The 54,311-nt window shown below is 64.3% G+C and carries 59 protein-coding genes, 1 tRNA gene and 1 pseudogene (2 of these 61 only partly in view); 38 read left to right on the top strand and 23 right to left on the bottom strand.

The genetic code is table 11. From position 1 onward, the window contains the following. From rpsN to CAPI_RS07520, 4 genes are all read right to left on the bottom strand, one after another. Positions 1-247: the 5' portion of a 30S ribosomal protein S14 gene (rpsN, locus tag CAPI_RS07535; protein WP_018018041.1), read on the bottom strand. Its footprint begins 59 nt before the window's first position; only the first 247 of its 306 coding nucleotides appear in the window; it begins with the start codon at positions 245-247; its stop codon lies off the left edge, out of view. Positions 248-250: 3 nt separating this feature from the next. After that, the gene (rpmG, locus tag CAPI_RS07530; RefSeq protein WP_018018040.1) at positions 251-415 is read right to left on the bottom strand and encodes a 50S ribosomal protein L33; all 165 of its coding nucleotides are present in this window, start codon (positions 413-415) and stop codon (positions 251-253) included. Continuing rightward, positions 415-651, bottom strand: coding sequence for a 50S ribosomal protein L28 (gene rpmB, locus CAPI_RS07525; RefSeq protein WP_018018039.1), 237 nt, complete (start codon positions 649-651; stop codon positions 415-417). Before rpmB ends, rpmG begins: the two co-directional genes overlap by 1 nt. A 207-nt stretch (positions 652-858) precedes the next feature. Continuing rightward, positions 859-1,137: a hypothetical protein gene (locus CAPI_RS07520; RefSeq protein ID WP_211205611.1), complete on the bottom strand. Its 279-nt coding sequence runs from the start codon at positions 1,135-1,137 to the stop codon at positions 859-861. Between the two features lie 215 nt (positions 1,138-1,352). Here CAPI_RS07520 and CAPI_RS07515 point away from each other — a divergent pair, with 215 nt between their 5' ends. The 5 genes from CAPI_RS07515 (at position 1,353) to CAPI_RS07495 (ending at position 4,603) form a co-directional block, all read left to right on the top strand. Beyond that, positions 1,353-1,625: a type B 50S ribosomal protein L31 gene (locus tag CAPI_RS07515; RefSeq protein WP_018018038.1), complete on the top strand. Its 273-nt coding sequence runs from the start codon at positions 1,353-1,355 to the stop codon at positions 1,623-1,625. A gap of 24 nt (positions 1,626-1,649) precedes the next feature. Continuing rightward, a complete protein-coding gene (gene rpmF, locus CAPI_RS07510; protein WP_018018037.1) occupies positions 1,650-1,823 on the top strand; it encodes a 50S ribosomal protein L32 in 174 nt (57 codons plus the stop codon). Between the two features lie 97 nt (positions 1,824-1,920). Continuing rightward, on the top strand, positions 1,921-2,634 hold the full coding sequence (locus CAPI_RS07505; RefSeq protein WP_026157192.1) for a response regulator transcription factor: 714 nt from the start codon (positions 1,921-1,923) through the stop codon (positions 2,632-2,634). A 176-nt stretch (positions 2,635-2,810) separates the two neighbouring features. After that, positions 2,811-3,956 carry a S1C family serine protease gene (locus CAPI_RS07500; protein WP_018018035.1) on the top strand — a complete coding sequence of 382 codons (1,146 nt, stop codon included), beginning with the start codon at positions 2,811-2,813 and terminating at the stop codon, positions 3,954-3,956. Positions 3,957-4,006: 50 nt separating this feature from the next. Beyond that, the gene (locus tag CAPI_RS07495; RefSeq protein ID WP_018018034.1) at positions 4,007-4,603 is read left to right on the top strand and encodes a MogA/MoaB family molybdenum cofactor biosynthesis protein; all 597 of its coding nucleotides are present in this window, start codon (positions 4,007-4,009) and stop codon (positions 4,601-4,603) included. Positions 4,604-4,789: 186 nt separating this feature from the next. Here CAPI_RS07495 and mscL read toward each other — a convergent pair whose 3' ends face one another. From mscL to CAPI_RS07480, 3 genes are read right to left on the bottom strand one after another with little or no spacing between them, the layout of a single operon-like run. Next, a complete protein-coding gene (gene mscL, locus CAPI_RS07490; protein WP_018018033.1) occupies positions 4,790-5,218 on the bottom strand; it encodes a large conductance mechanosensitive channel protein MscL in 429 nt (142 codons plus the stop codon). A 51-nt stretch (positions 5,219-5,269) separates the two neighbouring features. Next, the gene (locus CAPI_RS07485; protein ID WP_018018032.1) at positions 5,270-5,899 is read right to left on the bottom strand and encodes an SAF domain-containing protein; all 630 of its coding nucleotides are present in this window, start codon (positions 5,897-5,899) and stop codon (positions 5,270-5,272) included. A gap of 18 nt (positions 5,900-5,917) precedes the next feature. Continuing rightward, positions 5,918-6,469, bottom strand: a complete 552-nt coding sequence (locus tag CAPI_RS07480) for a 5-formyltetrahydrofolate cyclo-ligase (RefSeq protein ID WP_018018031.1) — start codon at positions 6,467-6,469, stop codon at positions 5,918-5,920. A gap of 64 nt (positions 6,470-6,533) precedes the next feature. On the opposite strand from CAPI_RS07480, the gene CAPI_RS07475 reads away from it, so the two are divergent. From CAPI_RS07475 to CAPI_RS07450, 6 genes are all read left to right on the top strand, one after another. Continuing rightward, positions 6,534-7,472: a UTP--glucose-1-phosphate uridylyltransferase gene (locus tag CAPI_RS07475; RefSeq protein WP_018018030.1), complete on the top strand. Its 939-nt coding sequence runs from the start codon at positions 6,534-6,536 to the stop codon at positions 7,470-7,472. Continuing rightward, positions 7,459-8,715, top strand: coding sequence for a molybdotransferase-like divisome protein Glp (gene glp / locus CAPI_RS07470; protein ID WP_018018029.1), 1,257 nt, complete (start codon positions 7,459-7,461; stop codon positions 8,713-8,715). The genes CAPI_RS07475 and glp overlap by 14 nt, the downstream gene beginning before the upstream one ends. Before the next feature lie 7 nt (positions 8,716-8,722). Next, a complete protein-coding gene (locus tag CAPI_RS07465; protein WP_018018028.1) occupies positions 8,723-9,370 on the top strand; it encodes a GNAT family N-acetyltransferase in 648 nt (215 codons plus the stop codon). A gap of 64 nt (positions 9,371-9,434) precedes the next feature. Next, positions 9,435-10,457 carry a divisome protein SepX/GlpR gene (gene sepX, locus CAPI_RS07460; protein WP_018018027.1) on the top strand — a complete coding sequence of 341 codons (1,023 nt, stop codon included), beginning with the start codon at positions 9,435-9,437 and terminating at the stop codon, positions 10,455-10,457. A 42-nt stretch (positions 10,458-10,499) separates the two neighbouring features. Then, positions 10,500-10,572, top strand: a tRNA-Ala gene (locus CAPI_RS07455). Between the two features lie 54 nt (positions 10,573-10,626). Then, positions 10,627-11,544: a threonine/serine dehydratase gene (locus CAPI_RS07450; protein WP_026157190.1), complete on the top strand. Its 918-nt coding sequence runs from the start codon at positions 10,627-10,629 to the stop codon at positions 11,542-11,544. On the opposite strand, the gene CAPI_RS07445 is transcribed toward CAPI_RS07450, so the two are convergent. Both CAPI_RS07445 and CAPI_RS07440 read right to left on the bottom strand, forming a co-directional pair. Then, on the bottom strand, positions 11,545-12,390 hold the full coding sequence (locus CAPI_RS07445) for an aldo/keto reductase (RefSeq protein ID WP_051059745.1): 846 nt from the start codon (positions 12,388-12,390) through the stop codon (positions 11,545-11,547). Between the two features lie 163 nt (positions 12,391-12,553). After that, positions 12,554-13,156: a DNA-3-methyladenine glycosylase I gene (locus tag CAPI_RS07440; protein WP_018018025.1), complete on the bottom strand. Its 603-nt coding sequence runs from the start codon at positions 13,154-13,156 to the stop codon at positions 12,554-12,556. 53 nt (positions 13,157-13,209) lie between these two features. Here CAPI_RS07440 and CAPI_RS07435 point away from each other — a divergent pair, with 53 nt between their 5' ends. Then, positions 13,210-13,617 (top strand): DoxX family protein, encoded by a 408-nt coding sequence (locus CAPI_RS07435; protein ID WP_018018024.1) that lies wholly within the window; start codon positions 13,210-13,212, stop codon positions 13,615-13,617. After that, the gene (locus CAPI_RS07430; protein WP_018018023.1) at positions 13,610-14,260 is read left to right on the top strand and encodes a zf-HC2 domain-containing protein; all 651 of its coding nucleotides are present in this window, start codon (positions 13,610-13,612) and stop codon (positions 14,258-14,260) included. Before CAPI_RS07435 ends, CAPI_RS07430 begins: the two co-directional genes overlap by 8 nt. Here the strand turns inward: CAPI_RS07430 and pmt are convergent. After that, a complete protein-coding gene (gene pmt / locus CAPI_RS07425) occupies positions 14,247-15,821 on the bottom strand; it encodes a protein O-mannosyltransferase (protein WP_342662607.1) in 1,575 nt (524 codons plus the stop codon). The two genes, CAPI_RS07430 and pmt, sit on opposite strands and share 14 nt — an antisense overlap. A gap of 35 nt (positions 15,822-15,856) precedes the next feature. Between pmt and rsmI the strand changes: the two genes are divergently transcribed. From rsmI to CAPI_RS07405, 4 genes are read left to right on the top strand one after another with little or no spacing between them, the layout of a single operon-like run. Continuing rightward, entirely contained in the window at positions 15,857-16,732 is an 876-nt protein-coding gene (rsmI, locus tag CAPI_RS07420) for a 16S rRNA (cytidine(1402)-2'-O)-methyltransferase (RefSeq protein ID WP_040356910.1), read from the top strand. Between the two features lie 53 nt (positions 16,733-16,785). Next, positions 16,786-18,552: a BCCT family transporter gene (locus CAPI_RS07415; protein WP_018018020.1), complete on the top strand. Its 1,767-nt coding sequence runs from the start codon at positions 16,786-16,788 to the stop codon at positions 18,550-18,552. Between the two features lie 31 nt (positions 18,553-18,583). Beyond that, positions 18,584-20,443: a methionine--tRNA ligase gene (gene metG, locus CAPI_RS07410; protein WP_018018019.1), complete on the top strand. Its 1,860-nt coding sequence runs from the start codon at positions 18,584-18,586 to the stop codon at positions 20,441-20,443. Continuing rightward, positions 20,425-21,636 (top strand): MFS transporter, encoded by a 1,212-nt coding sequence (locus CAPI_RS07405; RefSeq protein WP_040356843.1) that lies wholly within the window; start codon positions 20,425-20,427, stop codon positions 21,634-21,636. Before metG ends, CAPI_RS07405 begins: the two co-directional genes overlap by 19 nt. Here CAPI_RS07405 and CAPI_RS07400 read toward each other — a convergent pair. Continuing rightward, positions 21,633-22,028 carry a DUF3806 domain-containing protein gene (locus CAPI_RS07400; protein WP_018018017.1) on the bottom strand — a complete coding sequence of 132 codons (396 nt, stop codon included), beginning with the start codon at positions 22,026-22,028 and terminating at the stop codon, positions 21,633-21,635. The genes CAPI_RS07405 and CAPI_RS07400 overlap by 4 nt on opposite strands. A 12-nt stretch (positions 22,029-22,040) precedes the next feature. Between CAPI_RS07400 and CAPI_RS07395 the strand changes: the two genes are divergently transcribed. The 8 genes from CAPI_RS07395 to CAPI_RS07360 all read left to right on the top strand — a co-directional run bounded on the left by CAPI_RS07395 (position 22,041) and on the right by CAPI_RS07360 (position 31,181). Next, positions 22,041-22,877 (top strand): TatD family hydrolase, encoded by an 837-nt coding sequence (locus tag CAPI_RS07395; protein WP_018018016.1) that lies wholly within the window; start codon positions 22,041-22,043, stop codon positions 22,875-22,877. Between the two features lie 97 nt (positions 22,878-22,974). Then, the gene (locus tag CAPI_RS07390) at positions 22,975-24,129 is read left to right on the top strand and encodes a resuscitation-promoting factor (RefSeq protein ID WP_018018015.1); all 1,155 of its coding nucleotides are present in this window, start codon (positions 22,975-22,977) and stop codon (positions 24,127-24,129) included. Positions 24,130-24,158: 29 nt separating this feature from the next. Further along, the gene (gene rsmA, locus CAPI_RS07385; RefSeq protein WP_018018014.1) at positions 24,159-25,004 is read left to right on the top strand and encodes a 16S rRNA (adenine(1518)-N(6)/adenine(1519)-N(6))-dimethyltransferase RsmA; all 846 of its coding nucleotides are present in this window, start codon (positions 24,159-24,161) and stop codon (positions 25,002-25,004) included. Beyond that, on the top strand, positions 25,001-25,969 hold the full coding sequence (gene ispE, locus CAPI_RS07380) for a 4-(cytidine 5'-diphospho)-2-C-methyl-D-erythritol kinase (RefSeq protein WP_018018013.1): 969 nt from the start codon (positions 25,001-25,003) through the stop codon (positions 25,967-25,969). Before rsmA ends, ispE begins: the two co-directional genes overlap by 4 nt. Positions 25,970-26,058: 89 nt before the next feature. Further along, positions 26,059-27,171 carry an exonuclease domain-containing protein gene (locus CAPI_RS07375; RefSeq protein WP_018018012.1) on the top strand — a complete coding sequence of 371 codons (1,113 nt, stop codon included), beginning with the start codon at positions 26,059-26,061 and terminating at the stop codon, positions 27,169-27,171. A gap of 35 nt (positions 27,172-27,206) precedes the next feature. Then, the gene (locus tag CAPI_RS07370; protein ID WP_018018011.1) at positions 27,207-29,012 is read left to right on the top strand and encodes an ABC-F family ATP-binding cassette domain-containing protein; all 1,806 of its coding nucleotides are present in this window, start codon (positions 27,207-27,209) and stop codon (positions 29,010-29,012) included. Positions 29,013-29,093: 81 nt separating this feature from the next. After that, entirely contained in the window at positions 29,094-30,365 is a 1,272-nt protein-coding gene (locus CAPI_RS07365) for an NRAMP family divalent metal transporter (RefSeq protein WP_018018010.1), read from the top strand. A 24-nt stretch (positions 30,366-30,389) separates the two neighbouring features. After that, the gene (locus CAPI_RS07360; protein WP_018018009.1) at positions 30,390-31,181 is read left to right on the top strand and encodes a putative hydro-lyase; all 792 of its coding nucleotides are present in this window, start codon (positions 30,390-30,392) and stop codon (positions 31,179-31,181) included. On the opposite strand, the gene CAPI_RS07355 is transcribed toward CAPI_RS07360, so the two are convergent. The 3 genes from CAPI_RS07355 to CAPI_RS07345 all read right to left on the bottom strand — a co-directional run bounded on the left by CAPI_RS07355 (position 31,178) and on the right by CAPI_RS07345 (position 35,262). Beyond that, positions 31,178-32,911, bottom strand: coding sequence for an acetyl/propionyl/methylcrotonyl-CoA carboxylase subunit alpha (locus CAPI_RS07355; protein WP_018018008.1), 1,734 nt, complete (start codon positions 32,909-32,911; stop codon positions 31,178-31,180). The two genes, CAPI_RS07360 and CAPI_RS07355, sit on opposite strands and share 4 nt — an antisense overlap. A 12-nt stretch (positions 32,912-32,923) precedes the next feature. Beyond that, positions 32,924-34,402 (bottom strand): 5-oxoprolinase subunit B/C family protein, encoded by a 1,479-nt coding sequence (locus tag CAPI_RS07350; protein ID WP_245531657.1) that lies wholly within the window; start codon positions 34,400-34,402, stop codon positions 32,924-32,926. A 71-nt stretch (positions 34,403-34,473) separates the two neighbouring features. Further along, positions 34,474-35,262 (bottom strand): LamB/YcsF family protein, encoded by a 789-nt coding sequence (locus CAPI_RS07345; protein ID WP_051059735.1) that lies wholly within the window; start codon positions 35,260-35,262, stop codon positions 34,474-34,476. 66 nt (positions 35,263-35,328) lie between these two features. On the opposite strand from CAPI_RS07345, the gene CAPI_RS07340 reads away from it, so the two are divergent. Both CAPI_RS07340 and ppk2 read left to right on the top strand, forming a co-directional pair. Beyond that, entirely contained in the window at positions 35,329-35,652 is a 324-nt protein-coding gene (locus CAPI_RS07340; protein ID WP_018018005.1) for a putative quinol monooxygenase, read from the top strand. A gap of 63 nt (positions 35,653-35,715) precedes the next feature. Then, a complete protein-coding gene (ppk2, locus tag CAPI_RS07335; RefSeq protein ID WP_018018004.1) occupies positions 35,716-36,549 on the top strand; it encodes a polyphosphate kinase 2 in 834 nt (277 codons plus the stop codon). A gap of 3 nt (positions 36,550-36,552) precedes the next feature. Here ppk2 and CAPI_RS07330 read toward each other — a convergent pair whose 3' ends face one another. The 3 genes from CAPI_RS07330 to CAPI_RS07320 all read right to left on the bottom strand — a co-directional run bounded on the left by CAPI_RS07330 (position 36,553) and on the right by CAPI_RS07320 (position 38,698). Next, complete coding sequence (locus CAPI_RS07330) at positions 36,553-37,125, bottom strand: DNA-3-methyladenine glycosylase (protein ID WP_018018003.1); 573 nt, start codon at positions 37,123-37,125, stop codon at positions 36,553-36,555. Continuing rightward, positions 37,122-37,787: a biliverdin-producing heme oxygenase gene (locus CAPI_RS07325; RefSeq protein WP_018018002.1), complete on the bottom strand. Its 666-nt coding sequence runs from the start codon at positions 37,785-37,787 to the stop codon at positions 37,122-37,124. Before CAPI_RS07325 ends, CAPI_RS07330 begins: the two co-directional genes overlap by 4 nt. 110 nt (positions 37,788-37,897) lie before the next feature. Then, positions 37,898-38,698, bottom strand: a complete 801-nt coding sequence (locus CAPI_RS07320) for a Cof-type HAD-IIB family hydrolase (protein ID WP_018018001.1) — start codon at positions 38,696-38,698, stop codon at positions 37,898-37,900. Between the two features lie 35 nt (positions 38,699-38,733). Between CAPI_RS07320 and CAPI_RS07315 the strand changes: the two genes are divergently transcribed. Together CAPI_RS07315 and CAPI_RS07310 are read left to right on the top strand one after the other, a co-directional pair. Further along, positions 38,734-39,720, top strand: a complete 987-nt coding sequence (locus CAPI_RS07315; protein ID WP_040356841.1) for a 3-hydroxyisobutyryl-CoA hydrolase — start codon at positions 38,734-38,736, stop codon at positions 39,718-39,720. 229 nt (positions 39,721-39,949) lie between these two features. Then, positions 39,950-41,350: a glyceraldehyde-3-phosphate dehydrogenase gene (locus CAPI_RS07310; protein WP_245531656.1), complete on the top strand. Its 1,401-nt coding sequence runs from the start codon at positions 39,950-39,952 to the stop codon at positions 41,348-41,350. Here CAPI_RS07310 and CAPI_RS07305 read toward each other — a convergent pair. Together CAPI_RS07305 and CAPI_RS07300 are read right to left on the bottom strand one after the other, a co-directional pair. Then, positions 41,347-42,474: a glycosyltransferase family 4 protein gene (locus CAPI_RS07305; RefSeq protein ID WP_018017998.1), complete on the bottom strand. Its 1,128-nt coding sequence runs from the start codon at positions 42,472-42,474 to the stop codon at positions 41,347-41,349. The genes CAPI_RS07310 and CAPI_RS07305 overlap by 4 nt on opposite strands. Then, positions 42,475-43,671 (bottom strand): NAD-dependent epimerase/dehydratase family protein, encoded by a 1,197-nt coding sequence (locus CAPI_RS07300; protein WP_018017997.1) that lies wholly within the window; start codon positions 43,669-43,671, stop codon positions 42,475-42,477. Positions 43,672-43,820: 149 nt separating this feature from the next. Here CAPI_RS07300 and CAPI_RS07295 point away from each other — a divergent pair, with 149 nt between their 5' ends. Beyond that, complete coding sequence (locus tag CAPI_RS07295) at positions 43,821-45,485, top strand: FAD-binding dehydrogenase (RefSeq protein WP_018017996.1); 1,665 nt, start codon at positions 43,821-43,823, stop codon at positions 45,483-45,485. Between the two features lie 95 nt (positions 45,486-45,580). Next, the gene (locus tag CAPI_RS07290; protein WP_018017995.1) at positions 45,581-47,023 is read left to right on the top strand and encodes an HNH endonuclease signature motif containing protein; all 1,443 of its coding nucleotides are present in this window, start codon (positions 45,581-45,583) and stop codon (positions 47,021-47,023) included. Between the two features lie 36 nt (positions 47,024-47,059). Here the strand turns inward: CAPI_RS07290 and CAPI_RS07285 are convergent, their stop codons facing one another. After that, positions 47,060-47,455, bottom strand: a complete 396-nt coding sequence (locus tag CAPI_RS07285) for a hypothetical protein (protein ID WP_018017994.1) — start codon at positions 47,453-47,455, stop codon at positions 47,060-47,062. 33 nt (positions 47,456-47,488) lie between these two features. Here CAPI_RS07285 and CAPI_RS07280 point away from each other — a divergent pair, with 33 nt between their 5' ends. The 6 genes from CAPI_RS07280 (at position 47,489) to CAPI_RS07260 (ending at position 52,017) form a co-directional block, all read left to right on the top strand. Then, positions 47,489-47,842, top strand: coding sequence for a DUF2200 family protein (locus CAPI_RS07280; RefSeq protein WP_018017993.1), 354 nt, complete (start codon positions 47,489-47,491; stop codon positions 47,840-47,842). 58 nt (positions 47,843-47,900) lie between these two features. Then, positions 47,901-48,785 (top strand): SDR family oxidoreductase, encoded by an 885-nt coding sequence (locus tag CAPI_RS07275; protein ID WP_018017992.1) that lies wholly within the window; start codon positions 47,901-47,903, stop codon positions 48,783-48,785. Between the two features lie 25 nt (positions 48,786-48,810). Continuing rightward, entirely contained in the window at positions 48,811-49,680 is an 870-nt protein-coding gene (locus CAPI_RS07270) for a patatin-like phospholipase family protein (protein WP_018017991.1), read from the top strand. A gap of 71 nt (positions 49,681-49,751) precedes the next feature. Continuing rightward, the gene (locus tag CAPI_RS07265; protein WP_018017990.1) at positions 49,752-50,942 is read left to right on the top strand and encodes an acetyl-CoA C-acyltransferase; all 1,191 of its coding nucleotides are present in this window, start codon (positions 49,752-49,754) and stop codon (positions 50,940-50,942) included. Continuing rightward, a complete protein-coding gene (locus CAPI_RS09645) occupies positions 50,897-51,127 on the top strand; it encodes an enoyl-CoA hydratase/isomerase family protein (RefSeq protein WP_018017989.1) in 231 nt (76 codons plus the stop codon). The genes CAPI_RS07265 and CAPI_RS09645 overlap by 46 nt, the downstream gene beginning before the upstream one ends. A 116-nt stretch (positions 51,128-51,243) precedes the next feature. After that, the gene (locus CAPI_RS07260) at positions 51,244-52,017 is read left to right on the top strand and encodes an enoyl-CoA hydratase (RefSeq protein WP_018017988.1); all 774 of its coding nucleotides are present in this window, start codon (positions 51,244-51,246) and stop codon (positions 52,015-52,017) included. 2 nt (positions 52,018-52,019) lie between these two features. On the opposite strand, the gene CAPI_RS07255 is transcribed toward CAPI_RS07260, so the two are convergent. From CAPI_RS07255 to CAPI_RS07245, 3 genes and pseudogenes are all read right to left on the bottom strand, one after another. Then, positions 52,020-52,526, bottom strand: a complete 507-nt coding sequence (locus CAPI_RS07255) for a MarR family winged helix-turn-helix transcriptional regulator (RefSeq protein ID WP_018017987.1) — start codon at positions 52,524-52,526, stop codon at positions 52,020-52,022. A 10-nt stretch (positions 52,527-52,536) separates the two neighbouring features. Continuing rightward, positions 52,537-52,764 (bottom strand): annotated as a pseudogene (locus CAPI_RS07250) (AMP-binding protein); the annotation flags it as partial. A gap of 214 nt (positions 52,765-52,978) precedes the next feature. After that, entirely contained in the window at positions 52,979-53,548 is a 570-nt protein-coding gene (locus CAPI_RS07245) for a TetR/AcrR family transcriptional regulator (RefSeq protein WP_018017985.1), read from the bottom strand. Positions 53,549-53,676: 128 nt separating this feature from the next. Between CAPI_RS07245 and CAPI_RS07240 the strand changes: the two genes are divergently transcribed. Further along, positions 53,677-54,311, top strand: partial view of an acyl-CoA dehydrogenase family protein gene (locus tag CAPI_RS07240; RefSeq protein ID WP_018017984.1) — the 5' portion only. Its footprint extends 559 nt past the window's final position; 635 of the gene's 1,194 nt are visible here — the first part of the coding sequence; the start codon lies at positions 53,677-53,679; the stop codon falls past the right edge of the window.

The raw sequence follows: 54,311 nt of genomic DNA, 5'->3' as shown, positions 1-54,311 counted from the left end.
GGACACGGGACAGGCCGAACTTGCGGAGGTAACCGCGCGGACGACCATCGTGCGAGTCGCGGTTGCGCACGCGGGAGGGCGATGCGTCGCGCGGCTGGCGGTTGAGCTCGAACTGAGCGTCGAGGCGGTCCTCGTCAGAGGTTTCCGGGTTACGGATGATGGCCTTGAGCTCGGCGCGACGCTCTGCGTAGCGCGCGACGATCTCCTTGCGCTTTTCGTTCTTGGCGATCTTGGACTTCTTTGCCATAGATTATCGCTCCTCGCGGAAGTCAACGTGCTTGCGCACGACCGGGTCGTATTTCTTCAGGGTGATGCGATCCGGGTTGTTCCGCTTGTTCTTGCGGGTGACATAGGTGTACCCGGTGCCCGCGGTGCTCTTGAGCTTGATGATCGGGCGGATATCGTTGCGTGCCATTAGACCTTCTCACCTCGCGCGCGAATCTGGGCGACGACAGACTCGATGCCGTCGCGGTCGATGATCTTGAGGCCTTTGGTGGACACCGTGAGGGTCACCGTGCGGCCCTCGGAGGGCAGGTAAAACCGCTTCTTCTGCACGTTGGGGTTCCAACGGCGGGAAGTGCGGCGGTGCGAGTGCGAGACAGACTTGCCGAATGACGGCTGACGTCCCGTGACCTGGCAATGTGCCGACATGGGTTAGCTTCCTTCTCTTCTGCCGCCCACGCACTAATTGCCAGGTGAGGGTGACACCGCGCTCGGTCACGATCACGTGGCCGGATGTGAGGGCTGGCCAGCGAAATCGCGGATGCCGAGGGTGTCGAAGGCAATCGGTTGACGTAGGCGTATACGTGTACTTCGACAACAGCGAGAGTCAACAATACAGCTTCGGCCCGTTTTTTCCTAATTCTCTGCAGGTGGTAAAGCGTGTACTCCGGCAGCAACTGCGACGGGTGCGATAATGAGCCCGTATGCCGTATATACCCGCCGCGGAATTCGTAGCCCGGCGCGGGTGAGCTGGCCGTGCCACAGCAGCGGCGCCAACGATGCCCACGGGGTGATGAGCGGGCCGAAGTTGACCCCAGCGAGCAGTTGCATCCGACTGCGTGCGTCGGCGGGTTCGAGCACGACGTAGGCCGGGAGGTTGTTAACGGCTGCTGTAGGCCACGTGGCGGCTGACATGCGGGGCGAGAGCACAGGTGTAAGTGGAGGGTCGGGGTAGAGGGGTGTGGCGTCGAAAAGTGATCGCGCGAGATTAGGCGAGCGGGGCGCTGGGCTGTAGGATGTTGCAGGTTGTCTAGCTATCGCTGGGCGAAGGACCATTTTCGCACCCAACTCAGGCACGGTCCGAACGGGGAACCGACCTGAAGTTCAATCCTGAGGGAGACGAATTACACATGAAGAGTGAGATCCACCCGGATTACCACCCGGTGATCATTCAGGACGGCAACACCGGCCACAAGTTCCTGACCCGTTCCACCATGACCTCCGACCGCACGGACACCTGGGAAGACGGCAACGAGTACCCGCTCGTCGTCGTGGACGTGACCTCCGAGTCTCACCCCTTCTGGACGGGCGCGCAGCGTCTCATGGACACCGCCGGCCGCGTCGAGAAGTTCAACCAGCGTTTCGGTGGCATGGCCCGCCGCAAGAAGAAGTCCGCAAACTAACAGGTCGAAGGAGGAGAACACGTTATGGCAACCCCCAAATTCCGCAAGTCCCGCGCGAATACCCACTCCCGCCGTTCGCAGTGGAAGGCCGACAATGCCGCGCTGCAGACGGTCAAGATTGACGGCCAGGAAGTCCGCATTCCGCGCCGCCTGGTAAAGGCTGCGAAGGCCGGCCTGATCGAGGTTGAGCAGTTCTAGGGCTGCGCACGCCCTCGCCGGGTATCCCCGATAAGGGGATGCCCGGTTTTTCTTTCCCAGCAGTAACGGTTGACGTGTCCTCCAATATAATCAGGATATGAGAGTAGTTGTGGCTGGCAGCGACAAAGATGAGCGGGAAGCCCTCCGTCGCTCACTTAGTTTTCATGGCTACGAGGTGACAGGCGTGGAAGACGGCGCTAGCGCCGTCGAAGCGATCGGGGGCCAACACCCCGAGCTGGCAATTATTGATGCTTCGCTTAAAGAAATCGACGGGTTGACGGTCTCCCGCTCGTTGCGTTCCACCGGGTATCAAGGTCCTCTCCTAATGCTGTGCCCCGAAGACGACTCGGTGGCGCGTGTGATGGCGCTTGACGCGGGTGCCGATGATGTCATGTCGCAGCCCTATGCACTCGAAGAGCTGTTGGCAAGAATGCGCTCGTTGCTGCGCCGCGCCCACGTGAGCAAGTGGGGCCACGAAGCACCCACGAGGCAAGGGGGACAGTGCGTACTGGCGGATTTGGAGTTAAACCCGGACACTCGCGAGGTGCGACGCGGAGGCCGGCCAATTGAGCTGACTCGGACCGAATTCGAGCTGCTTGAGGTGTTCCTCCGGAACCCGCGCCGGGTGATGGCGCGTACGGATATCCTGCGGGAGGTATGGGGCAACACCGCGCCGTCGTCAGGCAATGTGCTCGAGGTCTACATCGGGTATTTGCGTCGTAAGCTGGAAAAGGCTGGCGAGGCTCGGCTCATTCACACGGTGCGCGGCGTGGGGTATGTTCTGCGTCACGACGAAGAGAAAGCTGAGTAGAGCCGGGCACAGGAAACATCCAGAGACTGTTACGCTGAGAGCGCCGGCTCCGCCAGATGAAGCACAGTGAAAGCGTGGATGATATGCCCATGACTACTCCGAATGTTCCTCAATCCGGGAATGGCTCTGGGCCGACCTACGGGGCTGGCTACCAGACCGGGTACGGGGCTGGCTCCGTGGCGGGCAACGAAACTGGCTACGAAACTGGCACAGTGCAGCAAGCCCCCGCTCAGAAGCGGCGCCGCTCCGGCGGTGCAGCGGTGGCCGCGGTTGCCCTGGCCACGTCGCTTTTGGCAGGCGGTGGCGCCGGGTACGTCGCCGGCACCGTTGGACGAGACCAGGCCAGTGCCTACAACGCGCTAGATAATCCGAGTGTGTCCAGTACTGACGACGCGCCGGAGGGGTCCGTCGAGGCTGTAGCCAGCGCGGTCCTGCCCGCTGTCGTTTCCCTCGAAGTGGAGACCCGCTCCGGGGTCGCGGAAGGATCCGGGTCGATCATCTCCTCAGACGGGTACGTCTTGACCAACCACCACGTCATTGCGGACGCGGCCAATGGCGGAGCGCAAATCGTGGCGACGCTTAACGACGGCACTCGGCGTACCGCCCAGTACGTGGCCTCGGATGTCAATACCGACGTCGGCGTCGTGAAAATTCAGAACTCAACGAACCTCCCGGTGATTAACTTTGGGGACTCGAGCGGTCTGAAGGTGGGCCAAGACGTCGTCGCGGTTGGTTCTCCCCTGGGGCTTTCCGCGACTGTGACAAGCGGCATCGTTTCCGCGCTGAACCGCCCCGTGCGTGCCTACCAGGGTGGGACGGAGAGCTCGCTCATGGACGGGATCCAAACCGACGCGGCGATCAACCCGGGTAACTCGGGTGGCCCGCTCGTTGACATGAACGGCAACCTGATCGGTATGAACTCTGTTATCGCTTCGCTTTCTTCGGGGTCGACGGGGTCGAGCTCGAGCAGCGGCTCCATCGGCCTGGGTTTCGCGATTCCATCGAACTTCGCGAAGCGGGTGGCCCAGCAGCTGATCGAGACTGGGACGGCGACCCAGCCGATGCTGGGTGTGCAGGTGAATAGCCGGTCGACTACCGACGGAGCCCTCATCGCCTCGGTGGAATCGGGTAGCCCCGCTGAGGCTGCAGGGCTGAAGGCCGGTGACGTGGTCACGCGGCTCAACGACAGGGTGATTGATTCCGCAGACGCGCTGGTCGCCGCTACGCGGTCCCGCGACTTCGGAGAGACGGTGACGCTGCAGGTGCGCAGGCAGGGTAGTGACAACACCGAATCGGTAGATGTGACGCTCAGTTCCGAGTAAGTTCTTAACGGAACTAACGGGGACGTACGTCACGCTAAAGGAGCATGCTCATGTCGGATACGGTTGCGGACACGATAGCTGGGTCTGTTGATCCGCTCGAACTGAGCGAGCTGACCGAGCCCGATGAAGAATCGCTCCGCGCCGCTGAGCTGGCGGGCCAGCAGCCGCTGCGGCCATGCGCCTTAGTCGTGTTGATTTCGGACCGGGATTTCGAGGCCCCCGGGGATGACACGGACCGGCTCGTCTGTGAACTTCTCGACGAGGCCGGCTACATCGTCGATGCTGTCGTACGCGTTCGCTCAAAGAAGGCGGATATCCGCAAGGCCATTGAGACGGGTGTTGTTGGGGGAGTCGACTTCGTGTTGACGGTGGGAGCTACGGGGGTCGGCCCGCGGGACAAAGCGCCGGAGGCGACGCGTGCCGTCATCGACAAGATGGTCCCCGGTGTCGGGCAAGCGATTCGTTCTTCGGGCCAAGCCTGCGGCGCGGTCGACGCGTGTACGTCCCGGGGGATCTGCGGAGTCTCGGGTTCAACCGTAATCGTCAACCTAGCGTCGTCACGCATGGCCATTCGAGATGGGCTTTCCATCAGCGCCCCGTTGGTTAGGCATCTCATCGACGAGCTGCACAAGCACAGCGTCCAGTAAGAAACCGGGTCTTTTCATGGCACTCGGCAGGAAGGCTCGGCGGCGAGCTCGCCGGATCTCCGAGCGAGACTACGACCGGAGCCCGGACACGGCGCCCCGTCCGTCGCGCGAGCAGTCCCGTGACAACGAAAAGGGGGGCGTTCTCGAATTTTACCTTCGAGAACGCCCCCCGCACTACGGCGGCGACTAACGCTCAACCGGCGGGGGAGTGCCCGCATCCTTGGGGGACTGACCGGCGAGGAGGTCGCGGATCTCGGTGAGCAGCTCGGTGTCGGTCGGGGCCGGTTCCTTCTCTGAGATGCCGCGGGCGCGCTTCTGCAGCTCGTCGAACTTGTTCTTCGGGAGGACGATGAGGAAGTACACCACTGCCGCGATGAGGAGGAAGTTGATCAGCGCAGTCAAAACGGCGCCGAGGTTGACGAAGGTCGACTCGTTGCCTGGGATGACGTTGAAGCCGAACCCAAACTCGTTGCCGCCGATGCCTGCGATGAGCGGGTTGATGATGTAGTTGGAGAAAGCCGTGACGACGGCGGTAAACGCCGAACCGATGACGACACCGACTGCGAGGTCGATGACGTTGCCACGCATGATGAAGTCTCTGAATCCTTTGAGCATCCTCAACCTTTCGGGACAGGGGATTGACATAACCTGGAATAAGGCTAGACGTTAAACGCCCGGTCTGCCCAGCACAACTGTCAGTGGCGATGTCAAGGATGCCGCTGCCACCGCTGCTGCCTGGGATTCACGCAAGAGCAAGAGCACGGTCGCGTCGTTTTTCTTCTCCGCTCCCCCGGCAAGAACCACGCGGCCCCCAGTGGCGATTGTGCTCGGGCGCGCGGCGTCCCCCGTCGCGGTAATCACGCTGACTGTTGCACCGTGGTAAAGCATGGGAATGATGTCAGGCTCGGCCAGCGCGACCGGAACCATTGTGAACGGCTCCCCGCTGGTCTCCCCCTGCGTGAGGTCGTCGGCGAGCTCCGCGCCGACGAGGCGGGTCGTGGTGAGGATCTCCCCGGCCGAGGCGGCGGCCGCAAGCACCTTCCCGTTTGCCCCCTCCACCGCGGTCACCGCGTTGTCGGGTACAGAACTAGCCGGCACGCGACGTAGCTCGAGGTCCGCCGCGCCCACGACGGAGCCCGCGCTGACGTCTCGCGCGAAGGACACGACGAGAGGCTCTGCGGCTCGCGATGACACAACGCTAACCGCGGCGGTACCAACGAAGAGAAGCGAAAGGCAACGACGGATCAAGACGCTACGGCGGTAGCTGGGGGTGCGGAGGGCGTCGACAAGCTTCATGCCCTTGTTGGACTGCTGCTAAGGCGTTTTGGTTCCCTCGCTGCGCCACCAACCTTCTTCGGTGATGATGGCGGACACAGCGACATCGTGAGGATCGTGGGGGACGGTGTGGACGTATTCGTCGTGGTAAACCACGGCCGCGGTGGGAACGCTAAGACCAGCGAGCGCGCGATCATAGTACCCTCCTCCTTTCCCCAGCCGGAGGCCGCTCTTATCGACGGCCGCGGCCGGCACGAGTACCACATCGCAGCTAGCGAGGATGCCCGGCGGGAGCTGTTCCGACCCTTCGTAGTCCTTCCACGCCATGAGCCCGTGGGGGAGGGTCACCGGGAGCAATAACGTTGGCACCTCAGCGGCGAGCGCGGCGGGGAAACCGCGCCCTGCCGGCTCGGTGGGAAAGGGGTCGTAGGCTGCGACGGTCCGGGCGTTCAGCTCGCGTACCAAAGCTAGGGCGTGACGGGTGATCTGGGAGTCCAGTTCCGCTTTGCGTTCAGGGGAATCGCGCAGTTGTCGTCTTCGCGCGAGGAGCTCGCGCCTCAAAAGTTCCTTCGCGCGCGCCGAGGTCATCATGGCAGCATTTTTACACGGAGTTGAAACCCCAACGGTGTGGGTGCGGCGGGTAAGCTCCCTCATTATGCGCAATCCGACCGTTAAGACCGTCGTCGTACCCGCAGCGGGGATGGGAACCCGTTTTTTGCCCGCGACGAAGACAGTTCCGAAGGAGTTGCTCCCGGTCGTAGATACCCCAGGCATCGAGCTCATCGCCGAGGAAGCGGCCCAGCTCGGCGCGCAGCGCATGGTTATTGTTACCGCGCCTGAAAAGCAGGAAATCATGCGGCACTTCGGCACCTTCGAGGACTTATGTGCAACCCTTCGTTCGCGGGGGAAGATGGAGCAGGTTGAGAAGGTTGCGCGGGCGGCGCAGCTGATTGAGGCAGTCGCCGTCGAACAAGACCGTCCCCTCGGTTTGGGCCACGCCGTCGCGTGCGCGGAGACGGCGTTGGGGGTCGATGAAGACGTCGTAGCAGTCATGCTTCCGGACGACCTCGTGCTCCCAGCCGGGGTGATGGAGAAGATGGTGCGCGTGCGCGAGGAGTTCGGCGGCTCCGTCCTCTGTGCGTACAACGTCCTGCCCGACGAGGTCTTCAACTACGGGATCTTTGATGTCGAGGACGCGGGAGCGGATTTCGAGGGCTTCGACGTAAAACGCGTCCGCGGGATGGTGGAGAAACCCGCGGTGGGGGAGGCCCCATCGACGCTCGCCGCGACAGGGCGCTACCTGCTGGATCGATCGATTTTCGACGCCCTCCGGCGCATCCAGCCGGGGAAGGGTGGCGAGATTCAGCTCACCGACGCGATTGACCTCTTGATCAGCGAGGGCCATCCAGTTCACATCGTTGTCCACGAGGGTGGGCGCCACGATCTGGGCAACCCGGGAGGGTACATTCCGGCAAACGTCGACTTTGGGTTGCGCGACCCGAAGTACGGCCCGCAGTTGTATCGAGCGATTTCCCAAATCTTGCGTGACTTCGAGGCTGCCAACCCAGGGATTGAGGAATATGCGCAGCGTTGACGAGCAATTGTCGATGGTGGTCGACGCGGTGCCGACGCCCGCGCCAATCCGCATCGGCATCACCGACGCTCTTGGCCTGATGTGCGCGGAGGAGGTGACGGCCACCCAGCCGCTGCCCGGTTTCCCGCAGGCCGCCGTAGACGGGTATGCCGTTCGTGCGGTTGACGTCGGCGGCGGGGTGGCACTCGGGCCGCCAGGGGAGGCGGTGACGGATGCATCCCTCCCCGTTGTCGGTGAGGTGCAGGCGGGATCTCAACGGCCACTGCGTCTGCAGCCGCGGCAGGCGGTGCGCGTGGCAACGGGTGCGCCGTTGCCCACGCTATCCGACGCCGTTATTCCCCTCGAGTGGACCGACTTGGGCCGCAAGCGCGTGACCGCGAAGCGACCCGTCCGCTCGGGGGATTTCGTGCGCAAGACCGGTGATGACATTCAGCCCGGCGACGTGGCCGTCTCCGCGGGAGTTGTGCTTGGCCCACCGCAGATCGGTCTCCTCGCCGCGGCGGGGCGCGATAAGGTTCTCGTCCACCCCCGGCCCCGAGTCGCGGTGTTGTCCTACGGGTTGGAGCTTGTTGACATCGAGCGGGAGCCGGGGCTGGGACAAATTTTCGACGTCAACTCCTACGCCCTGGCTGCGGCGGCGAAAGAGGCCGGCGCCGATGTGCAGCGCGTGGGTATTGTCAACGCCGAGCCGCGCCGGCTTCGCGAAACTATCGCAAACCACGTCGCACGCAGTGAGATCGTCGTCATCGCGGGCGCCGTCGGGGGAAGCGGGGCCGCCGCAATCCAGGAGGTGTTGCGTGAGCTCGGGGACATCGATACAACCCGGGTGGCCATGCACCCCGGTTCCGTTCAGGGGTTCGGGTTGCTCGGCGAGGGACGCATCCCCGTTTTCCTACTCCCGTCGAACCCGGTTGCCGGCCTTGTTATCTTCGAAACTCTTGTCCGGCCTGCGATCCGCCAAGCGCTTGGCAAGACAAACCCCACCCGCCACATTGTGCAGGCCCGCTCGCTCGGACCCATCGAGTCCATCCGGGACCGTCGCGGATATATCCGCGCTCGCCTCATGCGCGATGCTGAAACGGGGGCCTACGTCGTGCAGAGCCTCGGCGGCGTCACCGGGGCACCCGCCCACCTTCTCGCCGGGTTCGCCGAGGCTAACGCCATGATCCGGATCCCTGAAGAAACGACCCAGGTTCGTCCCGGTGACACGGTCGACGTCATTTTCTTGCAGCAGCGGACGTAAGTGGCCCGTGTTTTTCCTACCGCGCTACCACCCCGGCTGGCCAGAATCGACGCCAGCACTCTCGCTTCCCGACGGCGCCCGTGTCCGTCTCCGCCCGCTCCGCGCGACCGATGGCACGAGCTGGCGCGAGGAGCGCATCGCCGACGAAGCCGCACTGCGCCCGGTTGAGCCGACGGTCGCCGGGACGTGGCGCCAAGCGCACTCGCAATCCGCATGGCGGGCAACGTGGACCAACCTGCGCCGCTTAGCGGCTGACGGTCTTGCTGTTCCGCTCGTCATCGAGGTGAATGGCCAGTTTGCGGGCCAGGTCACTCTGGGCAACATTCAACACGGCGCGGTGAGCGAATGCTGGATCGGCTACTGGGTGCACACCCCCTACACCGGGCGGGGAATCGCCACCGTGGCGTGCGCGCTTGGAACCGACCACGCGCTCGAACGCGTCGGGTTGCACCGAGTGACGGCGACCTACCTGCCCGACAACCCGGCATCGGGCCGAGTCCTCGCCGCCAACGGGTTCCGGGAAGAGGGGTACCTGCGGCGCAACCTTCACATCGACGGCGAGTGGAGGGATCACCACTTCGTCGCCCTCAATGCGGAGGATGCGGGGGCGGGCGCCGTCGACAAGCTTGTGCGCTCTGGGCGCGCCTTGACCTAAAACTCGGTGCCCGGCGATAGCCTAAAAACCACGTTCCCCCCACCCCGAGAAAGGCGGCGACGCGATGGGCAGTCTCAGCCTGATCATCGTCCTGATCATCATTGTCTGGGTCATCGTCCTGGCACCTATGGTGCTGGGCAACAGTAAACCGATCCGCCGCTCGGGGGAGGGTTTCAACGAGACGCGGGTCCTTCACAGTGGTGGGTCGGCGCCGATCACGACGCGGCGGCGCCCCAAGTTCACCAGCGCCGACGTGCACCGCTTCGATGAAGCGGAGGCGAGGGAGGACTATGAAGTCCTGAAGGCCGAGCCGGCGGAAAGGCAACCTGTCGAGCCCGTCGACAGCGACTTAGAGGTAGACGGGGAAGTTGTCGAGGAACCCCAGGGAGAACCCCAGGGAGGCTCCACGGCGGTGTCCGTCCTGCGCGAGGAAGAGCAGGGGGAAGAGGCCCTGGAGCCATACGCATTCGACGAGACCTACGTGTCCGCTGGCGATTACGGGTACCCGAATGACGATAAGGAGGCAGGGAACGCCGTTACCCAGACAGCAGAGCTGGACCGCGATCGTAGTGAGAAGCAACCCCAGGACGTCGGCGACGAATCCGGTGAAGAGTCCAGTGAGCTCACCGAGCTTACTGAGGACGACGTCGCTTTCGCCCAGACTCGACTTGGCCGCGGCGGGTGGGACCCGGCCCGCGAGAAATCCGCGAAGGCGGATCGCTTCCAGCGCCGTCAGCGCACGCTACTGGGTTTGATCGTCGCGGACGTGCTCAGTTTTGTGGTTGCGTACGTCTTTGGGGGGTGGGCCTGGGTGGCCCCGGCGCTCACGATTACGCTCACGGTGCTCTACATGATCGCGCTGCGCAACGTCGTACGCCAGGAACGAGCCCTGCATGAGCGCAGGGTCCGTCAACTTCGACGTGCCCGCCTGGGGGTCGTGACGGATTCCGTGGACCGCTCGCTGCGTCGGCCGGGAGGGTTCGTGGTTGCGATGGACGACGACAGCCCCGATTTCGAGGCGCTGCCGAGCTACGTGGAGGCGGTGGATCTCTCCGCCGATCGCCGGTCTGAGCTGCGAGTTTCTTAAACCCGGCAGGGGAGAGTAACCTCTCCCCTGCAGCACATGCACGGGGCTATAGCTCAGTTGGTAGAGCGTCGCGTTCGCAATGCGAAGGTCTGGGGTTCGATTCCCCATAGCTCCACTTTCCCCGCCCCCCGGAATCGCCCGGGGGGCGTTTTTCGACCAGGAGGCCACCGTGTCGGAGCTGGATTATGCAGATATTGAGGCGGCCGCGACGCGTGTCGCCGGCCGAGTGCGGCGAACTCCTGTCATCGCTGCGGGGCCCGGTGTGTACTACAGCCTGGAATTCATGCAGCACACCGGCAGCTTCAAAGCCCGCGGTGCGCAGAACTTCATCCGCGCCCACCGCGAGAGGGGAACGCTACCCGACGCGGGAATAACGATCGCCTCGGGCGGCAACGCAGGACTGGCTAACGCGTGGGCGGCTCAGGCCGAGGGGGTCTGCGCCACTGTCTTCCTCCCCGCAACCGCCCCATCCGTGAAGGTGGAGCGGTTGCGCAGCTATGGTGCGGATGTTCGCCTTGTTGGCACCCAGTACGCGGATGCCCTAGCAGCGTGCGAAGAGTTCACGGCGCACACCGGCGCACTCGCTTCCCACGCCTACGACGACCCCTACGTCGCGGCTGGGGCGGGAACGCTCCTCCTTGAGCTGCGCGAGGCCATCCCCGGGCTCGACACCCTTGTCGTCGCCGTCGGCGGCGGTGGGTTGTTTTCCGGTATCTCGACGGCCGCCCGGCACTTCGGTATCCGCACCGTTGCCGTTGAACCGGAGACGTGCCGCGCCCTCAACGCGGCGCTCGAAGCGGGCCAGCTTGTCGACGTCGCCGTCGATTCCGTCGCCGTCGACTCCCTCGGGGCGCGCCGTGCCTCAGAGATGGCGCTGCGAAGCGCCGGCCACGACGATGTCTCGTCGCTGCTCGTCTCGGACGCGGAGATCGTCCAGGCGCGCGAGGGCCTATGGGCAGACCACCGGCTCGCTGTCGAGCACGCGGCGGCTACCGCGCTGGCTGGGTTGAACCATTACAACGCGTCAGCGGAAGAGACCGTCTGCGTCGTGCTGTGCGGGGCCAACACGGACCCCGCCACCCTGTGATTAATCCTCCGGGATCGGCATTCCGTTTGTTTCGAGGGTGATCGCCGCGGGCTCGGGGCCGCCGCGCACGCCGGTGTCAAGGGCGTCAATCGTGGCGATCTCCTCGTCGCTCAGGGAGAAATCGAGTACGTCGATGTTTTCCGCAATGCGACCAGCGTTGGTCGACTTCGGAATAACCTGCCGACCCTCCTGAATGTGCCACCGCAGCATGACCTGCGCCGGAGACTTCCCGTGGGCGCCTGCGATCTCGTTGATAACCGGGTCCTGGAGCGTGCTGCGACGCTCCTCTCCGAAGCCCGGGTAAAAAGTGATGCCGCCGATGGGCGACCACGCCTGGGTCAGGATGCCGTGCTGGGCGTTGGCCGTCTGCACGTCGGGCTGCTGGAAGTACGGGTGCAGTTCAACTTGGTTGATGGCCGGAACGACGTCCGTGGCGTCGAGAAGCTGCTGCACGTGCTCCGGCATAAAGTTGCTTATGCCGATGGAACGCACCTTGCCGTCCGCGAGGAGGTGCTCGAGGCCCTTATACGCCGCGATCGTGCGGTCGAAGTTGGTCGGGAGGGGTTGGTGGAGGATGAACAGGTCGATCACGTCGACACCGAGCTTGCGCGACGCCTTCTCGAAGGCGTGGCGGGAGTCTTCATAGTCGCTGATCCAGACCTTGGTTTCGATAAAGACGTCCGCTCGGTTGACACCGGAGCGACGCAGGCCTTCGCCCACTTCGCGTTCGTTGAAGTAGGCCGCAGCGGTATCAATGTGCCGGTACCCGGCTCTCAGCGCGGTTTCCACGGCAAGCGAGGTTTCTTCCGGCGGGGCTTGGAAGACACCGAAGCCGAGCTGCGGCATGGCGACGCCGTTGTTGAGGATGATGCTGTCAATCACGTTTCTGATCGCTTCCTTGCTGTCCGTTGTGCCGTCATCATCGGAACCTGGTTTCGCCCACTGTAGGCGCCGACTGCTGAGATGGGCGCGGGGTCAAGAAAACGGGCGGTTGTCCGGGTGAAACTAATCAAACAGGCCACACCCCTGACGCACCGCGGCGCCACGTCCCCACCAAATTGGTGTCCACCACGCCCGTGGATTCCATTAGCGCGTACATGGTCACGGGCCCCACGAAGGTAAAACCGCGCTTTTTTAGTTCCGCGGCTAACCGCTCGGATTCGGGCGAGCGCGTTGGAACCTCGGACATCACTACCGGCGCGGGCGTTTCATCCGGTTGAAAAGACCAGACGAACTGCGCCACGTTGGTTCCTTCTTCTCGCATCGCGAGGGTAGCCCGGGCGTTGGTCACGGCGGCCGCGAGTTTGCGCCGGTTGCGGATCAAGGCGGCGTCGTCAAGCAGGTGCTCGATACTGTCCATCGCGGCCACCGAGTCGGGATCGAACCCGTAAAACGCCTTGCGTAGGGCGGTGCGCTTCTGCAGAATCAGGCGCCACGAAAGCCCCACCTGGAACGACTCCAAGCAGAGACGTTCAAACATGCCGCGCTCGTCGCGCACGGGCATGCCCCATTCTGTGTCGTAATACGCACGCAGTAGCTCGTCCTGCGCCGCCCACGGGGGCCTGGCTAGGCCGTCAGCGCCGGTGACGGGGCCGTCTATCAGTGTCGTCATAACCTCTTTGACTCGTGCTTTGGCAGTTTGGTTCCATCTGTACTCTTATGTGCATGAACAGGCCCGCAGTTCGTGATTTCACCCTTCTCGTCCTGCGCCTCGTCGTCGGGGCGGTTTTCGTCGCACATGGCTACCGCCGTTGGTTTGAAACGGGAATGAGCGCCTCCGCCGCGCAATTGGCGGAGGCGGGGGTGCCACAACCCGCTCTTTCCTCCTACCTCGCCGGGGCGTGCGAGCTCGTCGGCGGGTCCCTCTTAATCATCGGGCTGCTTACCACCCTGGTCGCGGCCGTTTTGTTCCTTCTCACCGCGGCCGCAGCGTATTTCGTGCACCTTGGCCACGGGTTCTTTGTAGAGACAGGCGGGATCGAGTACCCCGTGGTGCTTGCGGCGGCCCTCCTCGTCGTCGTTGTCTTCGGCTCCGGGCGTGCGAGCCTGGACGGGGTGATGGCGCGTGGTTGAACATGAGGAGGTGCAGGCCGCTCTATCAGCTCGGGTCGACGGGGAGCCGTCCACGCTGGACTGGGCCGTCGTTGATGCTCACCTCGAGCACTGCGAGGAATGCCGCCGGTATTGGGATCAGCTTCTCACGCTCTCACGGACCCTGCGGGTGGGGCAGTTCGAGCCTCCGCGTGATTTATCCCAGGTCATCCTCGCCGGTGTCGAGAGCGAGTGGCGGAGGGTGTCACGGCGCCGGGCGCTCGTCGTCGCTGTGGGTCGCGTGCTTCTTGGCAGTGCTGCCGTGGTGTGGGTTATGTGGGCGGTCGGACTGCTCACAGGGGTGGACTGGGACGCCGACGCCGAGTTGGCGCGACTGCTCGTCTCCACCTCCTCGCAGCGACTGGGCGTGGCGGTGGCGCTTGGTTTCGCCGCGTGGAAGCCGCGGTTTATTCCCGGGATCGCGCTCGTCGTGGGCACGATGTTCACCTTTACTCTCGGGTTTGCCGTGCGCGATGCCGTCGACGGCGAGGCCGGCTCGGCGCTGGGCCACGTAGCGATCCTTCTGTTTTCCCTCTTCGCGCTAGCCGTGACGTGGGCGGCAGATAGGGGGGTTGACGCCGCTAGGTTATGGAGCGCCCTCGGTTCAGGCCCTACTTCCAGCTAGGCAGCCACATGAGTGATTGGTAGTAGCCCTCCGGCACGGCGAAGCCGTAGAGAATTGGCGCCCAATAAACGAAGAACGCCACGACGGCGGCGAGGTAACACACGACCGCGAGCTGGCCCGTCGTGATGGGATACCCGGCGAGGCGTCTCACCCACCCGGTGTGGATCGGACTTCCTGCACTGGACAGGCGCCCAAGGGCGAGGGCGAGCAGCACGATCGTAAACGGGACAAGCGCCGTCGCGTAGAAGAAGTACATCTGCCGGTCATAGGCCGCCAGCCAGGGAAGAAATCCCGCGGCGAAGGCGACAAGGGGGACGACCACCCGGCCGTCGCGCCGCGTCACCCACGCCCACAACGCCCACAAGAGCACGGGTACCGTGAGCCACCAGATTGGTGGCGTGCCGAAGAGGTAGATCATCTCGCGGCAGGTATGGCCCCCGCAATCGATGCCCGTCGACGAGTAGTAGAGGATGGGCCGCGCCGCGACCAGCCAGGCCCAGGGTTTGGAGTCCCACGGGTGCGAATGCCCACTTGACGACGTCAACGAACCGTGGAACTCCAAAACCGAGAGCTGGTAATAAAGCCAACTAGCCAGGGGGTCGGGCAGCCCCGACAACCACGGCCACTGGCTGGCGGTGATCGTGCCGTCCGTAGCGGCGTGGCGGTAGACCGAGGTCTCGGAAGCAAACCACGCGCGCCACGACCACAGGTACAGCGCAACGGGAACGATCACGAGGGAAGCGAAGGCCGCGGGGGCGTCGCGAAGAAGCGCCCCGGCCAGTGGGCGGCGCGCCCCGTACTTGCTGCGTAACCACGCGTCCCAGCCCACGCTGAGCAGACCGAAGAACGCGATGTAGTACAACCCCGACCACTTCACCGACAGGGAGAGGCCGAGGAAGACACCGGCGGTGAAGCGCCACCAGCGCACCCCGAAGCGGGGACCGAACGCTCCCTTCACATCGGTGCCGCGCGAATATGCGTCGTGGACGCGCTGGTGGACCTGCCTCATGTCTCCCACCAGAGCCCAGGCCGCCGCAACGATGAAGAAGACCTGGAAAATGTCGAGCATCCCGAACTTCGCCGCGACGAGGAGAACGCCATCGCAAAGTGCCATCACGCCGGCAAAGAGGGCAATCGTGGTCGACTGGGTGAGGCGGCGGCACAGGAGCATGATGGCTACGATCGTGGCTGCCCCAAACAGAGCGGTCATGAATCTCCAGCCCAGCGGGGTGTACCCGAAGAGAGCTTCGCCGACCGCGAGTAGCTGCTTGCCCAAGGGAGGGTGAACGACTAGCCCGTAACCGGGGTTCGATTCGATGCCCCCAAGGGCGGGCCCGAGCCACGATCGCACCATGTCCCAGGCCTGGGGGACGTAGTGCTTCTCGTCGAAAATGGGCGTCCCGCCGGCGGTCGGCAGGGTCAGCCCGATAAACCGGGTGCACAGCGCCACCACTCCGACCGAGGCTACCGTCAGACTGTCCCGGCGCGACCAGGGGACAGACGGGGGCTGGGGGGCACGAGGTCGAGCCGGGGGCCGAGCGGCGGGGGCTGTCCATTTCACCCAATGGATACTACTGGTGTGCCATGCTGGGACGCATGAGCGAGACCTCTCACCCCAGTCACACGAGCCCGAACGGCATCGTCGTTGCTGCGACCCCGCTGGGCAACCTGGCCGATGCCTCGCCCCGCCTTATCGACGCCCTTTCCACCGCCGACGTCATCGCCGCGGAGGACACGCGCCGGGTCCGCTCCCTCGCGACAGCGCTCGGCGTGACGCTTCGCGGGCGGGTTGTGTCCAACTTCGACCACAATGAGCGGGGCCGAGCTGCTGAACTCATTGACGCCGCTCGTTCTGGGACCGTGCTCGTGGTGTCCGATGCAGGAATGCCCCTCGTGTCGGACCCAGGCCATGCGCTTGTCGCAGCGGCCCATGACGCAGGTGTGCCCGTTACGTGCGTTCCGGGGCCCTCCGCGGTGACAACGGCGCTGGCGCTCAGCGGGTTAAACGTGGGCCGGTTCATTTTCGACGGTTTCGCTCCGCGCAAGCAAGGCGCGCGCAGACAATGGCTGGAGTCCCTGCGCGGGGAGACGAGAGCGGTGTGCTTCTTCGACTCCCCGCACCGCGTGGGCACAACGCTTGCCGATGCCGCCGCGATCCTCGGGTCCGCGCGCCGGGCGGCGGTGTGCCGCGAGCTGACGAAAGCGTTTGAGGAGGTCAAACGCGCCCCCTTAGGAGAATTAGCACAGTGGGCCGCCGACGGATTGCGGGGGGAAGTCACTGTGGTGATCGAGGGCGCGGCGGATGCTAACCCGGGCGCAGAAGACGTGGCTACCGTGGTCGGGCAGGTGCTCCAGCGGGAAGAGGCGGGAGAGAGGTTGAAAGACGCCGCGAAAGAACTCGCCCGCGCCAACGGCATAAAAGCGGGTGAGCTCTACGAGGCGGCGTTGGCCGCCCGAAACAGAGTGCGTTAGCCTGCGAATTGGCAGCCATTTTCCCCGAAAGCTCTTGAAGGAGAGTCGATTTTATGGCCGAATCCACGCCCCCGGGCGAGCAAACCGCGACCAGCGAGCTTGCCTCCCTGTTGCACGCCGACCGAACCGGCACCCTCGCGAACTACTCGGGCGCGGAAACACCCGAGCCTCTCGCGGCGGAGGACGAAAACGCTCCCGTCGACTGGGCCATCATCATCCCGCTCGCGGGGATCATCGTCGCCCTGGTGACGTGGGGATTAGCCGGCGCGGGCAGTTTTTCCTCGTTCGCCGACACGTCATTTAGCTGGGTAATCGACAATCTCGGCTGGGCCTTCGTGTTGTTTGGCACAGTGTTTGTCTTCTTCGTCCTGTTCATCGCGTTCTCCAGCTTCGGCAGCATCAGGTTGGGCGGGCCCGACGAACGGCCCGAATTCAAGACCACGTCGTGGATCTCCATGATGTTTGCTGCGGGGATGGGAATCGGCCTGATGTTTTACGGTGCCTCGGAGCCGCTGGCGATGTATCGCGAAGGAGTCCCTGGCCGCCCCAGCCACGAGGTGGGAACCTCCATGGCGCAGACAATGTTCCATTGGACCCTCCACCCCTGGGCGATTTATGCCATCCTGGGCCTCGCCATCGCTTACTCGACGTTTCGGCTGGGGCGTAAGCAACTGCTGTCCAGCGCGTTTGTCCCGCTAATTGGGGAGAAGCGAGTGGCTGGCCCCGTGGGCAAGGCTATTGACGGCCTAGCAATCTTCGCCACGATCTTCGGCACCGCCTGTTCGCTGGGCCTCGGAGCCCTGCAGATCACCTCTGGTCTGCGGGCCTCCGGCTTGGTTGAAAGCCCGTCCACGCAGCTTACGGTCAGTATCGTCGCGGTGCTCACCCTGGCTTTTCTGCTCTCCGCGATGTCCGGGGTGGGTACAGGCATCCGGATCCTGTCCAACGTAAACATGGTCATCGCTGCGGTACTCGCGGTGTTCGTTTTCGCGGTAGGGCCAACAGTGAGCCTGTTAAACTTGCTGCCCACCGCGATTGGTTCTTACCTGGATCAGTTCTTCTACATCGCCGGTCGCACGGCGTCTAGCGCCGATGGCACCGCAGGCGGGTTCTTATCCTCGTGGACCATTTTCTACTGGGCGTGGTGGATCTCTTGGTCACCGTTCGTCGGTACCTTCCTTGCCCGTATTTCCCGCGGGCGCACGATCCGGGAGTTTTGCCTGGGAGTGCTCTTGGTCCCCTCGCTGCTTTCGACGGTATGGTTTGTCATTTTCGGTGGCAGCGCGATCAAAGCGGAACAGGACGGCCACTCCATCTACGGCTCCGGGGTGGCGGAGGAACAGCTCTTTGGGCTCCTCCATTCGCTCCCAGGCGGTTACATCGCCGGAATCTGCGCGATGGTTCTCCTCGCTACGTTCTTTATCACCTCGGCGGACTCCGCCTCGACGGTGATGGCGTCCCTGTCTCAAAACGGGAAGTCCGACGCTAAACCGTGGCTTTCGGGCGTGTGGGGGCTAGCCACAGCCGGGGTGGGTCTCACATTGCTGATCGCCGGCGGGGAAGACGCCCTGAGCGCCCTTCAGTCGGTCACCATCGTGGCCGCCACGCCCTTCCTTCTCATCCTCATCGCCCTCATGTTCGCGATCGTGAAAGACATGTCCAACGACACGATCTACCTGGACAAGAAGGAGCAGGAGCGATTCGCCCGGCAGCTCGCCATCGAACGCCGCATCCACCGGGAGCAGCGCAAGACGGACCGCCGCACGAAACAAAAGAAGGGTCTCGTGACGTCGCGCGGGCGGCGGCAGGGCGTCGACTAGCGGGTATGGGCCGGTCATTTATGCTGGTTCCATGATTTCCGAGACAGACTCTTCCGCTTCTTCTGTGCGCAACATCTTGGTGTGCGTTGCGTGGCCCTACGCGAACGGCCCGCGCCACATCGGACACGTCGCCGGTTTTGGCGTACCCTCCGACGTCTTTGCGCGCTACCAGCGCATGGCCGGCAATAACGTCCTCATGGTCTCGGGAACGGACGAACACGGCACCCCCCTTCTCGTCCAAGCCGACAAGGAGGGCGTGGGCGTGGGGGAGCTCGCCGACCGTTACAACGCCCAGATCGTGGACGACTTAGCCGGTCTTGGCCTGTCCTACGACCTGTTTACCCGTACGACCACACGGAACCACTACGCGGTCGTGCAAGAGCTGTTCAGGGGCTTGTACGCAAATGGGTACATGGTGAAGGAGACAACGAAGGGTGCGATCTCCCCGTCGACGGGGCGCACGCTTCCGGACCGGTACATCGAAGGAACCTGTCCCATTTGCGGGGCCACCGACGCGCGCGGGGACCAGTGTGATACCTGCGGCAACCAGCTGGACCCGGCCGACCTCATCTGCCCGGTGTCTAAGATCAACGGTGAGACGCCACAATTCGTCGAGACCGAGCACTTTATGCTCGATTTGCCCGCGCTTCACGACGCCCTGAAGGCGTGGCTAGAAACCCGCGAGGATTGGCGCCCGAACGTGCTGAAGTTCTCTCTTAACCTCCTAGAGGACATGCGCCCGCGGGCCATGACCCGCGACATCGACTGGGGCATTCCCGTGCCCGTCGAAGGCTGGGAGGACGACGCATCAAAGAAACTGTATGTGTGGTTCGACGCGGTGGTGGGTTACCTCTCCGCCTCCATCGAATGGGCGACCCGTTCGGGCAACCCGGAGGCATGGAAGGATTTCTGGCAGGACCCCGACACTCGCGGTTACTACTTCATGGGCAAGGACAACATCACGTTCCACTCTCAAATCTGGCCCGCGGAGCTTCTCGGCTACGCCGGACGAGGGGACAAGGGCGGCGCCACGCACGCCCTTGGCCAGCTCAACCTGCCCACTGAGGTCGTGTCCTCGGAGTTCCTCACGATGTCCGGGTCCAAGTTCTCTTCCTCCAAGGGGGTGGTGATTTACGTTAAGGACTTCTTGGCAGAATTTGGCCCGGACCCGCTGCGCTACTTCATCGCGGTGGCAGGGCCGGAGAACAACGACACCGACTTCACGTGGGACGAGTTCGTACGACGGGTCAACAACGAACTGGCCAACGGCTGGGGCAACCTGGTGAACCGGACGGTGTCTATGGCGCACAAAAACTTTGGCCAGGTTCCGTCGCCAAGTGAGTTGAGCGAAGCGGATTCCGCGATCCTGGACCTTGCCAGCCGCACCTTCGACTCGGCGGGGGAGGATCTTTCCCGCGCCAGGTTCAAGTCGGCGATCACGCAGATTATGCACGTTGTGGGTGAAGCGAACGCGTACATCGCCGAGCAAGAACCGTGGAAGTTGGCAAAAGACGACACCCAGCGGGAGCGCCTAGCCACCGTGCTGTGGACGGCCCTGCAAGTCGTATCCGACTGCAACGCCATGCTCACCCCCTTCCTGCCGCACATTGCCCAGCAGGTCCACGAGACGCTCGGCAGGAGAGGGGAATGGGCGGCTGCTCCCCGCATTGAGGAAGTTGTCGACGACACTCCCCTCGAGCTGGTCGGTGTCGGTTTGCCCGAACGCGGCCGGACGTACCGCACCATCACGGGTGACTACCGGGGCCAGCAGGCGACGTGGGCCCGGGTGGACGTCAAGCCGGGCACTCCGCTGAGCAAGCCGAAGCCGTTGATTGCAAAGCTCGACCCCGAGCTAGGCGTGACGGGCCCTGAATGGGCACCGGTGCAGTAGTGCGGGCGCTTCCAATCACGCTACTTTTCGCTGCGGTCGTCTCCGCGGCGATCAATTTGCGGGCGGGTGTTGCATCAGTCGGGCCGGTCCTCGACCAGGTCATCGCTTTCTACGGTGCGCCGGCGTCGATAGGCGGGGTGATCACCTCGCTGCCCGGTCTGTGCTTCTTCATCTTCGGTGTCAGCGCGGTGCCTCTCGCGCGGCAGGTGGGTTTCACCCCGGCCCTCGTTGCCGCGGGTTTGGCGATAACTGTCGGGCTCGTCCTGCGTCCATTCGCGCCGGGGTTGTCACTGTTTATCCTCGCTACCCTCGCCGTTGCCGCGGGGATCGCGCTGGCAAACGTGTTGCTCCCCGCGTGGATTAAGCAGTACGGCGGGAAGCAGATCGTTGCGCTCACAACCGTGTACTCCGTCACGCTGTCGCTGTCGGCGGCCGTCGGGCCGCTCAGTGCTCTCGTGACGGACACCTGGCAGGCGACGCTGGGCTTATGGGGAGCCACCGCCGTGGCGCAGCTCGCCGTGTGGCTTCTTGTCTGGGCGCGTGTCGGCCGCGACGCGCCGGCGCCAGAGGGGTCCGCTGACGGGGACGACCCCTCCGGCGGGGCTGAAGGCAAAATCTACCGCTCGCGCACCGTTGTGGCCCTCATGTTCTTCTTCGGCTTGCAGTCGATGAACGCATACATACAAATGGGCTGGCTGCCCGCGATGCTGACCCAGGCGGGGGCGTCGAGCTCCGACGCAGCGATCGGGCTGTCCATTATCGGTTTGATCGGCGCTGGCGGCGGGCTGATTCTTCCAACGGTCATCTCGCGGGCGCGCACCTTGAGCCCGTTGGTCATCGCGTTCGGGCTACTGACCGCGGCGGGGTACACCGGGGTGCTGCTCGCCCCCGCGTCTGCTCCTCTGTTTTGGTGCGTCGTCCTCGGCTTCGGCGGCTGGTGTTTCCCGCTTGCCATCTCCCTTATCCCGGCGCGGACACGTTCGGCGCTAGTCACCGCGCGCCTTGCCGGCTTTGTGCAGCCTGTGGGTTACGTCCTCGCGGCGGCTGGGCCGTTTGCGGTGGGCCTCGCGTACGGCGCGGTTGGTTCTTTCCGCCCCATCCTGCTGGTGCTCATTGTCCTCGCCCTGATCATGGGCGCGCTTGGGGTCGTCGCGGCGCGGCCTGTGTTTATTGAGGACGAGTTGCGCCGCTAGGCGGGGTGTGCGTCTAGGAAACGATCGACGAAGGTGGTCAGCTTGCCGGGGGCGTCGTCGTCGAAGCGGGCGCTAACGACGACGAGGGGAGCGGTGTACGAGTCTCCCCGGTTGACAACCAGGTCGGTGCCGTAGTCGTCGTCAAGATAGGCCCACGAGTACCCGTGCTCGCGGACGAAGGCCTCTCCCAGCGCTGTCCCGTACATCCGGGCCGTCTCGCCACGCGGGAACGTGCGCTGGAGGTCAGGGTCGAGCGATAAATAGTCCGCCAGGGTGGATTCAAAGGTCTCCGCCACGTCGCGGGGGGTGCCGCCAATCCCGCGCCCAGCTGCCTCGGCGAGGTCGCGGTCTATTTGTGTGCGGGTCTGCGGGTCGATGTCGCTAAATGCCATAGGCTCTATCGTATGAGCAAGAAGAAGCCCCGCCCGACGCCAGAGCCCGCAGCAAAAATCCCCGGACTTGTCGACGCCCACACGCACCTGGCTTCTACCGGTGCCGTCGACGAGGCAGAGGTCCAGGCAATGGTGGAACGGGCGGCGCGCGCCGGGGTAGAGCGGATCTGCACGGTCGGCGACGGTCTCGACGAGGCAGAACGCGCCCTTGAAGCCGCGCACTACAGCGAGGCAGTTTTCGCCGCCTGCGCGATACACCCTGTCCGGGCGGGTGAGGCCGACGACGCGACGCGGGAGCGGCTGACGCAGATGGTGGCCGACCCCCGATGCGTCGCGGTGGGGGAGACGGGGATGGATTCCTACTGGATTGCGCATGACCCGAGCGGGACCGCCCCCCTTGATGTGCAGGAGGAGGTGTTTCGGTGGCACATTCAGCTCGCTGTCGCGACGGGAAAGGCACTCATGATCCACAACCGCGAGGCGGACGCGCACGTCATACGCATTCTTGGCGACGCCCCCCGCCCGCGCGAAGTCATCCTCCACTGTTTCTCCTCGCCGCGCGAGGTGGCGCGTGAGGCGATAGAGCGCGGTTACGTCCTCAGTTTTGCGGGCAATGTGACGTTCAAGCCCAACACCGAGCTGCGCGAGATCGCCGGCGAGACGCCCCCCGGGCAGCTGCTCATTGAAACGGACGCTCCCTACATGGCGCCCGAGCCTTTCCGCGGCGCGCGCAATGAACCGTCGCTCATTGGGCACACGGCGCGAGTCGTTGCGGCCACTCGAGGGATGGAGCCGGAGGCTCTAGCTGCGGAAGTTGGAGAGACGTTCCGCAGGACGTATGCGGTGTAAAGGCGCACGAGCCGGCGTGCTATTGGCGTAGGAGGCGTTGTTATCGTATTGTTATGGCATTCGTGATGTAACCGAGACTTATCGAGGGCCGAGCTGCATGTCTGCACAACGCATTAACAAGACGACCACCTCCACCAAGCGCATCGTCGCAAGCGGTGTCGCGGGTGCAGTCATCGTCGGCGCCGCGGCCACCGCGGCCACCGCTGCCGCGGCGTCGAAAGAGGTGACGGTGGACGTCAATGGGCAGGAAACCACTGTTCGTACCTTCGCGGGCAATGTTGAGGGGGCGCTGAGCGCCGCCGGCGTCGACGTGGGGACGCAGGATCTGGTCTATCCGGCCCCCAGCGCACAGCTCGCAAGCGGCGACGTCGTGACCGTGCGGACGGCCAAGACCGTTGCGCTCGTTGTCGACGGTGCTGAGCGGCAGCTCACGTCCACCGCAGTCACCGTGGGCGACCTCATCGGGGAGGCCGGTGTGACCCCAGCGGCTGCGACGGATGCCAGCGCGGATCAGCCCCTGACCGACGGTATGACGCTCGACGTGACAACCCCGAAAATCGTCTCCATCGACGACGCAGGAAACGTCATTTATACCTCCGCCGCGAAAAAGACCGTGGGCGAGCTGCTTAGCTCACGAGGTATCGCCGTTGACTCCAATGACCGCGTCAGTGTGCCACTTTCCGCGCCGGTTGAGGAGAACATGGATATCCGCATCGACCGCGTTGAGACGAGCGAGCGGAGCGAAACGGTCGCGTTCGACGCCCCCGCCACCTATGTAGATGACGCGAACCTCGCCTCAGGCACGGAAGAGGTGCGCAAGCCGGGAACCCCGGGGGAGAAGAAGGTCGTGCACCGGACGACGGTGGTCAACGGCAAGGTGCAATCCCACAACGTGGTATCTGAAACAGAGACTCGCGCGGCGACCCCGGCCACGATTGCCCGCGGGACGAAAACGGCCTCGACCGCCTCGATCGCCTCGACGAGTTCGGCGGCCGCGGTGGCGTCCGGCTCTGTGTGGGATTCCATTGCCGCATGCGAATCCGGTGGAAACTGGTCCATTAACACCGGCAACGGCTACCAGGGTGGCCTCCAATTCAACGAGGCCACCTGGGCTGCCTACGGTGGTACGGCGTACGCGCCGACGGCGGATAAGGCGACCCGCGAGCAACAGATCGCCATTGCGGAAAAGACGCAGGCCGCCCAAGGCTGGGGAGCATGGCCTGCCTGCACCGCCAAGCTCGGTCTGCGCTAGTAACCGGTTGACCTTCGGATGACCTACCGATGAACCACGCCCACCTTTTGGGCCCGGCCGACATCCGGAAGCTCGCCGCGGAGCTCGGTGTCACGCCGACAAAAAAGCTGGGCCAAAACTTTGTCCACGATCCCAATACGGTGCGGCGCATCGTCGCGGCGGCAGAGCTTGCACCCACTAGTTCCGTCGTCGAGGTCGGGCCGGGCTTGGGGTCGCTGACGATTGGGCTGCTCGAAGGGTCGCGGCACGTCACCGCGCTTGAGATCGATGGCCGACTCGCCCAGCGGTTGCCACGCACCGTTGCGCAGCGCGCCCCGGAGCTTGCCGACCGCCTGTCCGTGGTCACCACAGACGCTCTCCGCGTCCAGCGTGCGGACGTGCAGGAAGAGCCGGACGCGCTCGTCGCTAACCTTCCATACAACGTTTCGGTGCCGGTCCTTCTTCATCTGCTCGCGGAGTTTCCGTCGATAAGCCGAGTGCTTGTGATGGTGCAGAAAGAGGTCGCGGACCGGCTGGCCGCGCGGCCCGGGTCGAAGGTGTACGGCGTGCCGAGTGTCAAGGCGTCGTTCTACGGGAACGTGACGCGCGCCGGGGTGGTGGGCAAGAACGTGTTTTGGCCCGCCCCCAACGTCGAGAGTGGTCTCGTGCGCATCGATGTCACCGGGCGCTTCCCGCGCGCGCTGGCGGCCAAGACTTTCCCGCTTATCGATGCCGCCTTCGCGCAACGCCGCAAGACCCTGCGCACTGCTTTGGCGGGGGTTTTTGGGTCACCGGCCGCGGCGGAGACAGCCCTGACGACGGCCGGGATCGACCCCGGTTTGCGGGGTGAGGCCCTCTCCGTGGACGATTTCGTGCGTTTGAGCGGGGCTCGGTGAGCCCCGTCGAGTTTGCGGCGAGCGCTCCGGGGAAGGTCAACCTGCACCTCGGTGTGGGAGCCCTGCAGGAAAGCGGTTATCACGACCTGCTCACCGTGTTTCAGGCGGTGGAGCGTCGCGAGGTCGTGCACATCGCGGTGGATAGCCAGGCGCCCGTCGCCCGGAGGGGTTCAATTGTCAGGGGCATGACCACGCGTTTTCACGTTGCCGCCCCTGCGGAAGACATCGATCGCCCCTCGAATCTAGCCTGGCGCGCGGTGGACGCCGTGGTCGACAGAGCGCGGCGGGTCGACCCAGACATCGTGTTGCCGCAGGTCCGGCTGGCCGTAGACAAGTCCGTTTTTGTGGCCGGTGGTATGGCTGGCGGGTCGGCGGACGCGGCGGCTGCGCTCGTTGCTGCAAATGCGCTCATCGCACACGCGGGCGGAGAGAAGCTCGGCAGGGACGTGCTGTTCGAGCTTGCGGCACGCCTCGGGGCGGATGTCCCATTTTGTCTCCTTGGCGGCACGGCCGTGGGCGCCGGGCGCGGTGACGAGCTTGTTTCCGTGCCCACCGCGGGTGACGCGTGGTGGGTGTTGGTTAACCCGCGGGTGCCGCTGTCGACGGGCGAGGTTTTCGCCCGCCTCGACGAACTTCGCGGCGCGGGTGCCGGAAACGAGCCCCACCTGGACTCGCGAGATGTTGAAACGGCCTTGCAGTCGGATGATCTCGAGGCGTTGGGGAGGGCACTGCACAACGACCTTGAGCCGGTGGCGCTAGCGATGCGCCCCGAGATCCGCGAGGTGTTCGCGGCGGTGGCCGAGGCGGGCGCCCGAGCGATCGTGTCTGGTTCTGGGCCGACGGTGGCGGTCTTGCGTGCGGGCGAAAGTGGTGCCCAGAGCCTAGCCGAGAGGCTGCGTGCGCGCTTTCCCACATTCGAGGTTCTCACGGCGTGCGGACCGGCCGAGGGCGCGGCGCTCCTGTAGTCTGCGAACACGTGTGTGAATTCGCTCGGCAGCGGAGTCTCGCCTACCGCGTAGGGTGAGAGCCTTAAACGAGGAAGGAATGAAGCGCCATGTCGCTTGTCGATGCACACCGTAACCGACTCGGGGGCATCCCCGAAAAACGTGAACCCGCCGTCGAAGACCCGGGGTGGTCTGCGCCCACGTTCGAGGGCAGGCCGATTTACGAACAGCTCGCTCGGGTGGGGCAGTTTAAGCGCTCTCACGCCGATGAGGAGGCTCTCCGGGTCGCCCAGGGGTGCATGGCGGCCATGCGAGAGGCGGCGCTGCGCGATCCCGGAAGCGCGATGGAGGTCTACGTCGCCGAGGTCGCCCTGCTCCAGCACAAGCTCGGGCGTTTTGCAGATGAGGCGCGCACGATCGAATCGTGGCTGGACCTGCGCATTCCCGCCCCGCGCGCTGACGTGCGGGTGAACTTGGAAAAGCGTCTTGCCAAAGCCCGGGAGCTCGTCGCCCGCGCCGAGGGACTCGACCCGAGCCCCCACCGGGCGCTGTGGCGTGTCAAGCTGGCAGAAGAAAAGGCGCTGAAAAAATCAGGCCAGGTGGCGCGGGGGGACCTGACCGGCCGCTCCCGCGCCGCCGCCACGCGGCCGCGCCAGCGAGCTGCGGTGTACATACCCACCCGCGAGGCGTTAAACCGCGATGAATTCGTCGCCGTTGATTTCGAAACGGCGAACAGGGTAAGCCAGGCCTCTGCGTGCCAGGTCGCGTTGATTAAGGTGAAGAGCGGTTCCGTGGTGGATTCGCTGGTGACGTACCTCCGCCCGCCCGAAGAGTACAGCCGGTTCGAGTTCACCGATATACACGGGATTGAATTTGCCGACGTTGCCGCAGCCCCCACCTGGTACGACATCGCAGACCACGTGCACGAATTCGTTGCCGACCTTCCCGTCTATGCACACAACGCCTCCTTTGACGCGAGGGTGTGGCGAGCGCTTGACGCCCACTTCTTCACCGGAACCTTCCCCCGCGAGTTTTATTGCACGTGCAGGACAGCTCGACGGTTGCTGCCCCACCTGCCTAACCACACGTTGCCCACCGTCACCGCCTATTGCGCCCCGGCCTTTCGCCTCGTGCATCACACCGCGGATTCCGATGCCCTCGCCTGCGCCCATATCGTGTCAATGTTCCAGCGCACCCCCTCCCTCAACCGCTTGCTGGGGTAGGGGCCAAGCTCGGGTGCGAATAGAATGGCGCCCCTATGGCGAATTTGATCAATCTTGAGAATGTCTCCAAGGCATGGGGTTTAAAACGGCTGCTCGACGGGGTGTCGTTGGGGGTGCAAACCGGCGACAGGATCGGCATCGTTGGCGTCAACGGGGGCGGCAAAACGACCCTGCTCGAGGTCCTCACGGGGGTAGAGTCACCCGACTCCGGGCGGGTGTCACACAACTCGGGCCTGCGCATGGCGGTGGTGACACAGCGCTTCACCCTTGCGGAGCACCTCACGGTGGGGCAGGCGGTCGTTGAACCGCTGGGGTTGCAGACGTACGAGTGGGCGTCGAACGCCAAGGTCCGCGAGGTCCTGCAAGGCACCGGCGTCGCCGCCTTGGGCTTGGACACCCCGGTTGGGCACCTGTCGGGAGGGGAGCGACGCCGGGTGACCCTCGCCGCCGCCTTGGTGCAGGACCTTGACCTAGTCGTCCTCGACGAGCCCACCAACCACCTCGACGTCGAGGGCGTGCAGTGGCTTGCCAGCCACCTCCTCGGGCGCAAGGTCGCGGTTGTCGTGGTCACGCACGACCGTTGGTTCCTCGATACTGTGGCGTCGCTGACGTGGGAGGTCCACGACGGTGCCGTCGACGTCTACGAGGGTGGGTACAACGACTGGACGTTCGCACGCGCCGAGCGCGCCCGGCAGGCGGACGCGGTGGAGCAGCGGAGAGCGAACCTCGCCAGGAAAGAACTCGCGTGGTTGCGTCGCGGAGCCCCCGCGCGCACCTCGAAACCTCGCTACCGCATCGAGGCGGCGGAGGCCCTCATCTCCAACGTCCCCGCCCCGCGGGACAAGGTGGAGCTCATGGCGTTTTCCCGCCAGCGGCAGGGCAAGGTGGTCATCGAGCTCGAGGATGCGCGCATTGATGCGTCCGACGGGCGAACCCTGGTCGACCACCTCACCTGGCGCCTCGCCCCCGGAGAGCGGATCGGCCTAGTAGGCGTCAACGGGTCCGGGAAAACTACCCTCCTGCGAGCGCTGGCGGGAGACTACCCGCTGGCTGCGGGTAGGCGCGTCGAGGGGCGCACGGCGCGCATCGGTTGGCTGCGCCAGGAACTCGACGACCTCGACCCGGCGCGCACGGTCATCGCCGCGGTCGAGGATGTCGCCACCTACATCACGCTCGGGGCGCGGGAGGTCTCGGCGTCCCAGCTCGCGGAGCGGCTCGGCTTCCCGCCGAAGCGGCAGCGCACGCCGGTCGGCGACCTCTCCGGCGGCGAGCGGAGGCGCTTGCAGCTCACCCGCGTCCTCATGTCGGAGCCGAACATCCTGCTTCTCGACGAGCCCACGAACGATCTGGACATCGACACTCTGCAGGAGCTCGAAGACCTACTCGACAATTGGGTCGGCACCTTGGTGGTGATCTCGCACGACCGGTACCTCATCGAGCGCATCGCCGATTCCACCTATGCGCTGTTCGGAGATGGGAAACTGACGAACCTGCCCGGCGGCATTGACCAATACCTCGAGCGGCGGGCGACCGAGGAGAGCGCCGGGGGCCCGCTGGATTTAGGTGGGGAGAGGCAGCAGGGGGGCGTCGAGAAGCGGGCAGGCCTGAGCTCGCAGGAAGAGCGCGAGTTGCGCAAGAGGATGAACGCACTGGAGAGGAGGATCTCGCGGGCGGACGAGCAGGCGGCGGCGCTGGAGGCCACTATCGCAGCGTGGTCGGGGGAGGCGTCGCCCGACTTCGACAAGATCGCTGAGGGCACGCGTGAGCTGGGAAAAGTCCGCGCCGAGCGTGACGGGTGGGAGAGCGAATGGCTTGAGATAGGGGAGGAGCTAGAAAACTAAGGGGCAAGAAAAATGAAATCGGGGAGGTGTGCTCTACTATTTCCCACGTCACACGAACCTCATACTGAAAGGGGTGCCACGTTGAGTGCTCCCACCTCCCCGGGCGATAGTCACGCCGTCGAGACCGTCGAGACCGTCGAGTCCGCTGAAACCGCCGGGACCGAAAAGGCAGCTCCGCGCGGGATCGGCCCCGCGGTCGGCGCGGTCTTCCTCATGGCGACGTCGTCCATCGGCCCAGGATTCTTGACGCAGACATCCGTCTTTACCGTCAAGATGGGCGCCGCGTTTGCCTTCGCCATCTTGCTGTCCATCCTGGTGGACATCGCGATCCAGCTCAATGTGTGGCGTGTCCTCGGGATCTCCGGGCTGCGTGCCAACGAGCTGGGTAATAAGGTGTTGCCGGGTCTCGGCTGGGTGATGGCGGTCCTCGTCTTCCTCGGCGGCATTGTGTTCAACATTGGCAATATCGCCGGCACGGGGCTGGGGACGAACGCGATGTTCGGGATCGACCCCAGGATCGGCGGAGGCGTCTCTGCTGCGATCGCCATTTTCGTGTTCTTGTCCAAGCGCGCGGGTGTTGCTTTGGACCGCATTGTGGTCGCGCTCGGCGCGATCATGATCCTGCTGATGCTCTACGTCGCCATCGTCTCCCAGCCCCCGGTCGGTGAAGCCCTCAAGCAGACCGTGCTGCCGGAGAGGGTTGACTTCCTCGTCATCACCACGCTGATCGGCGGAACCGTGGGCGGGTACATCACCTTCGCTGGCGTGCACCGTCTCATCGACTCCGGCAACGCCGGTGTGGACAACCTCAAGCAGATCAGCAACTCGTCCATCATGGGCATCGTTGTGATCGGCATTATGCGCGTCCTGCTCTTCCTCGCCGTGCTGGGTGTCGTGTCCACGGGGGTGGCGCTGTCTGAGAGCAACACCGCCGCGGATGCCTTCTTCCACGCGGCCGGGGAGTTCGGTCTGCGCGCCTTCGGCCTCGTGTTGTGGGCCGCCGGGCTGTCGTCCGTCATCGGCGCGTCGTACACCTCGGTATCCTTCATCACCACCCAGAGCACGCCCGAGCGCACCCGCAACTGGCTGACGGTCGCTTTCGTTGTCGTATGCGCCGTCCTGTACCTGGCGCTCGGGCAGGCTCCGCAGACGCTGCTCATCTTCGCGGGCGCGTTCAACGGCCTGATCTTGCCGATCGGTTTCGCGGTGGTGATGTGGGCGGCGTGGCGTCGCAAAGATCTGCTGCAGGGCTACAAGTACCCGGTTGGGTTGCTCATCATCGGCGCGCTCGTGCTCCTCGTGACGATCTTTATGGGGTGGCGCTCCATCTCCGGATTGAGCGCCCTCTGGTAAGGATGCCTGTGGTAAGCAAGGGTGATGGTTCTCCCTCGCAGCTACAGCCCCTCGCAAGCCCGCGCGTTGTTCCGCGACAAGACATCGTCCGTCGCCACGACGGCGGGCTTTTCGCTTGGCTACGCCCAGGCCAACCTCATCGCGGTCGACCGGCGCTACGCCTTCGATTTTCTCCTTTTCGCACAGCGCAACCCGAAGCCCTGCCCGATCCTCGGGGTGCTCGAGGCGGGGCACGTTACTTCAGACCTCGTGCGCGGCGGCGACATTCGCACGGACATCCCCGCCTACCGCGTATACCGCGACGGCGAGCTCGTCGACGAGGTCGCTGACGCCACCTCCTACTGGACCCCCTCGACCGTGGCCTTCCTCATCGGGTGCTCGTTTACGTTTGAGCAGGCACTTATCGACGCCCACGTCCCCGTCGCCCACATCGAGCAAGGGCGCAACGTCCCGATGTACGTGACAAACATCGATTGTGTGCCCGCCGGGACGTTCAGCGGGAAAATGGTTGTATCCATGCGCCCGATCCCGGCGTCGCAGGTCGCGGACGCGGTGCGGGTCACCTCACGCTACCCCGCGGTCCACGGCGCGCCCGTCCATGTCGGCGACCCGGCGGCGATTGGCATCGGCGACCTCGCGGCCCCCGACTTCGGTGACGCGGTCGACATCGCGCCCGGACACATCCCCGTGTTTTGGGCGTGCGGAGTCACGCCCCAATCGGTCGTGATGAGCTCAAAACCCGACCTGGCCATCTGCCATTCACCGGGCAAGATGCTCATCACCGACGTCCGGGACAGCTTCTACCAGGTGCCTTAGGAGATCGTCGCGATCGTCGCGTTCGCCTTTACCCGCTCGCCCGGGGCGGCGGCGAGGGAGATGTGGCCGTTCCGGGGGGCCTTGATGGTCGACTCCATCTTCATCGCTTCTATGGTGGCGAGCGCGTCACCCTTCGCCACGACCTCGCCGTCGGCGACCAGCCAGTCCACGATCGTTGCCTCGTATTTCGTGGTCACTGCGTTGGCGCCCGGCGCGGCCCCCGCCACCGCGTCAGCGGTGCCCGGGGCCGGAGCAGCGGAACCGGCGCTGAGGAGGGACACCGGAATGCCCACCGTGTGCAGCCTGCCGTCGATCTCGACGACCACGCTGGTGCGCTCGTCGTAGATGTGCTCGATGTCGTCGACGTAGTGCTTCGCGGAAGGGGAGTAGTTGTGGTCCACCCAGTCGGTGTACACGTCGAGGCTGTCGCCCGTCAGCTCCGGCGCGGTGATCATGTCCCGGTGGAACGGCAGGACCGAGCGCACGCCCTCGATGGTGAATTCGTTCAGTGCGCGCTGGGCACGGCTGATCGCGGTGGCGCGGTCAGGGCCCCACACGATGAGCTTGCCCATGAGTGAGTCGTAGTAGGCCGGAATGGTTGTGCCCGTGCGCACGCCCGTGTCGACGCGCACGGCCGGGCCGGTGGGAACATCGAAGCGGGTGATGGTTCCCGGCGAAGGGGCGAAGCCGTTTGTCACATCTTCGGCGTTGATGCGGAATTCAAAGGCGTGCCCGTTGATCTCTGGGTCGTTGCCGCCGAAGGACAGTGGCTGACCGTCGGCGATGCGGAACTGCTCGGCGATGATGTCCACACCCGTCACCGCCTCGGTGACGGGGTGCTCCACCTGCACACGGGTGTTGACCTCCAGGAATGACACGGTGCCGTCCTCGGAGACGATGTATTCCACCGTGCCCGCCGACACGTACCCGGCCTTGGTGCAGATGGCGCGAGCGCCTTCTTCAATTCCGCGTCGCTGTTCCTCGGTGAGGAACGGAGCGGGTGCCTCCTCGATGAGCTTCTGGAAGCGACGCTGCGTGGAACAGTCACGCGTGCCGAGCACGGCGACGTTGCCGTGTGTATCCGCAAGGACCTGCGCCTCGACGTGGCGCGGGTGGGTGAGGAACTTCTCCACGTAGCACTCGCCGCGGCCAAACGCCTCGCGGGCCTCACGCCCCGCGGAGGCGAAGCCCTCTTCAATGTCGGCCTCGTCGAAGACGACCTTCAGGCCGCGCCCGCCGCCACCGAAGGCGGCCTTGATAGCAATCGGCATGCCGTGCTCGGCGGCGAAGTCGCGGGCCTCCTCCCAGGTTTGCAGCGGCTCCGATGTACCGGGGGCGAGGGGAGCACCCGCCTCGACGGCCACAGCCCGGGCGGCCAGCTTGTCGCCGAGCAACTCGATCGACTCGGGCGAGGGGCCGACCCACGTCAGGCCCGCATCCTGAACCGTGCGGGCGAAATCGGCGTTCTCGGAGAGGAAACCGTACCCCGGGTGGACGCAATCCGCGCCGGCGCGCTGGGCGACGTCGATAAGAGCGGGAATGTTCATGTACGTCTCAGAGGAGGTCTTCCCCGGCAAAAGGTAGGCCTCATCGGCGATCTGCGTGTGAAGGGCACCGGTGTCGGGTTCTGAGTAGACAGCGATGGAGCGAATACCGAGGTCGCGAGCGGTCCGCGCGATGCGTACCGCGATTTCCCCGCGGTTGGCAATGAGGACGGCTTGTAGATTCATGGGGAGTAGTCCTTATCGGGAGTAGAGCTCGAAGCGAATTTTCCCGCCCGGCGGGAGCTGGGCGGCGATGTCAACATCTTCGTTGATGACGGTCGCGATGACGGGGTAGCCGCCGGTAACGGCGTGGTCGCGGAGGAAAACGACGGGCTGGCCCGAGGGGGGGATCTGCACGGAGCCGGCCACCATCCCCTCGGAGGGCAGCTCACCCGCGCGACTTCGTTCAATGGGTGTGTCGGTCTCGAGCCGCACGCCCACCCGGTTCGAATCGGCGGTCACCGTGAACGTGGTGGACAGGAACCTCTCTACATCCTCGGCGGAGAACCAGTCGTCGCGCGGACCCAGGACGCAGCGCACCACGCCCACCGTCGCCGCCCCCTCGCGGGAAACGCGAAGGGGATTGCTCAGCAGGGCGTTCGCGGACTGTGGCGGCGTGAGGGAGACGGACACCGTGTCCCCGGCCTGAAGCGGCGCAGGGCCCAGGCCGGAGAGCATGTCGGTGGCCGCGGAATCAAGTTCGGTGTCGGCGATGAGCCCACCGCGGACGGCGATGTAGCTGCGCATTCCCGTGCGGGGAGCGGAGACCACAAGTTCCGCGCCCGCGGGCACGATGGTGGGTGTGGCGAGGAGGATTGGCCGGCCACCGACGGTGACGTCGGCGGCGGCCCCCGTCACGCAGACCACCGTCTCCGCGAGGGCGGTGAGGGTAAGTCCCCCCACGTTTTCCAACAGCGTTGCGTTCCTGTCGTTGCCCACGGCCGCGTTCGCGGTGCGTGCTGAGGCCCGGTCGGCCGAACCCGACGTCGTGACCCCCAGGTTCCCGTTGCCTTGACGCCCCAGGTCTTGGTAGAGCGTCTGTAGGCCGGGATCGTCGACAGTGAAGATAGGGCGGCGCGACGGCCGGGCGAGGTGGCTGTGGCTGGGCGCAGCGTTGCTTGCCAGCGTGTCGACGGCCACGTACCGCACCCGGTCACCCGGCGCGACGAGTGCCGGAGGGTTCGCAGCCGAGTCCCACATGGGAGTGGTCGTGGTGCCGATGAGCTGCCAGCCGCCCGGAGATGTGCGGGGGTAGACAGCGGAGAAGTCCCCGGCGAGCGCGACGGCCCCGGCAGGCACCGCGGTGCGCGGTGTTGCCCGGCGCGGGATGTCAAGCGCCTGGGCGGGGTCTTCGGGGACGCAATAGGTGAAACCTGGGGCGAACCCGCCGAATGCGGCGACCCACGTCGTCGAGGTGTGCCACGTAATCAGCTCCTCGGGGCTCTTTCCCAGCGAGGAGGCAAGCTCACCCAGGTCCGCGCCGTCGTAGAGCACCTCAATTGTGATGTCGCGCGGATCAGAGCGGCGCGCGGTAGCGGGGTGAAAGTCGCGGAGCTGCGATGCTGCCGCCGTGGCTGCGGCGGGCGAGTCGAAAGTGACAAGGACCGTGCGCGCTGCGGCGATCACGTCGGTTTGGTGTTCAAGCGGTGAGGCGGACAGGGCGGCGTGCCAGTCCATCACGGCGGTGAGGTCGGGAAGGTCGACGAGGAGCGCCCGCGACCCGACCGGATGAATAGTCGGCTGGGTGCTCACAGGAAGCTCCGGATCTCGATGCCTTCGTCTGCCAGGCGCGCGACGATGCTGCGGGTCAACTCGACGGCCCCCGGGGAGTCGCCGTGGACGCACACGGACTCCGCAGAGACGGCAATCTCGCTGCCGTCGATCGCTGTGACCGAACCGGTGGCAGCGACGTGGAGCACCCGCTCAGCTACGGCGGCGGGGTCATGCATGACGGCGTTGGGCTCGCGACGGGAAACGAGCGTGCCGTCGGGGTTGTAACCGCGGTCGGCGAAGGCCTCGCGCACGACGCGCAGGCCAGCTTGTTCCGCGATCTCAGCGGCAATGGAGCCGGGGAGGAGGAGCAGCGGCAGATCGCGACCGAACGCCTTGACACCGTCGACGACGGCTCGCGCATGCGCCTCGTGGTGGACGATGGTGTTGTAGAGAGCGCCGTGGGGCTTGACGTAGGAGACCTGCGTTCCGTTGGCGCGGGCGAGGGCGTCCAGGGCGCCGATCTGGTAGAGGACTTCGTCGGTAAGATCTGCGGGCGCGTAATCGACGAAGCGGCGACCGAACGCGGCTGGGTCATTGTAGGCGGGGTGCGCTCCGACGGTGACCCCGGCTGCTGCGGCGGCGGAGAGGGTGCGTGCGATGGAGTGCGGGTCCCCGGCGTGGAAGCCGGTCGCGACGTTTGCGCTGGAGACCATGTCCAGCATGGCGCCGTCGTCGGCGACGGGGTTGCCGGCGGTGGTCTCCCCGAGATCTGCATTGAGGTCAATAGCGGTGCTCACGTGTCGTGTGCCTTCCCTTTTAAACATTGAATAGCCGTATCGCTGTTCGCTTATTTATACCGCGCTCCCCGGACGGCTCTGTAAGGTGGCATCATGATTTTGATCAATGTGAAATTCACCCCACTGCCTGAGCACGTGGAGAACTTCCGCGAATTGGTGGACGACTTTACCCGCGCAACCCGCGCCGAAGAGGGGTGTCTTTTCTTCGACTGGTACCGCAGCGAGGAAGATCCGGGGGAGTACATCCTGGTGGAGGGATTCAAGGACGACGCAGCCGAGGCCCACGTCAACTCCGCGCACTTCAAGGCGGCGCAGGTATTCTTCCCAACGATTCTGACCTCAACCCCGCGCATCATCAACACGCTCATCGAGGGCACGACGCAGTGGGACGAGATGGCGGAGTTTCAGGTCGACTAGCGGAACAGAGACGGGCATGTAGACGAGTAGGGGGCCACGGCGCGGGGAGGTAGCGTAGAGACTATGAGTGACCGTGCCAGCACTTCGCAGAAACTGTCTAAGAAGGCGTATGAGAAGGAATTGCTCCGCCTTCAGGCTGAGCTCGTTGAAATGCAGCAGTGGGTCGTCGAGACCGGATCCCGCCTGGTCATCGTGATGGAAGGGCGCGACGCGGCGGGAAAGGGTTCCGCGATCAAGCGGATGACGCAGTACCTCAACCCCCGCACTTGCCGCATCGAGGCCCTGCCGACCCCCACCGAGCGGGAGCGCACACAGTGGTACTTCCAGCGCTACGTCGAACGCCTCCCCGCGGCGGGGGAAATCGTGATCTTCGATCGCTCGTGGTACAACCGCGCCGGCGTCGAGCGGGTGATGGGCTTTTGCACCTCGCAGGAGTATCGCCGTTTCCTGCACCAGGCACCCATCTTCGAGCGTCTCCTCGTCGAGGACGGCATTATGCTGCGCAAGTACTGGTTCTCGGTGTCGGACGAGGAGCAGTACGCCCGCTTCCAGTCTCGTTTGGACGATCCCCTCCGCCGATGGAAGCTCTCTCCCATGGACCTAGAGTCGATCACCCGCTGGGAGGAGTACTCGCGGGCGAAAGATGAGATGTTCGTGCACACGGACATTCCTTCGGCGCCGTGGTACACGGTGGAGAGCGAGGACAAGAAGCGCTCCCGCATCAACGTCATCTCCCACCTCTTGTCCACGGTGCCGTACGAGCACGTCACGCAGGATCTGCCGAAGATACCGAAGCGCCCCAGCACGGGCACCTACGAGCGCCCACCTCGCGACGAATTCAACTACGTCCCCGACGTCGCGGCGAAGCTTGAGCGAAAGAAAAAGAAGGGCAAATAAGCTTTACGACGACTTCTGCTTCGGATATCCCCGCGGGGTAGAGACCGTCTTGTCGCCGGGGATCCAGAACCGCAGGGGCGCGTCCGCGTTTTTCGAGATGCCCACACGCGGGCCCCGTACCCATTCAGGCTCGGCGGTGCGTTCGGTGAGGATGACGGGTGTTCCGTTATCTCCGAGGCCCAGTCCAAGGGCTTGGCCTAGGTTCCCCGGGCCGCGGGCGAGGTTGGTGAACTCGACATCGGCTCGCCCGGGTCGTTGGCGCCGCTGGCGGGCGAGCTCGACTCCTTCGACCACTTCGCCGCCCCGCATGAGGCACCCCTCGCCCACGCCTTCGGGAGCGCACACGATGTTGCCGTTGTGGTGGATCCCGTAGGAGAAGTAGACGTAGAGCCTGCCCGGTGGGCCGAACATGGCGGCGTTGCGGGCCGTTTTGCCTTTGTAGGTGTGCGCCGCCGGGTCATCGGCCCCGCGGTAAGCCTCAACTTCGGTGAGGCGGATGGTCACGCCGTTGTGGGTGATGAGGCATCCAAGGAGTTGCGGGGCGACGACGTCGCTGTGGGCTTCGAAGTCAATCACCCAGCCACGATAACCCCTCGGGATTCCAAGCTGGCAAACACGTTTTGGTTGAGCGAGAAGGCCTGCCGGGCGGCGGCGATGACGTCCTCGCGTTGCTGCTGGGTGAGGTCCACGCTGTCGAGCGCCTCGCGGTACCGCGCTCGGAACGGGGGGATCTTGCCGATTGCGCTGAAGTCGTAGAAGTTGAGGCAGGCGCTCTCAAACCCGTACTCGGATGAAAGGCAGCGAGCGACGACTTGGCCTCCCGCGATGTCCCCGAGGTAGCGCACGTAGTGGTGGGCGATCACGGTGGGGGTGTCCTGCGGGTCTAGGGCGTTAAGCGTGTCGACATACGTCTCGGTTGCCGGTGTTGCTTCGATCTCGTCGAACCAGTCCCGCCCGACCATGGCCTCGAGGTCTCGGGCGAGCGCGCCGGTCCGCTCTAACCTCCGGTCCGCGATGGCAGCGACGGCGGCGTCACCGCTTGCGCGCACGACCGCGTCTTCCAAAGCGGTGTAGATAAACCAGTATTGAGCGGTGAGGTTCACTACGTCCTGCGGGCTAAGCTTCCCGCCGATGAGGTCGGACATGAACGTCGAGTTCTCAGCCGACTCGTGTGCCTCCCGGGTGCCGTCGCGAAGAGCTGCGGAAAGGGGGAGGGTGGGGTTCGCGGCGGTTGTCATCGGGGTCCTCCGGTGAATTAGTGAACATTGATGTGCCCTAAATGCTGAACTCCGTACAACAATAGGGTGGACCCCGGAAGAAAGGCAAGGATTGCCAGCGACGTGCGCCGCTAGAGCCAGCTGCCGATGATCCGCAACGCCCCCTGCTCGGCATTGGTGGGCGCGATCTCGTCTGCGATCTCCTTGAGGGAGGGGTGGGCGTTTCCCATCGCAACGGCGTGGCCCGCGGCTTGGAGCATCTCGTAGTCGTTCAAATAATCCCCGATGGCCGCGGTCTGCGAGATGTCCACCCCGAGAGCGGACGCCAGGGCCTCTAAGGCCGCACCCTTGTGCGCACCGGGGTTCATGAGGTCAAGCCAGTGCTGGGAGCTGACGACGGCGTTGAGTTCGGGCGCGATCTCCCGTAGCCAGGGCAGCGCGTCGCGCTCGGCGTCTGATTCGATGAACAGAGCGATTTTGACGGTGTCGTCGGGCGCGGCAATCGCTTCGTCGAGAAGCGAGTCGGTGTGCACATTGGCCAGGTAGTACTTGTCCACCTCGGCCTCGATGTCAGGAGAAATCCCGCGTTCCGTGTACGAGATTTCGGGCTTGCACAACACCGCGGTGGCGCGGAAGGGTGCGGCGGGCAGGGCCTCGAGGACGCGCTGCACAACGGCGTCTGGCATGGGTTTGGTGGAGACGATGTCCCCCTTGTGCCAGACGACTGCTCCGTTTTCGGCGATGAAAGTGTCCGGTTCGTTGCGCTCGAACATGTGTTGAAGTGTTGCGAGCTGGCGGCCAGAGGCGGGGGCGATGATCATTCCGGCGGCGAGGGCGCGATCCAGCAGGGGCCAAAATTCATCAGGAATTGACCCCGAAGGATCGATGAGGGTGCCGTCCATGTCGATGGCGACAATCCGGGGTTGAGTCATAGCCAACTTTCGCTGTGATGTGTAACACTGGCAGCATGGAAAAACCAGTGCTTACCGACGTTATGGACTCTACCGGAGTCATCACCCTCAACCGCCCCAAGGCTCTGAACTCGCTGAACCGCGAGATGGTTGACGCGATCAAAGGGGCGCTAGACGCATGGCGCGAGGACGCGGGCGTGGAGCAGGTGATCATCCGCTCATCGGGCAAGCATTTTTGTGCCGGAGGCGACGTCCGCGCCGCGCGGGAGGGCATTCTCTCCGGCCGCGCGGTCGACGTCGATGAGTTCTTCGCGCGGGAGTACGAGATGAACCTGGACATTGCGAACTATCCCAAGCCCTACATCGCACTGGCCAGCGGGGTAATCATGGGCGGGGGACTGGGTGTGTCCGCACACGGGTCGCACCTTGCCGTCACGGAAGACGCCTTCGCATCCATGCCCGAGATGAACATCGGGTACATCACTGACGTAGGCATGAGCTGGCGGCTGCAGCACTTGCCGGGACACCCCTCCCAGGGCCTCGGTGCATTTCTCGCCCTAACCGGTTACCGCCTCAGCGCCGATGACATGCTCGCCACGGGGCTCGCCACGCATAAAGTGGCCAGCCTCGACGGCGTCGTCGAGCGCGTCGTGGCAGGTGGGGCACGCTCGCTTGACGACGTCGCGCTGCCGGCCGGGCCCTCCGACCTGGAGCGCTGGTTCGACGTGATAGACGAGGTGTTCGTCGGCTCGTGGGCGGACATCAAACGCGCGCTGGCCGCTCACCCCGAGCTCCAAGCCTTGGTCGCCACGTTGACCAGCCAGGCTTCCCCGTCTGCGCTTGTGGCCGCTGCGGAGTTAATGCAGGCAAATGCTGAGACGGACCTCGCTGGGGCTCTCGCCAACGAACGCTCCCTCGGTGCTTTAGTCAGCCGGGAGCCCGATTTCGCCGAGGGTGTGCGCGCGGTACTCGTCGATAAGACGAACGACGCCTCGTTTACCCCCGAAGCGGACGTGGAACGCTACCGCGCCGCGCTGGGGTAGAAAACGGGGGGAGGGCCGAGGGGAGCAGTAGCCCCTGCGGGGTTTAAGCTACCTGTGCCTGCGTACCCCCGGTTCGCGGGTTTCACGGCGGGTTCACACCCGAAGCTCAACCCCGAAAAGGACAGTAGTGACCGACGCATCCCACGTGGACCCCCACGTGAGTCAATCGCCCTCCTCCGCGCTCTCTCCCGACAACGACTGGAACCACAAACTCCAGCTGGCGCAACACATGTTGCCATTGATCAGCCGCTTGCACCGCGAAAACAACGCCGTCACCTCGATCTATGGTCGCTTGCTCGTGGGCGTGACCGATATCGACATTATTAAGGCGCACCGTTACGCCCGGCGGATTGTCGCGCGCGAGCTTCCCCTCGACGACACGCTGCCGATCTTGGAGGAGCTCGTCACCTTCGATCTGGGGACGGCCTCCATCGACCTAGGCCGCTTGGCGAAGAACTACTCCCGCGTCGAAGGGGTGGACCTTCGCACCTTCCTCGAAGAGGAGCTTTCGGATGTGATTGGCGGTGCGAGTACCCTGCAGCCCAGGGACGTTGTGCTTTATGGCTTCGGGCGCATCGGCCGTTTGCTCGCTCGCATCCTCATTGCTCGCGAGGCCACCTACGGGGGTGTCCGCCTCCGCGCAGTGGTCGTGCGCAAGAAGGGCGACGATGACATCGTCAAGCGAGCCTCCCTGCTGCGCCGCGACTCCGTGCACGGTGCGTTCAACGGCACTATTTCCGTGGACCGCGACAACGACATCATCTGGGCTAACGGCACCCCCATCCAGATGATCTACTCTGATGACCCGGCTAGCATCGACTACACGGCCTACGGGATCAACGATGCGATTGTCGTCGACAACACAGGCCGCTGGCGTGACCGCGCCGGGCTGGCGCAGCACCTGCAGTCGGCGGGTGCGTCCCGCGTCGTGCTCACCGCACCGGGCAAGGGAGACGTGCGCAACATTGTTTACGGCGTCAATCATGGGGACATCACGGATGCCGAAAGCGACCGCATTGTGTCTGCTGCGTCGTGTACGACAAACGCGATCACGCCCGTGTTGAAGGTCATCGGCGACCGCTATGGGGTTACGCACGGCCACGTCGAGACGGTGCACTCTTACACCAACGACCAGAACCTGGCCGACAACTTCCACAAGGGGCCGCGGCGTGGGCGCGCGGCGGGGTTGAATATGGTGCTTACCGAAACTGGCGCGGCCAAGGCCGTATCGAAGGCTCTGCCGGAATTCGAAGGCAAGCTGACAGGAAACGCCATCCGCGTCCCCACGCCCGATGTGTCCATGGCGGTGCTTAATCTCGACCTCGCTACTGACGTCGAAAAGCGCGAGGTCAACGACTTCATCCGCCGAGTGTCTACCGACTCCACCCTGCGGCAGCAAATTGACTACATCCACTCACCCGATGTCGTGTCCACCGATTTGCTCGGCTCGACCCACGCCGGCGTGGTCGATGGACTGGCCACGATCGCCTCGGGCAATCACCTCGTCCTCTACGTCTGGTACGACAACGAGTTTGGGTACTCGAACCAGGTGATCAGGATTGTGGAGGAGATCGCCGGTGTCCGCCCCCGGATTTACCCGGAGCGCAAGGACCCGCAGGACATCCGCTAACCGATCGCTTCCCGGTACACCTCGGCCAGCCGGCTCGTTGAGGCAGACCAGGACCAGCGCTGCGCCTCCTTCCGCGCCCGCCCAGCCATAGCGTCCCGGTCCGCTTTATTCTCCAGCAAGTGCGCCACCCGGCCGGCCCACTCCGCGTCCGAACTCTCGGGGTTGACGAGGAAGCCGGTCACGCCGTCGTCGATAACAAAGGGCACGCCCCCCGCGTCGGCCCCGACGACGGGCACGCCCGATGCAAACGACTCCAAGGCCACGAATCCGAGTGTCTCCGTCGTCGACGGGAACAGGAAGACATCCGCGGAGGCGAAGGCCGCCGCGAGCTCAGATCCCGAGAGGTAGCCCGTAAAGGTGATCCAGTCGCGGTCCATAGTCGCGCTCAGCTCTTTGTACTGAGGCCCCTCGCCGACGAGGGCGAGACGGGCCCCGGGCACTGTCTCCCGGACGCGCTCCATGATTCCGAGCGTTCGTCCCACGTCCTTTTCGGCGGACATCCGGCCAATGTAGATGACGAGGGGGGCGTCGGGGTGATCGTCGCTAAGAAGCGCTCGCGACTCGCGCGAGGCGTGCGAGGGGTGAAAACCCACCGTGTCGACGGCTTTGGGCCACAGCTCGATGTTCTTGATACCGTAGGAGGCGACTTTTTCCCGCATGGGCCCAGACGTGACGAGGTTTGTGGCGGCCAGGGAGTGAAAGGTGCGCACGCCCCACTCGGAGGCGGGTCTGACCCAAGGAATGCCGAGCTTAACGGTGTATTCGGGGACGTCGGTGTGGAAGGATGCCACTACGGGCACGCCCTGGAGGCGCGACACGAGGGAGCCGAAACCCGCCGTCCACATCGGGTTGACGGCGTGGACGACATCCGGATTGAACTCTGCGAGCCGCCGTGGGATGCGGGCGACGGGCACCCCCACCTGGATTTCGGGGTAGACCGGCCAAAATGGAAAGGAGGGGATACGCACGACCTCGAAGCCCGCGTACTCGCGCGGGGGAGCGCCGGTAGCGAAGATAAGCACCTCATGCCCGGCGGCAGCCAGCTCGTCCAGGGTGCGGATGATGCGCGTGACCACCCCGTCGATTTTGGGCAGAAAAACCTCGGTGAAGAGCGCTATCCGCATCTACTTCTCGCTGTCAGGCACGCCAGCAGCCTGGGCGGAGGTCCACAGCGACCGCGCGGGGATCTTGGATCGGTCCGCGCGGTGGGCGTACTTGCGGGCGACGTCCTCCACCTCCTGGAGTAAGCCCTCCTCTAGTCGCGTGGGGTGCAAACCGAGGTCAAGGAACGTGTCGTTTGAGACGTAGAGCTCGTTTTCCGCACTTTCTTTCCGCGGATTGGGTACGTAGGCGACCTGCGCGCCAGAGAGGCGGGCCACCAGCTCAGCGAGGTCACGAACACGGTGCGTCTCGGTCATCTGGTTGTAGATCTTCACCCGCTCACCCTTGGCGGGAGGGTTCTCTAGTGCAAGCTGGATACAGGTGACCATGTCGCGGATGTGGATAAAAGCGCGCGTCTGGCCACCCGTCCCGTGGACCGTCAGAGGGTATCCCACAGCCGCCTGCATGAGGAAGCGGTTGAGCACGGTGCCGTAATCCCCGTCGTAGTCGAAGCGGTTGATCAGGCGCTCGCTGCGCAGGGTCTGAGGGGTGTTCGTGCCCCAAATAATTCCCTGGTGGAGGTCGGTGATTCGCAGCTCGTCGTTCTTGGCGTAGTACGCGAAGAGATGCTGGTCCAGCACCTTCGTCATGTGATAGACCGACCCAGGGTTGGTGGGGTAGAGGATCTGCTGGGAGAGGGGCTCACTGCTTTCCGACGCCACCTGCACGTCCAGGTAACCTTCCGGAATCTTCATCCCCGCCGTGCCATACCCGTACACCCCCATCGTTCCGAGGTGAACGACGTGGACATCAAGGCCCGACTCGACGATCGCGACGAGCAGGTTGTGGGTCGCTCTGACGTTGTTGTCCACTGTGTAGCGCTTCGTCGCGTGGTTCTTCATCGAATAGGGGGCGGCACGCTGCTCCGCGAAGTGGACGACGGCATCCGGGCGGAACGTGGAGATGAACTCCGCCAACTCGGCGTAATCCTGCGCGATGTCCAGGTTGTGGAACTCGATGCTCTTTCCCGAGGTCTCCTGCCACGCAGCGAGGCGTTCTCCCATCGTCGCGATCGGCGTGAGCGACTCCGCGCCCAGCTCCTTATCGATCTGCCTGCGCGACAAATTATCGACGATCGCGATGGTGTGGCCAAGATCCGAGAGGTGCAATGACGCTGGCCATCCGCAGAAACCGTCTCCACCCAACACTGCAACGCGCACTCGAAACACCTTTCTGAACCACTTAAACCACTGACAAAGCCTTTGTTTCACGGTACCGGCCAGGAAGTCAGTGCGCGCGGTGAACTGGGTTAACGTTAGGTGACGTGATCCCACACACGTGGGCGCGTTCTGCCTGTACCATTCCGACCATGGGCGAGACAAAGGATCAACCACACACCGTTATCATCGTAGGCTCCGGTCTTTCAGGAATGGTTGCCGGATACGAGGCATCCGCAGCGGGGCGAAAAGTCGTGTTCGTGGACCAAGAAAGCAGAGAGAATCTGGGTGGCCAGGCGTTCTGGTCGCTCGGAGGCCTGTTCATGGTTGGCTCGCCAGAGCAGAAACTGATGCAAGTGTCCGACTCCGAAGAGCTTGCGTGGCGGGACTGGGAAAACTCCGCGGATTACGACGACTCTGAGCACGACGAATGGCCCCGCCGCTGGGGCCGCGAGTTCGTCCGCTTCGCCGCCAATGATATGCACGCCTACCTCAAGGACCTGGGGCTGAGGGTGCTTCCCACGATTGGGTGGGCGGAGCGCGGTTCGGGTGACGCATCGGGGCACGGCAACTCCGTTCCCCGTTTCCATGTCACATGGGGAACCGGCCCTGAGGTCGTGCGAGTGTTCCGGGAACCGCTGCTCGAGGCGGAAAAGCGCGGAGACGTCGAGTTCCGCTTCCGGCACCGCGTGGACGAGATCATTGTCGAAGACGGGCGCGCGGTGGGAGTCCGCGGAGTGAAGCTCGCCGAGGACGGTGGGGTACGTGGGGCCGCGTCCAATAACGACGAGCAGGGCCCGTTTGAACTGCGCGGCGCGGCCGTGGTTGTCGCCACGGGGGGGATCGGCGGAAACCTCGACAAGGTGCGACGCACGTGGCCAGAGGACCGCTGGGGCCGGTGCCCGGACAATTTAGTCACGGGCGTGCCCGAGTTTGTGGACGGCCGCGGAATCGATATCGCGTCGGAGGCCGGTGCCCGATTGGTCAACACCGACCGGATGTGGCACTACCCAGAAGGAATGATCAACTGGAATCCGATTTGGCCGGGTCACGGTATTCGCATCATCCCGGGGCCGTCGGCAATGTGGCTGGATGCTACGGGCAAGCGCCTTCCGGCTCACCTTTTCCCGGGATCGGACAACCTTGCCGCGCTGGCGCACATCGGCCGTACCGGTTACGGGTACTCCTGGTTTGTGCTCAACCAGTCCATTGCCGATAAGGAGTTCATCTTCTCCGGTTCCGAGCAGAACCCGGACTTAACGGACAAGTCCCTGAAGAAGCTCGCCGGCAAGCTCGGGCCAGGCACTCCCGGGTCCATTAAGGCGTTCCAGGATCACGGCGAGGATTGGGTCACGGCCGACACGATCGAAGAGCTCGTCGAGGGTATGAATGAGATTGGCGACGTCCCCGTCGACCTCGAGCTCGTTCGCGCACAGCTCATCGACCGCGACTCTCAGACCATGAACCCCTTCTCCAAGGACATCCAGGTCAACTACATTCGAATGGCCCGGCACTTCCTGGGTGACAAGATCGTGCGGGTCCACCCGCCGCACCGGATTCTCGACGAGAAGAAGGGCCCGCTCATCGCGGTCCGCCTCCACGTGCTCACCCGTAAGACGCTCGGCGGAATCGAGACGGATCTTTCAGGGCGGGCTTTGCTTGCCGACGGCACCGTCTTCCCCGGCCTTTACGCCTGCGGTGAGGCCGCTGGCTTTGGCGGCGGGGGAATGCACGGCAAGAACGCGTTGGAAGGGACGTTCCTTGGCGGGTGCATCCACTCTGGTAAGCGCGTCGGGGAGGCGCTGGCGCGGGCGTAGGGGCCTCGCCACCCGTTCGAAAACATTTTCGATAGTCTGCACCTCCTTGTCTTGGTGGGCCCCTAATGTTGTGACCAGAAAGGGGGCAGGTGACCATGCGGACGATCGAGCATTCTGTTGAGCTCATCGAGCAGGGGTTAGCTTCCCTCGCCGAGACCATGTCGAACCCCGAGGAGCTGCAACTTTCGGGTACACGCCAGTCGATGGAGCGGCTGCAAGAAACACTGGGATACCTAGCCGGCATCCATGCGTCGTTTGCCTACTTGTGTCAACGCGACGACGCCGGTTCGCTCGTTGGGGCGACCCACCCGGTTGAATACCTCACTCAGCGCCTCGGCGTCTCTCGGGCCACGGCCTTCGAGTGGCTATCACGCGGCCAGACGCTCTTCGGTGAACCCAGCGCCCCGCGCGAGGATAAGGACGACCCCGATCCCGCGCGCGAGCAAGAGGCCGAGCGTCGCCGGGCGGCCGAGAAGGCGGCCCAGTCGCGGGCCCGGAAGGCGGCCAAGGAGAAGCAGGCATCCGAGGAAAAGCACCGCATTATCCGCAACGCCTTGCGCGCACTTAATGAGCATTCCAACCCCGGATACCGCGCCGTGTATGCGGAAGCGATGGATGCGGCCACGCGGATGAACCCGGAGGAATTGCGGTCTTACGTCGATACGCTTGTGCGTAGGGCGAACCGCAACGGCCGCGATCTGGGTGGCAAGGTGGACCCGTTCGCAGCCTTCAAAAAGCGAACGGTAGTTTTTGGCGCAGAGGACGGGGACGGCGGGAGCTGGATGAAGCTCTATGTCGACCGAGCGCACCGCGCTCTCATTGAGGCAGCGCTCGCCGGTGGTGACGCGCCCGGATCCCACTTACCAGGGGGAGCCGTGGATATGAGAACGAAGCGCCAGCGCCGATTCGACCACCTCCTTCACATTCTCCGCTCGTACTCGGTTGACAAAGCACGACGCCAGTCCGGGGTCGGAACCGTCGTTGTCACCCTTACCCTCGAGGACTTGCTCAACGCAGACCCTCCCACGGTCTTCCCGAGCAACACCGGCACGCCGCTAACGGCGCTTGACTTAGCAGAACTCGGGTTGGCGGGGGACAGCTTCGTCCTCCAGCTCGATTCCGCGACCGGCGTCCCGCTCAGCCTGGGGCGTGCCCGCTTTGCCAGCATTGAAGAGAAGATTGCGTTGCTGGCTCTCCAATCGGTGTGCGCTTGGAATGGCTGCACGAAGCCGGGTATTGAGCTCGAAGCGCACCACCTCGTGTCGTACCTCGACGGCGGAATGACGTCGCTGGACAACCTCGTCCTGCTGTGTCGAGAGCACCACCGGTGCAACAACGACCGGCGCGACGGGGAAGGCGGGAAGGGCTACTTCACGAAAGACCCGGTGAACGGAGAGGTCCGGTACCACTCAGCTCGTGGCGGGCCCCCGATGCCGACGCGCACGCATCAATACCGGCAAGCACCAGGGCAACGCACCGCGGCCAAAGCGCGGGGGGCCCGTCACAGTCGAGCGCCCGATCCGGCGATCTTTGATTAAAATCGGTTGTCCGTCGCCAGCTAGCCGCGCCCCGGCCTAGGAACCCGACACGATCAGCGAAAGGTGGAGCGAGGCTAGGTCGTACTCACCGGGCACGCCCGTCAATGCACTCAGCTCGGCCACGGCGTCCGGTGTGACGGGAATGATCCAGCCCAGGTTTGGGTCGAGCGCGGGATTGGCCGCGCGACGAACGGGGACGAACGTGACGTCCTCAGAAGACGGCGACCAGAGGCGCACGGGGGCGTCGAGAGGCGAAAGTGCCCGTAGAGAAGGGGCGTCGATGGTGAGTACCACGCGCGACTCGTCGGTGTCGGGGTCGAGCTTGACGGTGTACGTATCGAGCCTGCCCGCCGACACGTCCCTGACGTGTGCGGGGTAGTCCACCAATGCGGTGCCACCGAAGATCGTGCGGATCCGTTCCAGCAAGCCCATGGCCGAAGTCTAACCCCGCTACGATCGCGCGGTATGGAACGCGCCTTCAATTACCGGTTCGGCGATATCTACAACAACTACGTGGCAAAGGTCCAACGAAAGGGAAAGGACATTGAGCACCTTGACGACGTCCTCGGGTGGCTCACCGGGCTCAGTAGCGGCGAGATCCACGCTGCAGCGGAGTCCGATGCGACCCTGCGGGAGTTCTTCGATGACCATCCGCTTAACCCATCCTCCCAGCTCATCACGGGAGTCGTGTGCGGGGTGAGGGTCGAGGAGATCGAGGACCCGCTGATGCGCGCGATCCGCTACATGGACAAAGTTGTCGACGAGCTAGCGCGGGGCAAGAAGGTGGGGAGCATCAAGCGCGGCGAGGAGGCACGGTGAGTTTCGGTACACTCGGGCCCTGCAAACGATAAGACGATCATTATAGGAGGCAGCTTCAATGGCTCTCACCGATCCCCGCAAGAAGTACCCCGTTATTTCCCCTCCCGAGCAGGTGCAGGAACACCCCGGCCTTGAGACGGAAGCTACGCCGGTACCCGACATCGGTCTTGATACCTACGTCGGTTCCGGCAAGCTGGAGGGGCGCAAAGCCCTAATCACGGGTGGTGATTCGGGCATTGGGGCCGCCGCCGCCGTGGCGTTTGCGCGCGAAGGCGCCGATGTGGCGATCGCTTACCTCCCCGAGGAGGAGCAGGACGCGCGTCGTGTGATCGAAGCTATCGAAGAGGCCGGACGCAAAGCGGTTGCAATACCCGGTGACCTGCAGGACCTTGAAACCTGCAACGCGACAGTGGAGAAGGCCGTGGCCGAGCTGGGCGGGCTGGACGTGCTGGTGAACAACGCCTCTCGCCAAATCTTCCACGAGGGAATCGAGAAGATTTCCGACGAAGACTTCGACGCGACGATGAAGTCGAACATTTACTCCTCGTTCCGCGTGACCAAGGCGGCCGTGCCCCACATGCCGCCCGGTTCGTCGATTATCTTCACCAGCTCGATCCAGGCGTACAACCCCTCGGAGACGCTGCTGGATTACGCGATGACGAAGGCCGCGATGAACAACTTGGCAAAGGGCCTGTCGCAGGACCTGCTGCCGAACAAGGGCATCCGCGTTAACGCTGTGGCTCCCGGCCCGTTCTGGACCGTGCTACAGCCGAGCCATGGTCAGCCCCAGGAGAAGATCACGACCTTCGGGCAGCAGTCCCCCGTCGGGCGCGCCGGGCAGCCCGCCGAGCTCGCGGCGGCCTACGTGTTCCTCGCCTCGGACGACTCGTCCTACGTGTCGGGCTCGACGCTATCGGCGACCGGCGGAACCCAGACGCCGTAGCGTCGGGGCCCTATAATAGGCTGCCATGATCGACGCGCGTGACACCGCCCTAATTCTCGAAGGCGGGGGAACCCGCAACTCGTATACAGCCCCCGGCGTGATCAAGCTCCTCGAGCACGAGGTGCGCTTCGGGTGGGTCGGGGGCGTCTCCGCGGGTTCGGTGCACGCGCTGAATTACGCCTCGCGCGATATCGAGCGCTCCCGCCGCTCCTTCACGGAATTCGTCGGCCACCCGGAGTTTGGCGGATGGCGCAGTTTCGTGCGAGGCCGAGGCTACATAAACGGGGAGTTTATCTACGAGGGTTCGTCGGAGGCCCTGCCCTTCGACTACGACACGTACCTCTCCACCGAGGAGGAAGTCCACGTGGAGGCGACCCGGGCTGATTCGGGGGAAACGGTGGTGTGGAACCGGGCCGACATGGCAACGATCGACGACATCAACCGGGCCACCCGCGCCTCCTCAACACTTCCCCTGATCATGCAGATGCCACTCATCGGCGACGCCCCGTACGTCGACGGCGCCCTCGGCGACTCCGGGGGCATTCTTATCGACGCCGCCCGCCGCGCCGGGTTCACTCGCTTCTTCTTCCTAGCTACAAAGCCGAGGGACTACGTCCGCCCTGAGGTGACGCGACCCCGCGTTACCCGGCGAATGTTCCGGAAAAACCCGGCGGTCGCCGAGAGCATTATCAGCCGTCCCGCGCGGTACAACGCCTCGAAGCAGACGCTCCTAGACCTCGAAGCAGCGGGGCAGGCGCAGCTCTTCTTCCCCGATTCCATGCAGGTGGAGGCGACAGAGTTGAACGTCGCCAAGTTGAAGGAAAACTATGTGGCCGGAGAGGCGCAGGTGGAGCGGGAGTGGCCGCAGTGGGAGCGCTTCCTTAGGGGAGCGTAGGTGGTGGCGCGGATCACGCTTCAACGGTACGATTCCAAAGAACTACGTACCGTTTGAAGGGTGGTCACTCCATGGCGAGCAGAGAGAACGACGATGTAGTGATTGTGGGTGCGGCGCGCACCCCGTTTGGCAAGCTTCTCGGCGCTCTTGCACAGCTAGAAGCGACGAAGTTGGGAAGCCATGCAATCCAGGGTGCCCTCGCCCAAGGCGGGGTCTCGGCAGACGCCGTGGAAGCGGTCATTCTTGGGCAGGTTCTGCAGGCCGGAGCGGGGCAGAACCCGGCCAAGCAAGCTGCCCTAGGGGCGGGCATTCCCGCGAGCGCGCATACTTCGACGGTTAACAAAGTCTGCCTATCGGGGCTCACCGCCGTGATCGACGCCGCCCGCCTCATCCGCTCGGGTGAGGCCTCGGTGGTCGTTGCAGGGGGGATGGAGTCGATGACGAATGCGCCGCATCTGCTGCGCAATACGCGGGCCGGCGTGAAGTTCGGCGCACTCGAGGCCGTTGACCATATGGAGTACGACGGTCTGCGCGACGCACACCAAGGTATCTCCATGGGATTGCTGACAGAGCAACACGGCAACGATTACCCCGTCTCCCGCGAGGAGCAGGACCGCGTCGCGGCGCTTTCCCATCAGCGGGCGCTTGCCGCCACACAGGACGGCACGCTTGGCCTGGAGATCTCTCCGGTCACGGTGCGCACCCGGCGTGGCGAAACGACCGTCGAGACTGATGAAGGCATTCGGGAAGGAGTCACCGAGGAATCGCTGGCGGCTTTACGCTCGGCGTTCAGCCAGGACGGGAGTATTACGGCGGGCAATTCCTCTCCTATCACGGACGGGGCGGCTGCTGTTGCCCTCACTACCCGTCACCATGCCACCGAGCAGGGTTGGACGGCCCTGGCAACGCTGCGTGCCGTGGGCCAAGTGGCCGGTCCGGACGCCTCCCTGCAGGCGCAACCCGCGAATGCTCTGGAACAGGCGTTGCAGCGCCAGGGGTGGCGTGTGGACAAGCTGGACCTCATCGAGATCAATGAAGCCTTCGGTGCGGTTGTCGCCCATTCGGCGCGCCAGCTGGGGGTGTCCGAGGACATTGTCAACCCGCATGGGGGAGCCATCGCGTTAGGGCACCCGATCGGCGCCTCGGGGGCACGCCTCGTTGTGCATGCTGCGCACCAACTCGCGGCTGGTAACGCAACCGCGGCCGGAGTTGCGTTGTGCGGTGGCGGCGGCCAGGGCGAAGCTTTGCTGCTAGAGGGGTAACCCAGGCGACCAACACTTCTGTCGTCGTCGGTGAGATCCGCGGAAAAGCCGGAATTATCGCCCTGAACCGCCCGGAAGGACTCAACGCCCTCAACCTCGACACGGTGTGCGACATGCGCCGGGTCTTCGAGGCATGGGCGGACGAGGAAACTGTCCGCCTCGTCATTCTGCGCGGAGCGGGTTAACGCCTAGAAACAAAACCCGGGACAGTACAGTGCGCCGATGTGGGAGCGCGAGTCGCTTGACAGCGTCCCCGCCGACACCCTTTCTTCAGTTTTCACCACCATTTAGGAGGAATGCCATGAGCACGTCCACGATCCTTAGCGAGACCCGCGGCCGCGTCGGACTGATTACCTTGAACCGACCGGAGGCCCTCAATGCCCTCAACAAAGAGACCATGGAGCAGGTCACTGAGGCAGTCACCGAGTTCGACCGAGACGGGGGGATCGGCGCGATCGTCATCACCGGTTCCGACAAGGCGTTTGCCGCAGGCGCCGACATCAAGGAAATGGCGGCGAAGGGGGCGACGGAAATGTACACCGCCGATTGGTTTGCAGGCTGGGACGTGCTGACGCGTGCGCGCACCCCGATCATTGCGGCGGTCAACGGGTACGCCCTGGGTGGCGGCTGCGAGCTCGCCATGATGTGCGACTTCATCATCGCGGGCGACCGCGCGAAGTTCGGCCAGCCCGAGGTCAACCTCGGCGTCACCCCGGGCATGGGTGGTTCGCAGCGGCTCACTCGGGCAGTCGGAAAGGCAAAGGCGATGGAGATGTGCCTCACCGGCCGGATGATGGATGCCGAGGAAGCTGAGCGCTCGGGTCTTGTCGCCCGCGTCGTGCCGGCGGCAGAACTGCTGGATGCAGCCCTGGAGACCGCCGAAGTCATCGCCACGAAGTCGGCGGTGGCGACCACCTTGATCAAGGAGCAGATAAACGCAGTGGGAGAGACCACCCTCGCTCAGGGGCTACTGTTCGAGCGTCGTACATTCCACTCACTTTTCGCCTCCCACGACCAAAAGGAGGGGATGGCGGCGTTCGTGGAGAAACGCGACGCCGACTTCACCCACTCCTAAAGCTATTCGACGAATTCCCCGGCGGCCCGTCGCAAGGCGGCTGTCGCTTCCACAATCTGGCGGTGCTGTTGCTCCGTCAGATCTGTTTCTTCGAAGTACCGGCTCAGCTCCGGCCCAGCTGCCGACGCCAAGGCAACGCCCTGGTCGGTGATGGAGACGAGAATCGAGCGGCGGTCGCGCGAAGATTGTGTCCGCGCGATCAGCCCCTCTTTTTCCAGCCGACAGACGGTGTGCGTCAGCGACCCCGGCGGCACGTGCAACCGCGAGCTGATCTTCGACATAGGAAGCCCGCCCGAACGCGTCCACATGAGCAGGGTCAGCAGTTCGAACTGGGCAAAGCTGACTTTGAAAGGCTGAAGCGCCTCTTCCGCGCCCGCGCGCAATAGGTGGGCCGCGCGGGCAACGGAAGACAAGGTGCTCAGCCCTCGCGCTGCCTGAGCGGAGTAGTGCGTAGCCCACTGCCGGTGGGCCTCTGCCAGGCTGTCGATCCGAGGAGGATTTGTTGGCATAGCCTGAATTTTATTCGTCCAGCGCCCGCAGGTTGGGAAAGTCAGTGTCCGCGAACTCGGTGGAGGCTGTGGTTTCGCCTCCGTCGGAGGAGCGAATTTCGGTCTCGCGCTTGCGCAGCTCGACTCGGCGGATTCTGCCCAAGATCGTCTTCGGCAGTTCATAGAACTCGAGCCGCCGGATGCGCTTATAGGGTGCCAGGCTTTCGCGACAGTGCCTCAGAATCGACTCTGCTACCTGTCCGAAGCCATCGCGTACCGACGTTTGCCAGGCTCGCTCGATGGTGGATATGAGCTCGGGGTTGAGAGGCTCGCCGGCGGCGACAAGTTTCTTCGGGGGTTTTCATCCGCGTCAGATCCGCCGGCGCGTGTTCACCTGACTGTAGTTCGAGCTCGAAGTACTAATTATGGATCCCAAAAACGTTTATGACGGAAAAAGAAAACCCGGCGAGGTTCTAGTCGCGTGTCACTCCGCGCAGGATCAATCGCCCGAGCTCCTGGTATGCGTCGGCGGTGGAGGTGGTCTCGGCATAGGTCCCGCGCTGGATGTCGGTCATCGCGCGGTAGATGAACAGTGAGAGGAACTGTGGATCATTGACGCGAAATTCTCCTGACTCCATGCCGCGGACCAGGATGGCGCGGATTTCCTCTGTCGCAGCTTTAGTGTTGACGCTGAAGACTTCCTGGGCTACCGCCTCTGAGGCGAGGTCGCGCATAAATGCGGGGCTGGCGGGCTGAAGTGCGGTGGCAATAGCCGCGAAATAGGATTCTAGGGCGTGAGTCGCGGAGCTTGCGTGCCCGTGTATCGACGGGGTTGTGCGCCGAGCAATTTCGCGGAAGAAGCTGACTAGGACCCGCCTGATGATCGCGTCGCGGGTCCGGCCGAGGGCGTAGATGGTCGACTTTGAGCACCGGTACCGTTTCGCCGTCCCGTCGATTGTGAAAGCTTCGAAGCCCTCGGCGAGGAAGTCGCTGAGTAAGGCGTTGAATAGTTCGCGCTGGCGGGGGGTCGAAGGCTGGGTCACAAGTGGCTCCGGCGGAGAGGCGGTTAGATGGCTGCTTCAGTGTAGATCGGTGCAAAAACGAGACACATCTAACATCTCTGAGTACAGTAATCGGCTAAACCGTACAGCTCTTTCTCGAAGGAGAGGCCATGCCCCCGATCCTCGATTCCGTCCATCTGGCCTCCGTTGCCTACCCACACGCCGACCTCCTCGGGGTCGCGGACCGCCTTACAGGCGATGAACAACAACACCTCCAGGAAATCCACGAATTTCTCCAAACCGAGATTGCGCCGGCCGTCGGCGAGTATTGGGACCGGGAGGACTTGCCGTTCGACCTGCTGCCCAAGCTGGCCGAGAAGGGACTCGGGGAAATCGAGCTCAGCGCCACCTCCCGGTTGTTCCGCGGCTTGGTCTACGCCGAGGTGACCAGGGTAGACGTATCACTATCGGCGCTCGTCGGAATTCACAATGAGCTCATTGTCGGTGTGATTGACAAGCTCGGCTCCGCGGAACAGAAGCAGCGCTGGCTGCCGGGCCTTAGGACGTTTCGGCACATCGGTTGTTTTGCGCTGACCGAGCCCGAACACGGCTCCGACATCGCCGGAGGCTTGGCTACTACCGCCCAGCGCACCGACGAAGGCTGGGTGATCGACGGAGTGAAGCGTTGGATCGGCGCGGGGACGTTCGCAGACTTCGCTATCACGTTTGCCCGTGACACTTCCGACGGCCAGATCCGCGCCTTCATTGTGGAGCTCGACCGCGAGGGGGCCAGCACAGCCAAAAT

Origin of the sequence: Corynebacterium capitovis DSM 44611 (genome assembly GCF_030440535.1) — a bacterium.
GTDB classification, from domain to species: domain Bacteria; phylum Actinomycetota; class Actinomycetes; order Mycobacteriales; family Mycobacteriaceae; genus Corynebacterium; species Corynebacterium capitovis.
The sequence above is the reverse complement of the archived record's forward strand: the minus strand, read 5'-3'. Positions and strand labels throughout refer to the sequence as shown.

Coding starts and splice junctions, on each gene's coding strand:
- rsmI (WP_040356910.1), top strand. CDS start 15,857: ATGAGCGAGACCTCTCACCCCAGTCACACGAGCCCGAACGGCATCGTC.
- CAPI_RS07480 (WP_018018031.1), bottom strand. CDS start 6,469: ATGATGACCTCGGCGCGCGCGAAGGAACTTTTGAGGCGCGAGCTCCTC.
- CAPI_RS07360 (WP_018018009.1), top strand. CDS start 30,390: ATGGTTCTCCCTCGCAGCTACAGCCCCTCGCAAGCCCGCGCGTTGTTC.
- CAPI_RS07345 (WP_051059735.1), bottom strand. CDS start 35,262: ATGTTTAAAAGGGAAGGCACACGACACGTGAGCACCGCTATTGACCTC.
- CAPI_RS07370 (WP_018018011.1), top strand. CDS start 27,207: ATGGCGAATTTGATCAATCTTGAGAATGTCTCCAAGGCATGGGGTTTA.
- CAPI_RS07440 (WP_018018025.1), bottom strand. CDS start 13,156: ATGACGACACTGATAGACGGCCCCGTCACCGGCGCTGACGGCCTAGCC.
- CAPI_RS07280 (WP_018017993.1), top strand. CDS start 47,489: ATGGAACGCGCCTTCAATTACCGGTTCGGCGATATCTACAACAACTAC.
- CAPI_RS07255 (WP_018017987.1), bottom strand. CDS start 52,526: ATGCCAACAAATCCTCCTCGGATCGACAGCCTGGCAGAGGCCCACCGG.
- CAPI_RS07325 (WP_018018002.1), bottom strand. CDS start 37,787: ATGACAACCGCCGCGAACCCCACCCTCCCCCTTTCCGCAGCTCTTCGC.
- CAPI_RS07400 (WP_018018017.1), bottom strand. CDS start 22,028: ATGGCATTTAGCGACATCGACCCGCAGACCCGCACACAAATAGACCGC.
- CAPI_RS07260 (WP_018017988.1), top strand. CDS start 51,244: ATGAGCACGTCCACGATCCTTAGCGAGACCCGCGGCCGCGTCGGACTG.
- rsmA (WP_018018014.1), top strand. CDS start 24,159: ATGAACCACGCCCACCTTTTGGGCCCGGCCGACATCCGGAAGCTCGCC.
- ppk2 (WP_018018004.1), top strand. CDS start 35,716: ATGAGTGACCGTGCCAGCACTTCGCAGAAACTGTCTAAGAAGGCGTAT.
- glp (WP_018018029.1), top strand. CDS start 7,459: ATGCGCAGCGTTGACGAGCAATTGTCGATGGTGGTCGACGCGGTGCCG.
- CAPI_RS07355 (WP_018018008.1), bottom strand. CDS start 32,911: ATGAATCTACAAGCCGTCCTCATTGCCAACCGCGGGGAAATCGCGGTA.
- rpmF (WP_018018037.1), top strand. CDS start 1,650: ATGGCAACCCCCAAATTCCGCAAGTCCCGCGCGAATACCCACTCCCGC.
- metG (WP_018018019.1), top strand. CDS start 18,584: ATGATTTCCGAGACAGACTCTTCCGCTTCTTCTGTGCGCAACATCTTG.
- CAPI_RS07270 (WP_018017991.1), top strand. CDS start 48,811: ATGATCGACGCGCGTGACACCGCCCTAATTCTCGAAGGCGGGGGAACC.
- CAPI_RS07350 (WP_245531657.1), bottom strand. CDS start 34,402: ATGGACTGGCACGCCGCCCTGTCCGCCTCACCGCTTGAACACCAAACC.
- CAPI_RS07320 (WP_018018001.1), bottom strand. CDS start 38,698: ATGACTCAACCCCGGATTGTCGCCATCGACATGGACGGCACCCTCATC.
- CAPI_RS07475 (WP_018018030.1), top strand. CDS start 6,534: ATGCGCAATCCGACCGTTAAGACCGTCGTCGTACCCGCAGCGGGGATG.
- CAPI_RS07485 (WP_018018032.1), bottom strand. CDS start 5,899: ATGAAGCTTGTCGACGCCCTCCGCACCCCCAGCTACCGCCGTAGCGTC.
- CAPI_RS07340 (WP_018018005.1), top strand. CDS start 35,329: ATGATTTTGATCAATGTGAAATTCACCCCACTGCCTGAGCACGTGGAG.
- CAPI_RS07315 (WP_040356841.1), top strand. CDS start 38,734: ATGGAAAAACCAGTGCTTACCGACGTTATGGACTCTACCGGAGTCATC.
- CAPI_RS07390 (WP_018018015.1), top strand. CDS start 22,975: ATGTCTGCACAACGCATTAACAAGACGACCACCTCCACCAAGCGCATC.
- CAPI_RS07415 (WP_018018020.1), top strand. CDS start 16,786: ATGGCCGAATCCACGCCCCCGGGCGAGCAAACCGCGACCAGCGAGCTT.
- CAPI_RS07515 (WP_018018038.1), top strand. CDS start 1,353: ATGAAGAGTGAGATCCACCCGGATTACCACCCGGTGATCATTCAGGAC.
- mscL (WP_018018033.1), bottom strand. CDS start 5,218: ATGCTCAAAGGATTCAGAGACTTCATCATGCGTGGCAACGTCATCGAC.
- CAPI_RS07295 (WP_018017996.1), top strand. CDS start 43,821: ATGGGCGAGACAAAGGATCAACCACACACCGTTATCATCGTAGGCTCC.
- CAPI_RS07265 (WP_018017990.1), top strand. CDS start 49,752: ATGGCGAGCAGAGAGAACGACGATGTAGTGATTGTGGGTGCGGCGCGC.
- CAPI_RS07310 (WP_245531656.1), top strand. CDS start 39,950: ATGTTGCCATTGATCAGCCGCTTGCACCGCGAAAACAACGCCGTCACC.
- CAPI_RS07375 (WP_018018012.1), top strand. CDS start 26,059: ATGTCGCTTGTCGATGCACACCGTAACCGACTCGGGGGCATCCCCGAA.
- rpmB (WP_018018039.1), bottom strand. CDS start 651: ATGTCGGCACATTGCCAGGTCACGGGACGTCAGCCGTCATTCGGCAAG.
- CAPI_RS07445 (WP_051059745.1), bottom strand. CDS start 12,390: ATGCCGCAGCTCGGCTTCGGTGTCTTCCAAGCCCCGCCGGAAGAAACC.
- CAPI_RS07290 (WP_018017995.1), top strand. CDS start 45,581: ATGCGGACGATCGAGCATTCTGTTGAGCTCATCGAGCAGGGGTTAGCT.
- CAPI_RS07305 (WP_018017998.1), bottom strand. CDS start 42,474: ATGCGGATAGCGCTCTTCACCGAGGTTTTTCTGCCCAAAATCGACGGG.
- rpmG (WP_018018040.1), bottom strand. CDS start 415: ATGGCACGCAACGATATCCGCCCGATCATCAAGCTCAAGAGCACCGCG.
- CAPI_RS07395 (WP_018018016.1), top strand. CDS start 22,041: ATGAGCAAGAAGAAGCCCCGCCCGACGCCAGAGCCCGCAGCAAAAATC.
- CAPI_RS07405 (WP_040356843.1), top strand. CDS start 20,425: ATGGGCACCGGTGCAGTAGTGCGGGCGCTTCCAATCACGCTACTTTTC.
- sepX (WP_018018027.1), top strand. CDS start 9,435: ATGGGCAGTCTCAGCCTGATCATCGTCCTGATCATCATTGTCTGGGTC.
- CAPI_RS07505 (WP_026157192.1), top strand. CDS start 1,921: ATGAGAGTAGTTGTGGCTGGCAGCGACAAAGATGAGCGGGAAGCCCTC.
- CAPI_RS07285 (WP_018017994.1), bottom strand. CDS start 47,455: ATGGGCTTGCTGGAACGGATCCGCACGATCTTCGGTGGCACCGCATTG.
- CAPI_RS07495 (WP_018018034.1), top strand. CDS start 4,007: ATGTCGGATACGGTTGCGGACACGATAGCTGGGTCTGTTGATCCGCTC.
- CAPI_RS07520 (WP_211205611.1), bottom strand. CDS start 1,137: ATGTCAGCCGCCACGTGGCCTACAGCAGCCGTTAACAACCTCCCGGCC.
- CAPI_RS07275 (WP_018017992.1), top strand. CDS start 47,901: ATGGCTCTCACCGATCCCCGCAAGAAGTACCCCGTTATTTCCCCTCCC.
- CAPI_RS07435 (WP_018018024.1), top strand. CDS start 13,210: ATGAACAGGCCCGCAGTTCGTGATTTCACCCTTCTCGTCCTGCGCCTC.